Origin of the sequence: Streptoalloteichus tenebrarius, assembly GCF_024171885.1 — a bacterium.
Classification (GTDB): domain Bacteria; phylum Actinomycetota; class Actinomycetes; order Mycobacteriales; family Pseudonocardiaceae; genus Streptoalloteichus; species Streptoalloteichus tenebrarius.
Map to the genome: position 1 here is coordinate 1 of NZ_JAMTCP010000034.1, position 55,905 is coordinate 55,905.

Genomic DNA, 55,905 nt, shown 5'->3' on the forward strand with positions numbered 1-55,905 from the left:
CGGGTTCGTGCACAAGGTCCTCATCGAGGCCGGAGTCCAGCTCCGCGGACGCGGTGGCGCCAGGCGAAGGACTACCCGCAGGCGACGATGACACCGGTGTCCGTCAAGGCGCCCGGGGATCGGTTGGCTCCCCGGCTGGTCGTGGCGACCGGCCCGACCTTGTGGACACCGCTTTCTCCGATCGGCCTGTGATCCGCGTGCGCGGATGGAGAGGAGGCGCCTCACGACACTGCGTCTGGCCACCACCGCGAGACCGCGAGCCGCACAGCACACCATGTGGTGGCCACGGTCGTCGCATTCTCGCCCCACGAGAAAACGACGACTTTCCTTCATGTTGTGCCGTTACCCGTCAGGTCCGGGCCTGGCGGGTAACGGCACGTTTCCCTTTACCGCCACTCGCCGCCACTCGGAAGACGGATTGTTCACCTTGGCAGGTCGCGAGATTCTCGCCTCAGTCACCAGGTCCGGTAGAAAGCGTGAACATGACCGAGGATTTCGCCCCCGCCGTCGGCTGCGCCAGCGAGAAGGGCCCGAACCGGCCCCGCAACGCGGACGCCCACGCGCACCAGACCCACAAGGACCACCTCGCCGCCGTGGTGGTGGACGGAACCGGGTCCACACCGGAGATCGCCGAACTCGCCCAACAAGCCGCCACGACCGCTGCCCTCACGGCCGCCGCACGGACGCCGTTGGAGGGGATCGTCATGGCGGCACAGCTCGGTGGCGAGCCTGACTTCTGCGCCACTCCGCCGTCCGGCGCGATCGTGGTGGCCAAGGCGTGGTCCCGTCGTGGCTGGGTGATCGCGTGGGCTGGCGACTGCGCCGCATACGGGATCGGCGGGTCGGGCAGGGTCGCGCGGCTGACCACTCCGCACACCGAGGGACAGCGCATGAGGGACCGGGGAGAACCCGAGGAGGCCGCGCGAAAGTACGACAACGTCATCTACAACTCCATTTTCAGAAGCGTTCACGAGGGCATTCCCGTTGTCGAGACGGCGGCGCCGCACGTGCTGCTGGCCTCCGACGGCCTGCGCCTGTCCGAGGACGAGATCGCCGAGATCTGGGGGCAGCACCAGACCGACCTGACCACCTGCGCCGAACAACTCCTGAAGGCCGCACGTGAGTGCAGTCAGGACGACATCACCGTCCTCATCGCCGAACACCCGTACCCGACGACGAGGACCGGGAGGGGCTGACCATGGACGACCCGAAGAACCCTCCGGCCGACGAGTCGCCGACGGCCGAGATTCCGAAGAACCCGAAGATCCCGAAGATCCCGAAAGACGACAACGAGGAGTGAGCGAAGAGGCCTCGGCACCGTGGAATCACCCTGGTGTCGGGGCCCCTCCGCGACGGGGACGTGAGCGCTGGTGGTCAGGGGGCGAGGCCCTCGACGAGGCCGGTCGCGAGCAGCACGACCCCGACCGAGCCGACGAGAGCGACCAGCGTGGCGGCGCGGGACCACGCGGAGCGGCCCTTCGCCTGCGTGATCCCGTGGACGGCGGTGGCGATCATGACCACCGTGAACAGCAGGAGCTTCGCGGCGAGAACGCGGTTGTAGCCGGGCTCCCACAGCGAACCCCAGGTCACGCCGTGCCGGGCGGCGAGCAGGACCCCGGTGATCACCTGGATCGGTAGGAACACCGCCATGGTGATGACCGCGAAGCGCCGCCCCACGGCCCGCAGCAGCTCCGTCCGCCCCTCGGCGGCGAGCGCCCGACGCGCCGGGGGAAGCACCACCAGCGTGAGGGTCAACTGCCCGCCGACCCACAGGGCCGCGCCGAGCACGTGCAGGAACCGGATCACAGCCCAGGTCATGGCCGCTCCCTGACCTCGACGACGCCGTGGGCGCGGCGTTTGGCGTGTCGCATGTCGTGGTCCACGAAGGGATATCGTCCCGCCTCCGGGAACACGGTCTCGACGAAGCCGCCCTCGGCCGGGGCCAGGCTGAACACCCGGAAGCGCGGGGACAACGCCTTTCGGCTCGCCCTCAGCAGGTGCGCGGCGTACGCCACCGCCAGCGGTCGGAGGTCCACGGCATCTGAGGGAACACGTCCGGACGCCCGCTCCGACAGGGACGTTGGTCCCCTCGGGTGAGGACGCTCAGCCTTGCTGGTCCGCGAGCCACCTGGGCGTCGTGCGCCGTGAGTCCACCCAGGTCCAGTCCACCCAGGTCCGCGGATTCACCGGGTCACCCGGACCGGTGGGGCCGCAAGGCCCCGGCCGCAGAGGCCGAAGTGCTCTGACGCCCGCGCGCGGGCGCGCGCACGGTGAGAGTGCCCGCCACCAGCCGAACGAGGAGGACGTGGACGTCATGTGCGAGTACTGCGGTTGTCAGGCGATCACCGCGATCGGCGACCTGACCCGCGAACACGACGAGGTCGTGGCCCTGATCAGCCGCATCCGCACCCGGCTCGCCGAGGACGACCGCGACGCGGCCGCCGCCCTGGTCCGGCAGGTGAACGCGATCCTGGGTCCGCACACCACCGTCGAGGAGGAGGGCCTGTTTCCCGCCATGGCGGAGGACTTCCCCGAGCACGTGGCCGACCTGGTGGACGACCACCGCACGATCCACGCCGTCCTCGCCGAGGCGGAGGGCGCGACACCCGCCGACCCCGACTGGCCGGACCGGCTCCTCACCGCGTTGGACCGGCTGCGGGAACACATCCTGGCGGAGCAGGACGGGTTGTTCCCCGCCGCGCTGGCCACCCTCAACGCCGACCAGTGGGAGCGCGTGGACGCGGTGCGGGCGCGGGTCGGCCAGGGCTGGCCGCTCGTCGGGTCCGGGCAGGACCACCGGTGAGCCACGCCGTCCGCCGGTTCCGGCACGACGTGGCCGACCGCCCGTTCCTGGTGATCTGGGAGGCGCCCAGGGCGTGCCCGCTGGTCTGCCGGCACTGCCGGGCGACCGCCGTGGCCCACCGGGACCCGGCGGAGCTGGACACCGCCGCCGCTGTCGAGCTGATGCGTCAGGTGGCGACCTTCGGCCGACCCGCCCCGCTGTTCGTCATCACCGGTGGGGACCCGTTCCAGCGCCCCGACCTGACGACCCTCGTCCGGCGCGGGACCGAGCTGGGGCTGCGGGTGGCGGTCTCCCCCTCCGGCACGCCCACCCTCACCCGCGACAACCTCGCCGCCGTCCACGAGGCCGGCGCGACCGCCGTGTCGTTGAGCCTGGACGGGGCGACCAGGGCCAGCCACGACGGATTCCGCGGCGTGCCCGGCGTGTTCGACCTGACGCTCGACGCCTGGCGCGCGTGCCAGGAGTTGGGGCTGAAGGTCCAGATCAACACCAGCGTCACCGCCACCAACCTCACCGAGCTGGCGGACCTCGCGGCGCTGGTGCACGCGCGGGGCGCGCAGTTGTGGAGCCTGTTCGTGCTCGTCCCCACCGGGCGCGGGCGCGCCATGGCCCGGCTGTCCGCGCCCGAGGTCGAGGACGTGCTGCACTTCGCCCACGACGTCGGCGCCCTCCTGCCGACCAAGACCACCGAGGCTCCGCACTTCCGGCGGGTGGCGATCCAACGCGCGGCCATGGCCGAGGGCCGCGACCCGGAGGTTGACCTGGGCCTCGGGCCGTTGTACCGCTTGCTGCGGGACCGGATGGAGACGCTCGGGCTCACGGCCTCGCGCCGCGTGCGCCGGCCGCCCCTGGACGTCAACGCCGGACGGGGGTTCGTGTTCGTCTCCCACACCGGTGAGGTGCATCCCAGCGGGTTCCTGCCCCTCTCGGCGGGCAACGTCCGGCAGCGCGCCCTGCCGGACATCTACCGGTACTCACCGCTCTTCCAGCGGCTCCGTGATCCGGACGCGCTGACCGGACGGTGTGGACGGTGCGAGTTCCGGACGCTGTGCGGCGGCTCGCGGTCCCGGGCCTACGCCCTCACCGGTGATCCGTTGGCCGAGGAGCCCTGGTGTGTCTACCGTCCCGGCGGCTTCCGGCGTCCCGTCGGCTCCACGGTGACCCCATAGTCCATTGTGGACTAATCAGCACAGTGGCCACCCGATCTCCGGGACCAAGGGCTCTGGGAAGAGCCGGGAGGGCGGTCGAAGCTGGGGATCGTGCCGAACGTCGGTGTTCCGGGTCTCCACGCCCAGCAGATCCGGACACCCGCGCCCTGATGATGAGGAGGTCGCAGTGCTGCCAGGTTCGCGAGTCGTCGTGATCGGCGGCGGTGTCAGCGGTCTGGCGACCGCGTACTTCCTGCGCTCCGGCGGCGAACCTGCCCCTGAGGTGTGCCTGGTCGAGGAGTCACCTCGGCTGGGCGGCAAGGTGCGCACCCGCGTCCTGTCCGGGCTGCCGGTCGACACCGGGCCGGACACGCTGGTGGTCCGCGATCCTTCGGTCCGCGCCCTGCTCGACGAGTTGGACCTGCGGTCCCGGCTCGTGCCGCCCGCCGCGCGCGGGGCCTACCTGTGGTCCCGGGGGCGGTTGCGTCCCCTGCCCGACGGGATGGAGCTGGGTGTGCCGGGTCGGCTGTGGCCGCTGCTGCGCTCACGCGTGCTCTCCCCCACGGGTCTCCTGCGCGCGGGCCTCGGCCTGCTGCGCACCCGGAACACCGTGGCCGACACCGAACCCTCGGTCGGCGAGGTCGTCCGGTCGATCTTCGGCCCGGAGGTCCTGGACCGGCTCGTCGCGCCCCTGATGGCCGGACGGTTCGCCGGTTCTCCCGACATGCTCAGCGCACGTCTCGTGGCACCACAGTTGCTCGACCTCCTCCGCCCAGGTCAACCGGCATACCCGCGGCTGCGAGCACTGCGGGGCGCCAGCGGCGGGACCACCACCCCTTCCACGATGACGCTGCCCGGAGGGCTGGAGGACCTGGTCGAGGCGATGCGACAACGCCTCGATGACTGCGACCTCCGCACCGGGGTGGGCGCGGTCTCGCTGACGCGGCACGTCGACCGGTACGTCGTCACGCTGGCCGACGGCACCAGTGTGGACGCGGACGCGGTCGTGCTCGCCACGCCCGCCTTCGTGTCCGCCGACCTGCTCCACGCGCTGTCCCCCGCCGCCGCGAACGACCTGCGGGAGATCCGCTACGCCAGCACGACCACCGTCACGCTGGCCTATCCCGGCCACGCCCTGCGCCGACCGCTGGACGCGACCGGCTTCCTGGTCCCGCCCAGCGAGAACCGGTTGGTCACCGCGTGTACGTGGTCCTCGGCGAAGTGGCCGCACCTGTCCGGTCCCGACCTCGTCCTCCTCCGGTGCTCCCTCGGCAACGTCGGCTGGTGCTCCACTGTGGACGACGAGACTGTCGTGCGGCACGCGCACTCGGAGCTGGCCGAGGCCATGGGCATCACCCAGCCGCCGACCGAGTTCGTCGTGTCACGCTGGCCCCGGGCGCTCCCCGAGTACACGCTCGGCCACGGCGACCGGCTGCGCCGCGTCGCCCACGCCCTGCGCGACCTACCGGGCGTGTTCCTGACCGGGGCCGCGTGTGGCGGGGCGGGACTGGCCCAGTGCCTGTCCCACGCGCGGCGCACCGCCGACACACTCCGAGCCACGCTGCCCGTACCGGTTTCATCCTGACACCAGGCCCCTGAGGTTGAGCAGGCCACCAGACCCGTCGTGCCTGCCCGGCGGCATCGAGAGCCCGCGCCGGCGCCACCGCCTGCCGCCGCTGGAACAGCAGCGACAGGCGGCCCGGGCGCGCCTCCACCCCGCGTGTTTCCCCGCCCTGTCACATCGGTTGGATCTCATTCGTCATCCCTGCGAGGGAGGATGACGGAGAAACGCGACAGTGGACGAGCACGAGTCCCTCGCCCCACGGTTCGAGACACACCGCGACCACCTGCGTGCGGCCGCCTACCGCATGCTCGGATCACTGACCGAGGCGGACGACGCCGTCCAGGAGGACTGGCTGCGCCTGGCCCGCACCGACACCAGCGAGCTGACCAACCCCGCCGGCTGGCTCACCACCGTCGTCAGCCGCATCTGCCTCGACACGCTCCGCTCCCGCAGGACACGACGCGAGGAACCACTCGAAACCCACCTGCCGGACCCCGTCGTCACCGCCGCCGACCCCGACCACCCATCACCCAGCTCGCCAGCCAGGCCCGGCGCCCCGTCCCCGGACGCCGCCCTGGCCGCACGACTGCTTCCTGGCGTCCTGGTCCAGAGTGGAGTCACCAGCGGGATCGACGCGCCGCCCGCCGCGCCCAACCCCCTTCCGGCATCCGACCACCCTCCGGTGATCACGGTCAATCCGTCATCCGTGCCACCGCGCGCTCACCCGACAAGACGATGTGAGGACGTGCCGTTCGTGCCAGGCTCAGCGCACACTCCCGTTGCGGTGAAGTGCCCGGCACCCGCGTTGGCCGGTGGCGGCGCGTGCCGCCGGCGTTCTCGTCGTCCCGGGTGGTGTCCGACGTTCAGGTCGCGGAGGCGGAGGGACTTGCGTCGTGAGACATCGCAGGCTCGGCCGGACCGGACTCGCCGTTTCGGCTCTGGGACTGGGAACGACCGCGTTCCGTGGGACCTACCCTCGCCGTGATCCGGACGAGGCGTCACGCGCCCTGCGTCTGGGCCTCGACCTGGGGATCACCGTCGTGGACACGGGTCCCTCCTGCGGCGCCGGCGTGGCCGAGGAGATGACCGGGAGGGCGTTGCGGGGGCGACGGAACGAGGTCGTCCTGGTCACGAGGGTCGGCTGCCACGCCCACGAGGAGTTCGACCTCTCGCCGCGCCGGATCAGACAGGAACTCGCCCACAGCCTGCGCCGGCTGGGCACCGACCACGTCGACGTGCTGCTCGCCCACGGCATCGAGTTCGGCGAGCCGGAGCGGGTTCTGGGGCAGGTCCTCCCGCTGCTGGCCGATCTGCGGCGGGAGGGCCTGGCCCGGGCCGTGGGCGTGTCCGGCCTGGTTCTTCCCGCTCTCACGGCGGCGGTGGAGACCGGAGTCGTGGACGTCGTGTTGTCCTACTGCCGTTTCGGCCTGCACGACCAGGCCATGGCCCCGGCCGCCGAGAGGTGGCGGGAGCGGGGCGTCGGGATCGTCCTGGGCGGCCCCGTCGCGATGGGTCTGCTCACCGCCGCGGGGCCGCCGCGCTGGCACCCCGCCTCGCCCGGGCTCCGGTCGGCGGCTCGGCACGCCGCCGCCCTCTGCGCCGAACACGGCGTCGACCTCGCGTTCCTCGCGATGCAGTACGCCCTCACGCACAGCCGGGCGGACTGCGTGCTGACCGGAACCGGCCGCACCGAGCACCTCCTGGCGAACCTCCGGGCACTGGAGACACCGCTGGACGAGGAGTTGCTCGCCCAGGTGCTCGGGATCTTCGCGGCGGTGCGGGAACGCACGTGGCCCTCGGGCGACCCGAGGTGGCGGGAGGAGACCTGGTGACGTCCCTCTGGTCGCCGTGTCGGGCGCATGGCAACGCCGAGTCGCCGAAGAGCCTGGGAGATCGGGCTGTCGGAACCCGGGCTCGGTTTCCTTTCCCGGCGGCAGGGTCAGAGGACCGAGGATGGATGTCCCGCCGTCCCACACCTGCGTGGACTGGGCGCCCATCCCGCCGCAGTAGTCGGCCTCGACGGAGGCCACGGGCCGATCAGGCAGCGAGCAGTCAGTGATCAGCCAACAGGTGGTCGAACCCGGCGGGCGCCTCCAGAACCCGGCGAGTTCCGCCGCGCCAGGAACGGTGATCGCGTCCAACGACGCGTCGGTCGTCGGCAGCAGGGATAGGCCCTGCCGGAGGGGGACGATGCACGCGTGTTCGGTGGAACCGGCCACCGCGCGGAGAACACGCTCGGACGCGATGACCGCTCGCAGGTACATCCCGTCATCCTCGTATCGCCTCCGCCGACGGTTGCCCGATGATCAGGTCGGGTTGCCCGCACACGGAGCTGGCCTGGTAACGTCCATGGCCTCAGATCCGCAACCTCCCCGGGATCACCTGGGGCGGCGCAAGATCTCCACCAGTCATGTCGGAGGGTCTTGCCATGGGCGGAACCAAGCGGGTCACGAACGCACCACACCCCCACCTGCACCTGCTGACCGTTGTCAGCCCGAGGAAGGACGCGGGGAGCAGCCCCACCGGGATCGTCGGGCGGAGCCTGGCGCGGCAACTGCTGGACGCCGGGGACCGGGTGCGCGTCCTCGCCGAGCCCGACCAGGTCGACCGCTGGCCGGACGGGGTCGAGGTCGTCGAGGGGTCCATCACGCGGCCCCGGGAGCACGCCGAGGTCTTCACCGGCGTCGACGGCGTCTTCCTCGCCGGAGCCGTTCCCACCACCGTGACGGACGCGCTGCGAGCAGCGCGCGACGCCGGAGTGCGCCGCGTCGTCGTGCTGTCCTCCCACGGCCCGGAGTACGAGGAGGCCTACCCGCCAGAGACGTGGTTCTGGCTGGCGATCGAGCGAGCCGTGGAACGCTCGGGGTTGGAGTGGACACACATCCGCCCGTCGGCCGTGATGGGCGCGATGATCGAGGGCACGTATCCGGCGACGGGATCGGACTGGCAGGACACGATCAGGGGCGAGCGCGTCGTGCGCGAGGCGTTCCTGAACGGCGGCCACTACCCCTTCATCCATGAGGACGATCTCGCCGCCGTCGCGGTGGCGGCGCTGCGCACCGACGACCACGTGGGTGCCGTTCTGGAGGCGGTCGGGCTGCCGATCAGCACCCGCTCGCGGGTGGCGAGCATCGCCAGGGCCATCGGCCAGGACATCGCCGCCGTCGAGGTGAGCCCGGACGACAGTCGCGCCACCTGGCGTCGTCGCGGCTGGCCGGACAGCGGCATCGACGTCACCCTGTACGCCCTGGAGGAGTACGGCGAACGCCTCGAAGAACTGACCCGGTGGACGCTCGACCAGCGCCCGTCGGTGCGCGAGATCATCGGGCGCCCGCCGCGGGGGTTCGACGAGTGGGCGATGGAGAACGCCCACCTGTTCCTCTGAACCTTCCGGCGTCACCACAACAGAGATCGGATGACGCCGGTCAGCGCGCCAGCGCGGGCAGGGGCCAGACGGGTGGTGGCCGAGCGAACCGGTAACGAGGGGCGTCCAGAGGCGCGATTCCCAGGTGTCAGAGCGCACCCCTTCACACTCGACTTCATCAGGGGGAGCCAATGAACCACAACACGACGCGGCGCTGGTCGCGCCCCGCGGCCGCCGGTGTCGCCGCAGCCGCCCTCCTCGCCGGCCTGATCACCGGCAGCACCCTGCTGGACCAGCAGGAGCCGGCCACGAGCGCGGAGTCCCCGTTCCTGCCCCCACCGACCGTGACCGACGGGGGCGATCCGACTCCCTGACCGCGGGGAACCAGTCCGTCCCGACCGCACCTGCCGGAAGAGGGAAGCGATGATCGCTGGTGGGTCCGCTGACCCCGGTGCGGGGCCGGCCGACCCACCAGCGAACGCGACGCCGCCGGGCTGCTGAGGAATCAGTGCGCCTTGCGGAAGGCGGCGCGCGGTCCGGCCCCGTTGAGGATGAACGCGGCCGGGATGAGAGCCACGGCCCCCACGATCTGCATCACGACGAACCAGATCGGGAGCGCGCCGGGGATGCTGTCGATGGCGATGACCGCGATCGGCACGACGACGGCGATGATGCGCATCCTGATGTACGCCGCTCGCGACCCGCGTGCGGCCAGGCCGGTCAGCCAGTAGGCCACCACGGCGCTGGCGAACATCCCGCCTGCGCGGCCCCACATGAACGACGACACCTCCTGCCCCATGACCGAGAGGATGACGGCCACACCGAGGACCGCGACGGCGAACACGGTGTAGATCGCGACGAGCTTCTTCACCTTGCCGAGGGCGTTCTGCGTGGTCGGGTGGTTGACGCGGGAGGCCTCGGCGGTGGTGTGGGCGGCGTTTCCCATGATTCTTCCTCTTCTTGCGTTGTGCGGGATCTCGGAGCGCGCTGCGAATGCCGGGGAAACGGTGAACCAGGCCGGGAGCGCCACGTCCGCCATGATCGGCGGTTGGACTTTCTGACTCACTCCCGGTCGCCGCGTTGGCGATTTTCCGTTTCCCCTTCTTCCCTTGTTCGTCCGGTGTGGACTCAAAACTAGGGAACGTGGACCTGGGGCGGTATGGGCCTGGGCGCACGGGGTGGTGGGGCTGGCCCCACTCCAGAGCCGAACCGGGAGGATTCGGACACCGAAATCGGACATCCTGCGGCACATGGCCGCGCTGAGGGCACGTCACCGCCGTTCGACCATCCACCATGGACCGCGCGGACGCTCACGCCCCTTCGTCCCGCTTCGGCTGCCAGGCCTGACGGGTGGTCGATTGTGGAGTGATCGCGGCGCGGATCAGAGCCAGTGGTGTGTCATGGGCAGTGGCTCATCCAGCGTCAGGCGCACGAATCACGAGCGCCACTGCTCGCAGTACTGGACGTGGATCTCACGCGCGTTGCCGAGAACGCCCTCCGTGGAGTGGAACTCGGTGCAGTAGTGCGGGTTACGAGGGTGGGCGCGGACGTGCGCGAACCCGTGGAGGGCGATGTCGAAGAACCGCCCGGACGTTTCCCTGAACACCTTCGCGCTGCCGGTCAGGAACAGCGTTTCGGCGTGGACCTGCTCGTCGATCAGGTCGCGGTTCTCCCGGTAGTGCCGCTCGTCCACGCCGATCACGGAGCCGACAGGCCGGCCCGTGGCGGGCACTGTCACCGTGCGCGGCCGGCCCGCGCCCAACCGTGCGCGCATCTCCTTCCAGCGCGAAGGCGCGAACTGCAACGAGTGGTGCAGCAGCACGAGGTCGAGCTGACGCGGAGCGTCCTCGGTCGGGTCGAGGGGCGGGGTCGCGTTGCCCCGCAGAGGCAGGTGCACCAGCGAGCGCGGTGAGGAGGCCGCGAGTTCCCAGAGGCCACCCACGCACCGAGCGGCGTTCTGGTCGAGGAGGACGTCCAGGTGCCGGTCACGGTCGATGAGCACCGCGCGGGTGAGCGGCCGCCGGGGCCGGATCACCGTGAACTGCCTCGGCCCCAGACGTGCGTGATGGACGGTGACGGCCAGTTCCAAGGGTTCTCCATGACACGACGACTGACGTTCGCAGCATAAGACGATCTCGTTCCCGAGGTGACCACCGCCGGTGCCAGCGGCTCGGTGACGTGGCCTGTGGATTCACCAGGCGGGGACGGAATCCGCGTGCGTTTCCCGGAAAAGCCCGAGCCGGGTGCGGCCGCGTCACGCGGGGAGTGGACGGTCCGCCACGACCTCCTTCATCACCAACGTGGAGTTCAGGCGTTGCACGCCGGGCAGGGTGGCGAGTTCGTCGTCCTCCAGCCGCTGGTAGGCGGCCAGGTCGGCGGTGACGACCCGCAGCAGGTAGTCCGGATCCCCGAACAACCTCTGGGCCTGGACGACGTGGGGGATCCGCGCGACCGCCGCCTCGAAGCCGAGCAGGGTGTCGCGGTCCTCCTGGCGCATGGTGACGAACACCAGCGCCTGGAAGGTCAGGCCGACCGCGTTGGCGTCCACGAGCGCGCGGTAGCCCCGGATCGTGCCGCCGCGCTCCAGTTCCCGCAGCCGACGGTGGCACGGCGAGACCGACAGGCCCACCCGCGACGCGAGTTCGGTGATCGTGAGGCGGCCCTCCTCCTGAAGCAGAGCAAGGATCTTCCGATCGATCGCGTCCATGGAGAAGATCTTTCCACGGACGGCGCGATCCGTGGTGAAAGTGGACAGCACTTCCCGGGAGGCGGGCCATAGCCTTGCCGCACGCCACCCGAGGGAGGAACGGTCCATGGCCATCGGTTCCATCGCCGCGTTCTGGGGGGTCGCCGTCGTGCTGATCGCCGCCCCCGGCGCGGACTGGGCGTTCACCATCAGCGCCGGGCTGCGCGGCCGTTCCGTGCTGCCCGCCGTGGCCGGCCTGGTGATCGGCTACGCCGGGATCACCGCGATCGTCGCGGCCGGGGTGGGCGCGCTGGTCGCCGGATCACCGGCGGTCCTGACCGGGCTGACGCTCGTGGGCGGGGTCTACCTGGTCTGGCACGGCGCGCGGACCGCCGCCGCGCCCGCGACGCCGACGGCCGCCGAGGTGGCGGCGGAGACCGACTGGGCCGTCCTCGTCAGGGGCGTCGGGGTCAGCGGCCTGAACCCCAAGGGGCTGCTGATCTTCCTGGCCCTGCTCCCCCAGTTCACCGACCCCGACGGCGGGTGGCCGATCGCCGGCCAGATCGGCGTCCTCGGCCTGGTCTTCGTCCTCACCTGCGCCGTCTTCTACCTCGCCCTGGGCTCGTTCGCCCGGCTCGTCCTGCACGCCCGCCCGACCGCCGCCCGCGTCGTCAGCCGACTCTCCGGCGTGGCCATGATCGTCATCGGCGTGCTGCTGGTCCTGGAACGCCTGACGACGTGACACCCGGCCCCGTGCCCGACGGCGGACACCGACGGGCACGGGCCCCCATGTCCAGGCGGTCGGTGACGCGGTGAGGTCACGACGCGGTGGACCTGTTCGATTCGGCGCGGTGGACGAGTTCGGCGATGTGGGTGGCCAGCTCGGGCCAGAGCTGTCGGGGGAGGCTGTGGCCCATGCCCTCGATGACCACCAGCTTCGCGCCGGGGATCGCGGCCGCCGTGGCCCGCCCGCCGCTGACGTGGCACATCACGTCGTCGGCTCCGTGGATCACGAGCGTCGGGACCCGCAGTCGCCGCAGCTTCGGCGTGCGGTCCCCGGAGGCCAGGACCGCGACCGCCTGACGCGTCGCGCCCACCGGGTCACGCCCCCGGTCGTAGGCGCGTCCGGCCCGCTCGGCCACCTCGGCCTCGTCGAACGCATACCCGGGCGAGGCCACGGCCCGGAGGGCGCGGACCTGCCAGTCGACGAAGCCCTGGCGGTCCTCGGGCGGCGTTCCGAGGGAGCCGATCACCGCGAGGTCGGGCATGCCCGTGTGCGGGTCGCCGGGGCGGGACATCATCGAGGTCAGCGACCGGACCCGTTCGGGGTGCTCGATGGCGACCGTCTGCGCGATCATCCCGCCAAGGGAGGCCCCGACCAGGTGGGCGCTGTCGAGGGCGAGCGCGTCGAGCAGGCCGACGGTGTCCGCGGCCATGTCCGACAGCGTGTAGGCCGCCGAGGAGAGGTCGCCCGCCATGGCCGCCCGGAGGTCGGGGACGGGCGCGTCGGCGAAGTGCGAGGAGCGACCGCTGTCGCGGTTGTCGAACCGGATCACGTACAGGCCACGCCGGACCAGCTCGGCGCAGAACCCGTCGGGCCAGTTGATCATCTGCGCGCCGCCGCCCATGATCAGGAGAACCGGCGGCGCCTGGGGGTCGCCGAGGCGCTCGTAGGCGATCTCGACGGCTGAAGGACCGACGTTCACGGCTTTCTCTTCTCCCATCAGCACATCATCGACCTCCCCTGGCGCCCGCCACAGCGACACGTTCTCGTCCAGAACGCTCAACACCCTGGCCGCAGGGTCAGCCACGGTGCGACGGAGTGCCGTCACCACCGCGACGGCCGCCGTCCATCCCTGCGGACACGGTTGCCTCGCCGGCTTTGACCAGCCCCAGCAGGGGCTCTCCCCCCAGCCAGCGTTCGACGCTGACCGTGCGCTGTTCGCGGCCCTGTTCCTCCACGGCCAGGATCTCGGGAGTGGCGAACGGCAACCGCTGATCCGCCAACTCTCGGTGGAACTCCCGGAGCGCCCGCAGATCGCGTGCGGCGCGCCTATGGGGAGGTGAGGGGTGGTCTCGCCGTAGAGACGAGACCACCCCTTCCCCTGCCCTTTTCAGGCCGTGGGCCAGGCTTTCCCGACTGCTGCTGCTCCTCACTCGCCGCCGTTGTCGGTGATGCCCCAGAACTTGGCCATGTGGTAGGCGGAGCAGATCCCGACGCTGAGCATGTGGGCGGCCGGACTGCCGCACTGCTCGGGACCGCTGCCCGGGTCGATCGGTTGGCCGTGGGCCATGCCCGTGATCTCGAAGTACTCCACGCTGTCGCCGTGCACCCTGCGCTGGTAACCGGAGACGATCTCGGTCCTGGTGGGCGTCGAGCTGACGCCGTTGACGTTGGTGAACTGGTCGACCAGCTCGATGCCGTTGAGCGGCCTGACCTTGGTGTCGGCCGTGCCGTGCCAGACGGAGACCTTCGGCCGCGGCCCGACATATCCGGGGAAGGCGGCGCGGACCCTGTCTCCCCACTCCTGGGGCGACTTGTTGACACCGGGCGACATGCACGGCCACAGGGCGGTCATCATCGAGTTGGCACAGCCGTACGGCAGGCCCGCCACCACACCGCCGCCGGCGAAGACGTCGGGATAGGTGGCGAGCATCGCGGCGGCCATCGCCCCACCGGCCGACAGGCCGGACACGAAGGCCGAGGAGGCGCCCTGGTCCTGCCTGACCCGGTCGACCATCTGCTTGATCGACAGCGCCTCGCCGCGGCCCCGCTGGACGTCCCCCGGCAGGTACCAGTGGAAACACGAGTTGGCGTGGTTGGCCATCCGCTGTCCCGGGAACACCACCGAGAACCCGTGCCGGTCGGCCAACCGCATCCACCCCGTGCTCGCGGCGTAGCCCTGGGCGTCCTGGGTGCAGCCGTGGATCGCCACGACCACCGGCCGACCCGGCGACAGCCCGCTCGGGACGTAGCGGAACATCTGGAGGTTCCCGGGGTTCGACCCGAACCCGGTCACCTCGTGCAACGACGCCCCATGCGACGACACCTCATGCGACGACGCCTCGCGCGACGAGGACGCCTGCGCCGGACGCGGCGACGCGACCAGGCTCCACGCGACGGCCGTCAGCACGGCCAGCACCGCCGCCAGGACCGTCAGCGGCCCGCGTCCCGCGGTGCGCACACGACCTGAGGACATGACACGAACCTCCAGGGGAATCAGAAATCGCAGGGACGAACGCAAGGCTCCGATTTCGCCGAACGCCATGCGGAACACCAACGCTTCACGCCGTTTCCGGCTGTGTGGTGGAACGAGAGGGACCGTCTCTGGAACGAGACGCTTCGTCACTGGTGAGGACGGGTTTTCCGAGTCCTGCCCCGGTCACGTGGGGCCTCGCGGTGTCGTCTGCGCATGGACCGGCCTCCCCTTGCCGAGGAACAACAGGAAACGGCGGCGGCCGAGCGTTCCGGTTCGCTCTGTGCGAGAACGTTATCCAGGTCACACCAGCGCCGCCATGTGGCCTACCCACATACCTCGGCTCTCCGACATGGGCGGTGTTCCCGTTGCCGGGCCGGGACGCGTGACGCTGTCCACGAGTCCGCAACAGTGTCCATTGCGGACAGATGCTGGCCGCATCTGTTCGTACCGTCGCGGCCATGGCGGAACGCAGCGAGGACGGCGCCATTCTGAGGGACAGGCTGGACGCCATGGTCGCCATCGGGCTCGGCTACCTCCACCTCGGCCGCGCCACCACGACTCTCTCCGGCGGCGAGTCACAGCACGGACAGCACCAGGGAGCCGACGGCGAAAGCGAAGTAGAACCCGGGAAAGGCGATGTTGTAGAAGACGCGCGCACGGACGTGGGCGACGAGAGCGCCCACGTAGAACAGGACGAGGCCGGTCGCGGCGGCCACGCCCAGAAGCCGGAAACCGGCGAGCCCGAGGAGCAGGCCGACGGCTCCGGCCATCTTGAGCGTGGCGAGCAGGGGAATCCAGGACACCGGCACACCCACTTCGGCCGAGTTGGCGAGGACGAACCTCGACCGGGCGAAGTCGGCGACGGCCATGCCGGCATTGATCAGGACCGTGAGAACGATGACGACGACATAGGCGATGTGCATTGTGGCTGCTCCGGTTGATGAGTCTCGGGGACCGCCTCACGCCCTTCGAGCGGTGGCGGGGTTTCGGCCGACTCGTCCGCTGGCTCGGGGCGGCGTGGTGCGCCGGGTGACGGGAGGTCTCCCCCTGCGCACGGCCCCGTCGCGTCGTTCGTGTCCGCGACTGCGGTCCCCCTTGCCCACCACTCTGCTCGGGTCAGGCATTCACGTCCAATACCTGCGTGTATAACCTTCTGGCATGGATGTGGACACCCGGCTGTTGCGCTACTTCCTCGCGGTCGCGCAGGAGGGTGCCCTGACCCGGGCCGCCGAACGGTTGCACGTCTCCCAGCCCGCTCTGACCAAGCAGATCCGGCAGTTGGAGAACCTGCTGGGCGTGCGACTGTTCGTCCGGTCACGGACCGGGATGGCGCTCACCGAGGCGGGGAGGACCCTGGCCGACCGGGCGCCCGCCCTGCTGGCCGCGTGGGAGCAGGCACTGCGGGAGACCAGGGAGACCGCCAGCCGGGCCGCCCGCGTGCTGCGGGTGGGGTTCCTGGCCAGCGCGGCCAACGAGGCCACCCAGCGGATCATCGCCGCCTTCTCCCTGCGCCGACCGGGCTGGCGGGTGGACATGCGGCAGGCCGCGTGGACCGACCCCACCGCCGGGCTGGCCGACGGGGAGGTCGACGTCGCGCTGGTGCGGCTGCCGTTCCCCGGCCAGGACGCCCTGCGCGTGCGGGTGCTGTTCACCGAACCCCGCTGGGTGGCCCTCCCCGAGGGGCATCCCCTCGCCACCCGCGACCAGATCCGCTTCGACGAGCTGTGGGACGAGCCCTTCGTCGCCGCCCCGGCCGAGACCGGCGCGTGGCGGGACTACTGGTTGGCCACCGGCGAACGCCGAGGCCGCGCTCCCCGGATCGGCGCCGTCACCGACCAGCCCGACGACTGGCTCAACGCGATCGCCAACGGCTACGGCGTCGCCCTCGCCCCCGAGTCCGCCGCCCGCTTCTACGCCCGACCTGGCATCGTCTACCGCCCCGTCACCGGCGTCAGCCCCAGCCAGGTGGCCGTCGCCTGGACACCGTCCGCCCAGAACAACCCTGTCGTCCAGGACTTCGTCCACTGCTGCCTGGAAAACACGCCACCTCCCCACGACCAGCCCGCCTGACGACACCACGGCGACGCGAACCGATCACGGACGCACCCGCCGCACGAATCCGCGGCCCCGGTGGTCGTAGCCGAACGAATCATTGGGCCGATCGAAGGAAACTGCCCGAACCCTGCCCATCGGACGCCGGGGCACCGGTACGGAGAGCAGCGTGCACGACGGGACCGCACCGCCACGCCGCGGCTTTCACGCCCTGCTCGGGGACAGCCGATGGCACGCCCTGCTCCGGGCGGGGTTCCCGCACACGTTCTCCCCGGGCTCCACGCTCGTCCGGCAGGGAGACGAGGGCGGCTTCGTGTGGGCGTTGGCGAGCGGACGCGTGGCGGTGCTGGCCCGGCAGGAGGACGGCGCCCAACTCCTGGTGTCCCTCCGCGGCGCGGGCGATCTCCTGGGAGAGATGGCGGTTCGCCCCTCGTCCCGGCGAACGGCCACGGTCGAGGCGATCGACCGGTGCGTGGCGCACCGGGTGCCGGCCGAGACGTTCCACCGGTTCCTGGAGGAGCACGACGCCCAGGGCGGGTTCAGTGACTACCTGGTCGCCAAGCTGAGCGAGACCGTTCCCTACCAGGTGCAGCTCGTGCACTTCACCCCGCTGCAACGGGTCGCGCGCCTGCTCCTCGAAGTCGTCGCCCTCGCGGACGCCACGGCCGTGGACCGGTTCCGCGTGCCCTTCTCGCAGGAGGCGGTGGCCGCCGCGCTCGGCCTCGCCAGGAGCACCGTCGCCGAGCAGATCGCCAGGTTGCGCCGCGAAGGGGCGTTGGCGAGCGGACGACGGCTCGTCGTGTCGGACAGCCGCCGGCTCGCGCACCACTCCGGCATCACGACCTGATCCTCTGTGATTGGCGTCACACGCAAAACGTCCGACCGCGGACATTCCGTCACACCCCGGTCGGACAGGCTTCCGGTCGCGCCAGTACCCATGCCAGGGAGGAAAACCGTCCCATGCCTGCCATCCAGTCACCGACCAGCGTCACGGAACTTCCGCCCTACCGCGCGATGCTCGTCGTGGACGTCAAGGACTTCAGCGGCCTGGCAGGCCGCCACCACGCCGAGCTGACCGACGCGATCCCCGGAATCCTCCAGCAGGCGTTCCTGCGGTGCGGTCTGGCCGAGATGTGGGACGAGGCGCGCTTCCCCCGCACCACCGGCGACGGCCACGTCCTCGGCTTCCGCGCCGCCCTGCTCCCCTTCCTCATCAACCCGTTCCTCGGCGCGCTCCAGGACGAGCTGGACTACCGGAACACCGTGCGACCGCTGTCCGGTCAGGAAGGCCCCATCCGGATGCGGGTGAGCATCAACGTCGGGCCGGTGACCGACTCCGGCGGCGAACTGCTCAGCGACGGCAGCGGGACGGCGCGGATCGAGACGCACCGGCTGTTGGACTCCCAGCCAGTCCGGGACCTCCTCGCGCGCTCCAGCGGCACCACCTGCGTCGCCGCGATCATTTCCGCGCGCGCGTTCGAGGACGCCGTCCTGTCCGGGTACGCGGCGGACGACCCCGACCTCTACGTCCCGGCCCCGGTCGAGGTCAAGCGCTACCAGGGCACGGCCTACCTGCGCGTGCCGAAGCCGTCCGGGGACCTGCTCCGGCACGGCTTCCGCCCGGCGGAGGCCACCGACGCCGCCACCGACGCCGCGGAGGAGAGCATGACGGACACCCGTCCGGACCAGCACACGAACTCGGTCGGAGACGTGGACGGCTCGGTCGTGCAGGCCAGGGAGTACCACCGCCACGGCGGCGTGAACATCGGCGGGAACGCGAGGGACGTCATCACCGACGCCCGAGGCCCCGTCATCACCGGCACGCAGCACCACACGCCCCAGTTCTACGGGGACGGGGTCACCTACACCGCCGGGAACAACTCCGGTGACGTCAAGCAGCGGTTCGAGAACACCAAGCGCAGGAACCCGAAGCAGTCATGAACGACGAGGTCGAGGACTACGCCACGCGCGACGGCGGCGTGGACGTCGCCGGGAACGCGAGGGACGTCATCAGCGACCCGCAAGCCCCCGTGAACACCGGGCCCGGCACCCAGGTCAACGTCGCCATCGAGCGAGCGATCATCCGAGCGTGGGAGTCCACCGAGGGGTACCGCCCCCGCCCGCGTCAGGCCGTGGCGGAGGACGAGATCGAGTGGCTCGCGAGGCGCTTCGTCGAGCCGGGGAACTTCTCCCAGGCCGGGGTCCTGCTGCGCGACCGGAGAACCGTGCTCCTGGGCGGCCCGCCCGGGAGCGGGCGTCGAAGTGCGGCGCTCATGCTCCTCGCCAGGCTCCCCGGGCACGCGACGGTTCGCTGTCTCCCACCGGACGCCGACGAGAACGTCCTTCTCGATCCGGACGAGATCGAGCAGGGTGAGCGGCTCCTCCTGGACCTGACCAACGGGGACGACGACGCTCTTGAGCTCCTGCACGGTCAACTCGGTGGCTTCCGCGCGACCCTCCTCCAGAAGGAGGCGCACCTCGCCGTCGTGCTGCCAGGGCCGCACGACGGCATCGTGACCGCCGAGTTTCGCCCGCTCGCCACCGACATCTCACGTCCGCCTGCGGTGGAGGTGCTGCGCAGGCACCTCCAAGAAGAACGGGTTCCGTTCGCCCTCCAGGATCTGAACGACGAGATGCTGCGACCGCAGCTCTCCACGGGCAGCATGGGACAGCTCGCTCATCTCGCGCGCCTGATGCGCAGGGCGCGCGAGGACAACGGGCGGAAGCCGTTCCGCGCCTGGCTGCGCACCGCACTGGCCGGGCTCACCGATCGCGGAGCGGAGGTGGCGGCCAGGGTCCGCGGCAAGTCCGGCCAGGACCGCGCGTTGATGTTCGTCACCGCCTTCCTCCACGGCGGTCCGGTCGACGTCGTTCCGGACGCGGAGAACAGGTTGCTCCGCGCCCTCGACTTCCCCGATGACGAGACACACGTGCTCGACCGACCGGACCTGGTCGAGCGTCTGTCCGGCATCGGGGCGCAGGTCGACCCGGGGCGTCGAGTCCGGTTCCCCGGCTTCGCATGGGATTCGGCGGTGCGCAGTCACTTCTGGCTCGTGTACTCGACCATGCGTCCCCAGTTCCTGACCTGGGCGGCTGATCTCGTCGAGACGGCGAACCTGGACGAGGAGGACACCGACCGGATCGCCCACCGCCTCGTCGAGCAGTGCCTCCGCTGGCGACAGCCGAACGACGTGGTTCCCGTGGCCAAGAGATGGGCGGAGAAGGGGGTGCCCCGCCTGGCGTCCGCGGCGACCGTCCTGCTGGTGCAGGGGCTGAGTCACGAGGCCTTCGGCGGCACGTTCCGTCGACATCTCTACTACTGGTCCAGGGAGGCATCCCTGAATCCGAACCTCGCGCGGATCGTCATCGCGCTGTGCCGGGACGTCCTCGCGCCGTCACTGCCCGATCGCGCCCTGGTTCGGCTCCACCACCTCACCAGGCATCGTGACCGCGAGGTAAGCGCGGAAGCGGTCGACGCCCTCACCTCGCTCGCCGAGAACCGGCGGTTCTTCCGGCGGCTCGTGGATCGGCTCGCACGGTGGGTCGCGACAGGAGACAAGTTCCTTTCGTCGGTCGACGTCATGCTGCTCACTCGCGTCGCCCGCGCGGAGCGCCTCCTCGACGACTCCCCGCGCGCCCGGCGGTTGATCGACGACCGAGACGTCCGTGCCCAGCTCGAACTCCTGTGGAACGCGATGCTCCGCTCTCCGGAGCAGAAGGCGTGGTCTCCGCTGCTGGACGACTGGTTGCGGACGACGCTCGACGAGGCGACGGGTGTTCCGCTCGACGTCCTGTTCAACGCGGCGGGGAGGGACACCCGGCTCCTCGGTGTGCTCTTCCAGGCGACGTCCCGGTGGGCGTCGGCCACCGACGACCCCGGCGACCAGGCGCGGCGGGACCGCCTTCGGCAGCAGGTCCTTGACAAGATCAACGACGTGATGGGTCTGCGCGTGGACGTCGTGGACCCGTCCGAGAAGGAGTCAGCCCGATGAACCGTGACGATCCGGTTCTCTCCGTCGTCCTCCCGTTGTCCACCGTCGCGGTGTCGCTGACGTTGGGCCTCGGCCTGGGATGGCCGGCATGGTTGTGGCTGCCGCTGGCCGTGGTCCTGCTCTGCGCGTCGCTGGTCCTCGCCCGCAGGATCAGGCACCGACATCACCAGCACCATCTTCGGTCGCTCTACCAGCAGCAGCAGGAGGTGCCTCGAATGCGGCACGTCGACGATTCGACGATCATTCCGGAGACTCCCCTGCCGAGTGCGGTCGCGGACTACCAGTTCCTCTTCTCCGCCCGCGTGTTCTGGCGACCGACGGGGAACGCGCAGCACCACGCGAACCTCGGGGCGGTCGCCGCGGACCTGATCCTGCGTCGCGCCCGTGCCATCACCGTTCAAGAGCACCCGAGCGACCCGGTTCTCGCGCAGCACAAGCTGAGCGCGGCGCTCGGGGCCATGATCCAGGATCCGGCCGGGCAACTGGCGACATGGGCCGACAGCGTCGGCGTCCAGATCCCCGAGGAGGACGCCAGACGGCTGCGGCAGCTCGCCGACATCCGCAAGCAGCAGGAGGTGTGGGAGCACGAGCGGGCGCTGGAGCGGAACGTGCGCGCCTACCTGGGCAACGACGTGCTGGCCAGTGCCGGCAGCGCGCTCGTCTGGTGGCTCTCGCGGGACACGAGCAAGGTCGAGGAGACCGTCCAGATGATCGGCACGTTCGCCCAGCTCTCGGCGGCGGCCAACAACAGGGAGGTTCCGGAGTTGTTCCGCCACCTGGTCGCGAGCCCGGCCGGGCACGGGTGGGCGCAGGCGAACGGGAACGGGGAGTACCAGTACGGCGCGGCCGCGTCGACACCCGCTCCCCTTGCCCTCAACGGAGAACCGAGGGTGGTGGACGGTCACGTGGACGAGCCGGTGGTGACGCGACCCGAGCCCGAGCAGGCGCTCCTGGACAAGCACTTCCCCGACCCGGAGGATCCGCGACGTCCTCTGTTCGAGGCGCAGCTCACCCAACTCCTGAAGAGGTACACCGCCGAACCAGAAGAGCCCGAGGCGACCGACGACGCCGAGCCCGAGGACGAGCCCGCGCCCGACCCCCACCAGAACGGATCGGCGCGGCCGGAGAACGGCGCCCTCTTCCCTCACCCGCCGACGGAGTGAGCTGCCGCCGTTCGAGCTGGGTTGGTCCCGGAGGTGTCGTGCGACCCGTCGACACGACACGGCCCCTCCGGGGCTTTGCCCAACTCGCCCCACCCCGGGCCTGGTGGTTCTTCACATTGGAAATGATCAGCGGGAGCGGGCCGAGCTGCCGAGTGTTGCCACAGCCTCAGGCCGGTCCGACGCTTCCGGTGATGACCTCGCCAGGACGTCCACGATCGCGCTGGCCAGGTCGCTGCCGATGCGTGTCGCCAACAGTCGCAGTGGACCCACCTGCGCCTGGCACGCTTCGGCGTCGCCCACGTTGAGCCGGGCCAACGCCAACAGCAGCCGGTCCCGGAACTCCTCCCGCTGGTTGCCCTCGGCCAGCCGGTCATCCGGGTAGAGGTCGTCGAGAACCCGGATGACGTCGGGATAGTCGCCTTCGAGGAAGTGGAGCCGGGCGAGCTGCCCTCGGACGGCCCGGGAATCCTCGGGGGAGGAACGGGTGGTCGCGAGTGCGGCGGTCAGTTTCGCGATCGCGCCACGGCGGTCCCCGAACCGGACGGTCAGCAACTTCGCGGTGTTGAGCCCGATCAGGGAGACCGCCCACCTGGTCAGCTCCGGGCGTTCCGCGCCCACGCCGTAGGCCAGCCGTTCGGCGCGTTCCTCCAACTCCAGGGCGGCGTGGTTGTTCCCCTCGAAGTACTCCACCAGGGCGAGGCCGTTCAGCAGGATGATCTCGACTCTGGTGCGCTGCACCCGGTCCTGAATGGACGCCACAGCCGCCAACGCCTCGTCGTAGAGCCTTCGCGCCGTCGCGAGGCCGTCCTCGGTCCTGGTGAGGGCGAACACGTTGGCCAGTTCGGCCGTCAGGTCGAGTTCCTCAACGGGGCCTTCGGCGAGCGACCGCGCGCGACGCAGGTGGTGCACGGCGGCCGTCCTGGCCCGCTCGGCGGGCCGGAGGCGTGGAGCCAGGCGGGCGGCGGCCAAGTGCGCGGCCAGGTGGTGGCGTCGTGACGCCTCGGAGATGTCGGCGGTGTCGAGGGAGTCGGCCATGGCGGCCACGTGGCGTTGGAGGAACTCCCATCCGACGGTGGCGAACCCGGCGAACAGGGCGAGGTTCTGGGCGCGCAGCCGCGTCCGGTCCCCGCTCCTGACCGCCAGGTGCGAACGACGCAGGTAGCCCCATCCGTCCGGTGGCCAGGCGTCGAACAGCTCGGCGGCGTGGTGGCGCCGCGCCCGCGCGTCGAGCCCGTCACGCATCTCCCGACGCGTCTGTCTACTGAGGACGATCCAGGGAGTGCCGTCCGGCCCGGTGGTGGCCAGGGCCTGGGCCGCCTCCTCCGACAGGCCGAGGCGGAGCGCCGCGACGAGTGGCGCTCCCATCGGGCACGCGGCGACCACGGTCAGCGCCCGCCGGTCCGCCGGGGACAACCCCTCGGGCTGTCCGTCGCTCCGCGTGGGGAGCCGCTCGACGATGCGGACGTCGGGTCCGAGCAGTGTCCGGAGTGCGGTTCTCCCCCCGACGCAGGCCAGCGTGAACCCTGTCGCGCGGGAGAAGCGGGCCAGGTGCCGCAGGAAGTGGCGCACGTCGGGTCCGGGGTCCGTTCCGACCACCACCGCCCACCCGTGCGGCGCCCCGAGTTCGCTGACGGCCCGCGCCGCCGCGTAGAGCGCCATCCGGTCGTCAGGGGTACTTCCCTCGGCGGGAACGTCGCCGGGAAGGAGGTCGGCCGCGTCACGGGCGTCGCCCAGTTCCTCCCACGGGGGCGCCAGGGCGGCGCTCACGGTCTCCAGGAGGGGGCTGGGGCGCCGTCGGAGCGCGGACTCCACGACGTCGAGCACCGCCGGGTGGGGCGGAGGACGACGGGGCGCGGTGAACCCGAGCCAGGACACGCCGGGGAGGACGCTGGCCCAGTCGAGCGGCCTGTCGGAGGAGTGGGTCGCCGGCGTCGTCATCGAGAAGTCCTGACGCGCACTACCTCTGGGACATCGGGCGTTGGGCGGCGAGTTGCTGTTCGGCCTCCTCGATCTGCTGCTGCAACTGCCTCATGCGTTCCCGCTTGAGCATCAACTGGGTCGCGAGGGGAAGGGTGGCCATCATCTCCTCGGCGACCGCGCCCTTGGTGCCCTTGCAGCCGTGGCAGTCCCCGCATCCGGCGGCCAGGGCCTCCCCGACCAGGTCGGCGAGATCCCTGTTCTCCCGGATCAGTCGCACGATGTCCGCGGCCTCGTTCAGGGATACGGAGAAGGACTGTTGGTCCATCATCTCAACACCTCATCTCGCGGTGGACGGGTTCGCCCGTGGGTGACGTCGACGATCGGCAGGGTGCGGGTGGGAGGCCGAGGACCTGGCCGCTCGGCCTCGCCGAGCAGACAGGACTCGACCTGCTCGTAGATGGTGGCCAGGGTGCGTGGGAAGTAGCTCTGGAATCCCTCGCAGGCGGCGGCGAACAGGGAGCCGGTGTTGTCCCGGGCCTGTTTGGCGCACCCCGAGGTGTGAATGAGCGCGTAGGGGCACCGTGAGCACTGGTCGATGGCGCCGGGGAATCGGGAGAGCCAGGCGCGCGCGGCCTCGTGGTCGAGGTGGAGCGTGCCGCCGTGGTAGGTGCCGACCCGGTGTTCGGCGAATCCCACCTCGTCCCAACAGGAGTAGACGTCCCCCCGGGGATCGAACATCAACATGCCGGTCTCGGCCCCGCAGTTCGCGACCTGGGTGAAGGGGTACCTCCCGGAGAGCGCGCGGGAGAGGACGCCGTGGGCGTAGCCTTCGTAGCTCGCGAGACAGCTCTCCTGGTCAGCGCGGATCGTGTCCAGCACCTCGACCAGTTCCGGCCGTGTCACGAGCGTTTCGCGCCCGGCGTCCCCGGTCACCACGGCCGCCTCCGCCGAGAAGGCGCGGTGGCTTCCCCAGCCGCGTTCGAGGAAGAACGCGTTCATCCGCGCGAGTTCGTCGGCGTTGCTCCGGTCCACGTTGACCCGGACCATCACCCGCGCGCCGCGCGCGAGGGCCAGGTCGATGTTGTCGACGATGCGCTGGAACGTCTTCCGGAACCGCGGGCCGACGCGGCGCCGGTCGTGCAGGTCGGACATGCCGTCGAGGGTGATCTGGAGTTCCGCCAGGCCGTCGGGTCCGAGCAGGTCGGTGAACAGGTCGAGCTGCACTGCGTTGGTGACCGCGCGCAGGGTGGCGCCCCGCTCGGCCGCGCGTCGCGCGATGTGGCCGATGACGTCGCGGGTCTGCTCCTGGAGGGGTTCGCCGCCGAACAGCCCGAGCGCGCCTCGGCGGACGCTTCCGCTGTCCGCCGTGCCCTGCCCTTCCTGGGACAGGTCGAGGTGTTCGGCCAGTGCGCCGGGACGGTCGAAGTGGTCGATGACGCGGAAGGCGTCGTCGACCTGCTCGTGGCTCATGATCTTCGCGTAGACGCCCCTGCCGGCGTGCATCTCGTGCGGCTGGAAGCAGTAGGGGCAACGCAGGTTGCAGGTGTAGGCCGGGACGAAGAAGAAGCTGGGCGGTCTCAGCGCCAGCGCCGCGTCGTGGAGGGCGGTCGCGACCTCGACCAGGAGTTGGCGTTCGTTCTCCTCCGGGAGGTCGGTCAGGTAGCCGCGTTCCGTGAGATGTGCCCGGGCCCGGTCGTCGGAATCCCATGGCGGGGAGACCAGGGGCTTTCCCCGGTTCTCGACCAGGAAGGCGCCGGTTCGCGCCGGGACCTTGTCCAGGGTGCCGCGGATGCCGTGCAGGAGAAGGTAGAAGCGTTCGTCAGAGAGCGGTGCGCCGATCACGTAACTGCTCACCCGCACACGCGCCACCACCTCCGCAGATCCGGGACAGCGTCAGAGTCGGCCACCGGCCCACAGGGCACGCGTGACGACGTTCCCAGGTCGATTTCGGTAATCCGGCGAGCGCGCTGCGTACAGGGTAGGTCGCGGTGTCGTGGACCGCCTTCGGCCACGAGGCGCTTCCCCCGGCGGGGTGTGGTGCCGGGCGGTGAGCGCGGGGGCGCCGCGCAGGGCCTGCCCCACGCCGAACCCATCCAGCAGGTTGCGTGATCATCGCACCGGGACCGCGCTTCGTGCAGGGTTCCTTCATCTCAAGCCTTGACATGATGGATTCCTGCACCCAGGATCTGCCCATGCAGAGCGACGTCAGGGGACGGGAGCTGGACCGGCGCATCGTCGCGGCCCTCCAGCTCAACGGTCGGGCGCCGTGGGGCACGATCGCCCGGTACGTGGGGACCAGCGAGTCCACGGTCCTCCGGCGCGCCGCGCAACTGACCGAGAGCGGGCAGCTCAGGGTCATCGGCGTGGTCGACGTGCTGCGCTGCGGCCTCGGCGTGCCCGTCCTGGTCCGGTTCCGGTGCCGACCCGGCACCGCCACCGCGGTGGCCGAGGCCGTCGCGGCCCGACCGGAGACGCGTTACGCGAGCGTCCTGACGGGCAGCGCCGACTGCACCGCCGAGATCGTCCTGCCCTCGCACGAGGACGTCGCCCGGCTTGAGGTCCACCGGCTCGCGGGCGGCGACGACGTCCTGGAGACCGAGACGTTGGCCGTGATGCGCACGTTCACGTCCAACCACGACTGGGACTCCGGGGTGCTGGACGCCGACGCCGTGGCCGGGCTGCGCGGGACCGACGTCCGGCCGTTCGAGGAACAGCTCTGGGAGCGGCCGCCGGAGCGGCTGGACGAGCTGGACCTGGCGATCATCGCGGCGCTCGGCGAGGACGGCCGCATGCCCTACAAGGAACTCGCCCGGCAGGTCGGCGCGAGCGAGTCGACGGCGGCGCGCAGGGTGGACTCGCTGGTTCGCCGCGGCTGCCTGCGCTTCCGCACGCTGGCCGAGCCGGACATCCTCGGCTTCACCGTCGAGTTCATGCTGTGGCTGTCGGTGCTGCCCGGCCGGCTCGACGAGGCCGGACAGCAGTTGGCCTCCCACCCCGGCACCCGGTACCTGTCGGCCACCACCGGCCGGTTCAACCTCGTCGGCCAGGTGGCGCTGCGCCACTTCGGCGAGCTGTACCGGCACACCACCGACGTCGTCGGCGCGTTGCCCGGACTCCAGGCCGCCGACGTGACCCTCCAGGTGTCGACGCTCAAGCGCGCCTGGACCCCCACCCCCGCAACACGAACGACCCTGGAGGACGTGTGACCGAGCAACTCCAGCCCTGGCAGTGGGACGAGGCCACCTGGCGCGGCCATGTGGAGCGCGTCCGCGCGGGGCGTTCGCTGCGCCCCGCCTCGTGGCCCGGCGGGGCCAGGGTGGCCGTGGCCCTGTCGTTCGACTCCGACCACGAGACCCCCGCGCTGCGCGACGGCGAGGTGCTGCCCGGCAAGCTCGCGCAGGGCGAGTACGGCGCCCGGGTCGGCGTCCCCCGCGTTCTGCGGCTGCTCGACCGCTTCGGCGCCCCCGCGACGTTCTTCGTGCCCGCCGTGTCCGCGCTCCTGCACGACGGCGAGGTGAAGTCCTATGTGGACGGAGGGCACGAGGTCGCGCTGCATGGCTGGATCCACGAGCGCAACACCTCCCTGCCGCCCGCCGTCGAACGCGAGCTGGCCTTCCGCGCCGCGGACACCCTGGAGCGGCTGGCGGGAACCCGGCCCGTGGGCATCCGCACGCCCTCCTGGGACTTCTCCGCGCACACCCTCGCGATCACGCGTGAGCTGGGGCTGCGCTACGACTCCTCCCTCATGGCCGACGACGAGCCCTACGAGCTGCTCGCCGACGGCGAGCCCACCGGCGTCGTCGAGCTGCCCGTGGAGTGGATCCGCGACGACGCGCCGTACTTCATGATGGACAGGTTCGCGTCGCTGCGCCCCTACACGCCGCCGCGCGGTGTGCTCTCGATCTGGCGCGACGAGTTCGACGCCGCCTACGCCGAGGGCGGGCTGTTCCAGCTCACGCTGCACCCCCACATCATCGGCCACCGCTCCCGCATGATCGTGCTCACCGAGCTGCTGGAGCACATCGCCGGCCACGACGGCGTCTGGTTCGCCACGCACGCCCAGGTCGTGGACCACGTTCTGGCGCAGGAGGCTCCATGACCACCACCACCGAGGCCGGCACCGGGACCAGCGTCGAGGTCGGGACCGGCCAGGACCACCGCCTCTCCCCCGCGCAGCGCAGGGCGATCCTCGCCGGCGCCGTGGGCAACACCGTGGAGTGGGTCGACTGGGCGGTCTACGCCACCTTCGCCCCGGTCTTCGCCCAGCAGTTCTTCGCGCCGGGCAACGAGACCGCCGCGCTCCTGTCCACCCTGGCCGTCTTCGCCGTCGGCTTCGTGATGCGCCCCATCGGCGGCGCGGTCCTCGGCGCGTACAGCGACCGGCACGGCCGCAAGAAGGGCCTCACGCTCACGATCTCGCTGATGGCCGGCGCGTCGCTGGTGATCGCGGTGTGCCCGACCTACTCCCAGATCGGTGTGCTCGCCCCGCTCGTGCTGCTGCTCGCACGGCTGGTGCAGGGCTTCTCGGCCGGCGGCGAGTTCGGTTCGTCCTCGGCGTTCCTCATCGAGTCCGCGGCACGGGGACGGCGCGCCTTCGCCGGGTCGTGGCAGCAGGTCTCGGTCGGCGCCGGCGCGCTCATCGCCTCGCTGCTGGGCACGATCCTCAACTCCGCGTTGGACGAGGCGCAGTTGCACGGCTGGGGTTGGCGGCTGGCGTTCGGGATCGGCGGGCTGCTCGGCCTGGTCGGACTGTGGCTGCGACGTTCGGTGCACGAGACCGAGGCGTTCACGCGCATCAAGGACCGTCCTCGGCGCAACCCGTTGGTCACGATGGTGCGCGATCACCCGCGCGCCGCGCTGCGCGTGGTCGGGATGACCATCGCCGGCACCCTCATCTACTACGTGTGGGTCACCTACATGCCGACCTACGCGCACCTGGCGACCGGCATCCCGCTGCGCGAGGCGCTGCTGGCCAACACCCTGGCGATCGTGGTGTTCCTGGTGCTGCTGCCCTTCGGCGGCCTGCTGTCCGACCGGATCGGCCGCAAGCCGACGATGGCCGCGTTCGCCGGCGGGTTCCTGCTGTTCTCCTGGCCGGCGTTCCACTTCCTGGCGGCCAACTTCTGGTCCCTGCTGGTCATCGAGATCGCCGGGATGGTGCTCATCGTCGGCTACTCGGCCAACTGCGCGGTCATCATGGCCGAGCAGTTCCCCGCCGAGGTGCGCACGACCGGGATCGGACTGCCCTACGCGCTGGCCGTCGCGGTGTTCGGCGGGACCGCGCCGTACGTGACCACGTGGATGAACGCCCACCACTTCGGGCACCTGGTGTGGGTTTACGTCGCGGTCGCCGCGCTGGTCGGCCTCGCCGTCTACACCACCATGCCCGAGACCAAGGGGAAGGAACTCTAGTGCGCCACGTCCTGGTGACCGGGGCCGCCGGTGGGATCGGCGCGGCGATCGCGGCCCGTTTCGCCGCCGACGGCTGCCGGCTCACCCTCACCGACTACCGCGAGGCCGAACTCGCGGCGACCGCCGCGCGGTGGGGAGCCGCCCACCTGGCCGGCGACCTCGCCGACGCCGCGTTCGCCGAGTCCATTGTGGACCGTGCCGGCGAACTCGACGTGCTGGTCAACGCCGCCGGGATCTACCCGGCCACTCCCCTGCTGGAGATGACCGCCCACGCGTGGGACCGGGTGCAGGACGTCAACGTCCGCGCGGCCATGCTGACCACCGTCGCGTTCGGACGGCAGTGCGTCGCCTCGGGCAGGCCGGGCGTGGTCGTCAACATCTCCTCGGGCGCCGCGACCCGCGCCCGGCCCGGCGCCGCGCACTACGCCACGTCGAAGGCGGCGCTGGAGATGCTCACCAAGGCGTGCGCGGTCGAACTCGGCCCGCACGGGGTGCGCGTCAACGCCGTGAGCCCCGGGTTCGTCACCGTCGACAGCACGGCCAACCCGGTCACGGAGGAGTACGCGGCGGCGGTCTCGGTGAACCCGCTCGGCCGGCGCGGCCTGCCCGGCGACATCGCCGAGGCCGTGGTCTGGCTGGCCAGCGACCGGGCCGACTGGATCACCGGGGCCGTGCTCCGGGTCGACGGGGGCTCCACCGCCGGCGCTCCCCACCTGCCGCGGCACTGGACCGGCACGACCTCCGTCCAGGAGGGAACCGAAGGAGGAAGGGCCGCTCATGACTGAGGGTTACACCGTCGTCGGCGGTGGCGCGATCGGCGGGACGCTCGCGTTCCACCTCGCCCGCGCGGGGCACCCGGTCCGCGTCGTCGACGTCGACGCCGAGCACGTCGCGGCGATCCGCCGGAACGGCCTGGTGCTGCGGCACCCCGGCGGCGACGAGCGGGTGACGGTCGAGGCGGTCACGCCCGAGGAGGCGCCGGCGCGGCTGTCCCGGGTGCTGCTCGCGGTGAAGGCGCAGGCCACCGAGCAGGTGTTGCCGTGGCTGGCGCCCCGGCTGGCCCCCGACGGGTTCGTGGTGTCGCTCCAGAACGGGCTCAACGAGGCGACGATCGCGGCCGCCGTCGGCCCCGAGCGCACGATCGGCGCGTTCGTCAACCTCTTCGCCGACGTCGTCGAGCCCGGCGTGATCCGGGACGGCGGCGAGGGCGCCCTCGTCGTGGGCGAGCCGGACGGGCGCGTCACGCCTCGGGTCGAGCGGGTCGTGGCCGACCTCCAGGCGTGGGGACCGGCCAAGGCCACGGACAACGTGGAGGGCTTCCTGTGGGCCAAACTCGGGTTCGGCGCGATGCTCGCCACCACCGCCCTGGCCGACGCCCCCATGGCCGACCTGATCGACCGGCACCGGCCGCTGATGGCCACCGTCGCCGCCGAGGTGTTCGCCGTGGCGACGGCGGGCGGACGCCACCTTGAGGCGTTCGACCAGTTCGACCCCGCCGCGTACCTGCCCAGCGCTGACCCTGCCGACCGGGAGGCGGCCACGGACCGCCTGGTGGCGTGGCTGCGCACGCAGTCCAAGGACCGCAGCGGGATCTGGCGAGACATCGCCGTGCGTCACCGGCCTGTCGAGGTGCACCACCACTACCGGCCCGTGCTGGCCGAGGCCGCCGACCGCGGCATCGCGGTGCCCACGCTGACCGCCATGCTGGCCCGCCTCCGGGACGTCGAGACCGGCCAGCGGCCGATGAGCGAGGACCACCTGACCGAACTGGAGCGGAACCTGTGAGCGCCCGCCACACCACGGGAAGCGCCTGACCAGGACCTTCCCGCCCCGCGTGGTCCGTCTGGTCGGCCACCGCGCCGGCCGACCAGACGGACCGCCCTCCCCGCGGTGCCGCGAGCTGGCCCGTCATCGACATGCGCCAGGGCGTCACACCGTCTTGGCAGGGTTTCCGGGCGCGCGTGCGGGCTCAGGAGGGCAGGCTTCCGCGCACGGCCTTCAGCTTCGGTGTGTCTGGTCGCCAGCCGGGCGGGTGGTGGTGGTGGTGGTGACGGTGACAGCGTTCGCGGAGACGATCACGGCGACGGCGGCCCAGGAGGTCACGTCGAGGTGCTGGTCGAGGACCACCACGCCGACCAGCGCGGCCAGCACCGGGTTGACGCTCATGAAGATGCCGAAGTAGTGGGTCGGCACTCGGCGCAACGCCACCAGGTCCGACAGGAACGGCACGGCTGAGGACAGCACTCCGGCGGCCAACGCGCAGGCCAGGGCGGGCAGCGTCGGCGGGTGGTGCCACAGGGCCAGCCCACCCACGGGGAGGTACACCAGGGCGGAGACCCCAGCGGCGGCGGCCGACCCCTCCAGACCAGGCAGGCGCTCACCCACGGTCCGGTTGAGCAGGATGTAACAACCCCAGCAGACAGCCGCCAACAGCGCCAGACCGATGCCGAGATAGTCGGTGGACGGCTGGGGACGGGTGAGCACCACGACGGCCACGCCGGCGGCGATCGCACAGGCCAGGTCGGTGCGGCGACGAGAACCGGCCAACGCGACCGCGAGCGGGCCGAGGAACTCCAGCGTGACCGCGAGGCCGAGCCCGATCCGCTCGATCGCCGTGTACAGCGCCAGGTTCATCGTGGCGAACACCGCGGCCAGTCCCAGCACCGGCCACCACTGCGCCGCGGTGAACGAAAGCGGCCTCGGGCGACCAACTCCCAGGAGCACCACGGCAGCCACCCACTGGCGCACCGCGACCACGCCCACCGGGCCGATCACGGGGAACGCCAACGCGGCGACCGCCGCCCCGAGCTGGGTGGACAGGCCACTGCCGAGCATCAGGGACACACCGACAGCGCGGCCGGACCCCACCTTTGAGGCGAGGACGGGACCGGGCGCGCCTTCCTGTGACGAACGGACCACCATGCCCGCACCGTCCGACGCCGGCGTCCGGGCACAAAATGCGCTCGACACACCATCTATACGCTGGGCGTATGGATAAGCGTCGTGGTCGGCAGGCTGAGCTGGAGCTGAAGCACCTGCGCTACCTCGTCGCCATCGTCGACGCGGGCAGCTTCACGGACGCCGCCGTCGACCTCGGCGTCTCGCAGGCCGCCGTCTCCCGCACCCTGCTCGCGCTGGAACGCGTCCTCGGCGTGCGGCTGCTGCACCGCACCAGCCGCACGGTCAGCCCCACCAGCGCGGGCGCGCAGGTCATCGCCCGCGCGCGGATGCTGCTCCACGGCGCCGACGAGCTGGTCAGGGAAGTCTCCACCGGCCACACGCGACTGCGGATCGGCCACGCCTGGTCGGCCATGGGCCGCCACACCGCCGAATTCCAACGCCGCTGGCACGAGCGCCACCCCGAGGTCGAACTCCACCTGGTCCGCCACAACTCCCCCACGGCCGGCCTCGCCGAGGGTCTGTGCGACCTCGCCGTCATCCGCGCCTCCCTCGACCTGCGCCGCTGGTCGCACGCCGTGGTCGGCCACGAACCCCGTTACGTCGCCCTCGCCGCCGACGACCCCTGGGCCCGGCGGCGCGCCGTCCGCCTGGCGGAGATCTCCAGCCGAACCCTGGTCGTCGACCGCCGCACCGGCACCACGACGCTGGACCTGTGGCCGGAAGACGTCCGGCCCGCCGTGGAGCACATCCACGACGTCGACGACTGGCTCGCCGCGATCGCCACGGGCCGCTGCGTCGGTGTGACACCGCAGGCCACGGCCACCCAGTACCGCCGTGACGGCATCGTCTACCGCCCCCTCCGCGACGCCGCCCCCGTTCCCGTCCGCCTCATCTGGCGCCGGCACGACCCCCACCCCGCCACGCACGAGGTCGTCGCCCTCCTCACCGACCTCTACCGCGAGCAGAGCTGAGACCAGGGAAGACGCCCCTCGACGTCGCCGGAGCCGGGCACGGCACGGCCCCTGGACACGGAACTTGTGGACACGGAACTCGTGGAAAGAGATGTCCTGTCCTCGGGGCCAGGTCAGAGTCGACCGGGAGTCGAGTTCGTTCATCACCTCGGCGATCACCCGCAGCCCTGTCACCAGAGCGGTCAGGGCGGCGGTGCACGACCACCGCCAGAACCGGTCGTCGACACCTGGGATCACACCAGGCGCACCAGCTTTGAGGAGAGGCCCTAACGCGTGCTGGGCATCAGGAGGGACCCGGCGCGCTTGGCGCGGCGCACGATCGGCGCGGTCTCCACCTGGAGCAGCCCGGGCAGCGAGCCGATCCGGTCGGCGAGGTAGTCGGAGAAGGCGTCGGCGCGAGGGTGGCGATCGACTCCAGCATCGGGCGATGCGCACCAGCACGCCGCCGGCGCCCGCCGCACCTTCGCCTCCCACACCGGGGAAGGTCGATCGTGCGGCGGGCACCGTGAGCAGGCTGATCACGCCGTCAGGTGCTCCCCGTGGAGGCCTCACCACGAAGATCCACCTCGCCTGCGACGGCCATGGCCGGCCTCTGTCGGTGGTGTTGACCGGTGGCGTCATCAACGACCGCGTGCTGTTCGAGCAGGTGACGGCCGTGGTCGTGTTCCGGCGCCCCGGTCCGGGCCGACCCGCCACCAGGGGCGAGCCGGGTGATCGCGGACAACGGCTACTCCAGCCGAGCGATCCGCTCCTCCCCTGCGTGGGACGCCCGTATCCCCGCGACGATTCCCGAACCCCGGGATCAGCGGGCCAACCGACTGCGTCGCGGCCGGACAGGTGGTCGTCCCCCGCCTTTTCGACCCCGCCGCCTACCGACGCCGCACCGTGGTCGAACGCTGCTTCAGCCGGCTCAACCAGGGGCGCGCTCCCGCCACCCGCCACGACAAGACCGCCACCTCCTACCCAGGCACGATCAATCGGGCCACCCTGCTCATCGGGCTTTGAGGACACGACCTAGTGCGTCGGGCGGACCACGGCGACGGGGCACTCGGCGGAGCGGAGCAGCGCCCTGCTCACCGAGCCGAGGACGGCCGCGCCGACCCGGTGCCGCCCGTGGGTGCCGACGACCAGCAGGGAGGCGTCCTCCGAGCGGTGGAGGAGTTCGGGCACGGCGTCCCCCGGCACCGAGGCGCTGTAGGCCCGGACGTCGGGGTAACCCTCGGCCACGGCGGTGATCACGCCGGCGAGGCTCCGCTCGTGCTCGTCCCGCTCGGCGCCCTCCCCGCCCGGGGTGGTGGACGGCGTGGCCAGGCAGTGCACGGCGTGCAGCTCCGCACCGCGCGAGGACGCCTCGGCGAAGGCGAACCGCAGGGTGTCGGTGGCGGTCGCCGCGTCGTTCACGCCCACGACGACCGGCCCGCCGCGCGGCGCGGGCGGCCGGTCCACGGGGACGGCGACCACCGGGCAGGTGGCGGACACGCTCATGTCGCCGGCCATCGAGCCCAGCACCACCTCGGCCAGCGCCCCGTGCCGCCGCGCGCCGAGGACGAGCATCGCCGCCCTGGCCGACTCCTCGCGGAGGGCGAGGTCGGGGCGGCCACTGGCCAGCTCGGCGGTGAGGCCCAGCGCGGGGTGCGCCGCCCTGACCTGGCGCGCCGCGTGATCGAGGGCGACCCGTCCTGCCTCGCGCACGGCGAGATCGTCCACCGGCGGAAGCGGCCCGCCGAGGGTGACCGGGATGGCGTAGGGCATGGCGGCGTACACGTGGACCAGGTGGAGGGGCAGGCCCCTCCGGGCCGCCTCCTCCGCCGCCCACGCGACGACCTTGGCGTCGTCCTCCTCGGCTCCGGAGATGCCGGCGACCACGCGCCCCTCCGGACGCCTCACGGCACGCGCCCCGCCGCCGGCGCGCTCCGCTCGCGCGGACGCGGACGCGGACGCGGACGTGGTCGTCGTGGCGGTGGCCGGGGCCGTGGGCGCGGCCTCCGCCGGGCTCGACGGCACGCCCTGGCCCGGGATGAGCTGGTTGCGCACCCCGACGACGCCGGGGAGCGCGCGCACGGCGCGGACCACCCGCTCCTGGCCGACCCGGCTCGGGGCCCGCCCGAGGAGTGCCACGACACCGAGTTCGACCCTGACCTCGATCGCCGACGCCTCCGACGCGGCGATCTCGTCGAGCAGCGCGCGGACGTCGTCGCGGATGCGCTCGTCCGGCCGCAGGTAGAGGCGGAGCAGGTCGCGGCGGGCGACCACACCGACCAGGCTCCCGGACTCGTCGACGACGAACATGCGGCGCACGTTGGCCTCGGCGAGCCGGCGAGCCACCGCCACGACCGGGTCGTCCTCGCGGACGCACGCGACACCGGGGGTCATCACGTCGGCGGCCGTGCGCCCCTCGGCCCTGCGACAGCGCTCCTCCGGGTCGCGGGTGGACAGCAGCGTTGGCGCGCGGTCGAGCCCTGACCGGTACTCCTCCTTGGCGAGCAGGTCGGACTCGGACACCACACCCAGGAGCCGGCCGTCGTCGTCGGTCACGGGGACGGCGCTGATCCCCTTGTCGTTCAACAACGCCACGATGTCCTTGAACGGTGTGTCAGGGCGGATGGTGACCACGCCCCGCGTCATCACCGAGGAGACGGTGGGTGTTGGCATCGGTGCCTCCGTGGGGTCGTCGGGGAGGGACGGCGTCGGCCCGGCGGCGCGTCGGACGGCCCTGGCCGTGCCGGCTGTGCTGGTAACGGTCCCTCGCGGCGGTCACTGGTGACCGCGGGACGAGGCCTGTCGCCGACGACGCCGGGGAGCCGGTGTCTGGGCGGCTGAGTACCCGTTGCCCGGCGCGACGAACACCCCTCGGGCGAAGATCACCCCACCTGACCAGGCGGCGGCCGGTGGTCGTGGGTGCGGGCGCGGTCAGGAGGCGGGGCGGGGGTTCGGGACGAGCACGACGTGGGCCGACTCCGCACCGGGCACCGCGTGGACGAGCGCCAGCACGATCCGTCGTTCCGCCTCGTCCTCGAAGGTCCCGTGGACGGTGACGACGTCGCCGGACACGTGCGCGATCCAGCGGTACGCCCCCGCGTAGTCGTCCAGTTGGCGTTGGACAGCGACTCCCATGATCTCTCCCAGCCACGTGGCGCGTTCGATGCTCATCCGGACTCCTCGCAACGGTTCCCGGTCTCGTTCCCGGTCTTCCGACGGTAGGAAGCGGCACGACGACTCCGACATGGCCGAAGGTCCCGTGACGCACCGCGAACGCCCCGGGACCGCTCACCGCGCGCTCAACGCCGAGGAACACGTCGGAGGACAGAGCCGGGGGCACCGGGCAGCGGAGGAGGCGGGGTGGCCGTCCTCGTCCCTGGCCACCCCGCCTCGTCACTCCCGTCACTGGCGCTTCCGTCAGGCCCGACCTGACGGAACCGGAACGTGACCGGTCACGGCGACGCCGCCCTGTCCCCTCTGGCCCCCGCCCGGGGAAAGGCGGTCCCCTCGTCGCCACCACCAAGCCTGCCGGAACCAGCGGTGGCAGGACCGTGGACGAAAGTCCTGTCTCCGCGGCCGAAGGTCCGGGGAGGACAGGACAGGGGGCGCCGCACGTCGCGGGCGGGTGGTGTGATCAGCCCGGAAGGCCGAGCAGCGCGTCGAGGGACTCCCTCGCGGTGTCGCCCTCCCGAGGAGCACTCAGGGTTCGCAGTGTCGGGATCAGGGGTGGGAACAGGGCCGCCAGCGCCGCGCCGAGGGCGGCGACGTCGACGACGGCACGGACGGCCAGTGCGGCCGCGGGCGCCAGTTGACCGAAGGCCGCCACGACAGCGGCCGCCCCGGTCACGAGCGTGAGGCTTCCGGCGGCGAGAGCGCACCGCCTGGCACGCCGGGTGATGGCCACGGCCAACGGATTCGACGCGTCATTCAGGACACCGCGTCGGACCGCGCGCGACGCGCCGGCGGTCACGGCGACCAAGGAGGCCGACAGCAGCGGCACCGGTGTGGCGACGAGCAGGATCGCGGCGGACCGCGACGGCTCTCCCGTCGACACCCACACGAAGGCAGCGGTGAGCACCGCGAGGGCGCTCAGGACGACACCGAGGCGACGCAGATTGCCAGCCAGGGCGTCCTCGGCGACACGCAACGCTTCGATCGCGCGTCGCAGGGCGGCGTGGGCGCTGTCGTCGGCGTTCGCGGTCGCCCACAACTCGACGGTCGGACCGAGATTGGTGGCGCCCGCCCTGACGACGGTGCCTGGGGAACGCCACACGGGTGGCGCTCCCCCGCCGAGCGCGGACTCGTCGAACAGCCCGACGCCCGCGATCCTGCCGTCGACCGGGACCAGCTCGCCCTGGCGCACCACCAGGAGGTCTCCGTGTGCGACCCGTGCGACCGGAACGGTGCGGACCGCGTGGGACAGCCGCTGGTTCGCCCATCGCGGTGTGGCGGCCAGCGCCCGCCGCAGGTCCTGCCCCGCCCAGCGGCGCGCGAGGACCTGGAGCACGTGGCCGCCGACGAGCACGACGGCGGCCACGACGACCAGCGACGGCTCACCCGCCGCCAGGACCAGGCCCAGCGCGGCCAGGCCGAGCGCGGCCAGGCCGAGCGCGGCCAGGCCGAGCGCGGCGGCGACCGCGGGTCCGCGCCGGTCCTGCCGCGCGCGCCACACGCCTCGGATCACGTGGCTCGTGGTGGTCATGGCTCACCCCAGCTCCGAGCCGGGGGCGACCCGTTGTTCGGCGATCAACCAGGTTCCGTCCTGTGCGCGTGTGTCCGGCTCCGCGTCGGCACCCGGACTGTGGTCGAGGTTCCCGCTGGTCACGATGTGACGCTAGGTCGTGTCGGAAGGCGGAGGACACCGTCCAAGGTTCATGCCGGGCAGGGTCGAAAGCCCTCATCGGCCGCTCCGGCGGCGGGGAATCGCGGAAGCGGTCGCCGGCGCGGTCGCCTCCTCCCCCGCCCGCACGAGTGTCCACTATGGACTCCGCCATGTCCAGGAGCCCCTGGTGCCGACCGGGCGGCCGCGTCTGGACCCATCAGCCCCATTCCTCCTTGCGCCGCACCAGGGTCCGCACGTCCTGCGCCCCGGGCACGGCCAACGCCAGCGTCCTGGCCACCTGCTGGTCGGTCGGGTCGTCGAACTCGTCCTCGACGGTGACCACGCCGTGCTCGACGCGCACGGTCCAGCGGCCGAGACCGCCGTAGATCTCCAACCGGTGGCGCACGTCGGCGGCGATCACGGTGTCCTCGCGGGCGAGGACACGGACGAGGTCGCGCCGGGTGACGACGCCGACGACGCGCGAACCCTCGACGACGGGGACGCTGCGGATGTTCTTCTCCAGCATGACCGTCGCGATGTCGGCGAGGTCCGCTCCCGGGGGCATGGCCGTGACCGTCGTGGTCATCACCTCGCCCACGGTCGCCGGAGGTGAGGCGGGCGGCGGGGCCTCGCGGTAGAGCCTGCTGCGGGGGTCGCGCGGAATGCGGCCCCGCATCACGTCGGCCTCGGTGACGATGCCGACCAGCCGCTCGTCCTCGTCCACGACCGGCAGCGCGGTGAAGCCGTGCTCGGCGAGCATCGCGGCCGCCGTCTTGACGGGGGTCTCCGGACCCACCGTGACGGCGGGGTGAGTCATGACATCCTTGGCACGCATCGCGTTCTCCTGGTTCTTCCTCGTCACGATCACGTCATCGCGCTGCCGGGCATGAGGCAATCGGTGGCTCCGGACCACGCGGTGGGCAAGAAGAAGGGGCGGGAGCGTCTGGGGAGGCGCTGCTCCCGCCCCGGGACCGGTTCAACCGACCTTGCTGTCCTGCACCAGCAGATCGGCCACCGGGCGTCGTGGCACGGCCGGCACCGGCGAGCCGAACCCGATCCGCAACAGCATCTGGGGCTCCAAGCCTCCTCCGAGCAGCCGCCGCAGTTCCTCGCGCACCGGTCGCACCTCCACCACCTGCGACAGGAACGACGCCGACAGGCCCAGCGAGGTGGCGGTCAACAGCACGCGCTCCATCGCCTGACCCGCCTGCACCTCGGCCAACCGCCCCTCATAGAACGTGCAGAGCACCACCAGCAGCGGGTCGGCCTCGAAGTCCTTGCCGACCGCACGCGGCCGTGCCTGTCCCCCGGTGAAGTCCCGCAACACCCACTCGTCCTGCGGCTCCCGACGAGGACCACCAGCGGTCACCGGCACCCCGTCGGCGTGCCCGGACTCCCGGCCCGTCCACTCCGCCAGCTCCACCCGGTACCCCGGGTCGCGGGTCAGCGTGTCGTGGGACCGGGCCACCAGCCTCCGCAGCTCCGCGCGTTGGGAACGGTCCTCGACCACGTGCGGCCAGGCCCGCTCCGCCTGCGCGGCCCGGACCAACGCCTGACGATGACCAGCGGGGACGGGCTCATCCCGGAACGGCAGCCGGTTGGTCCGGCGCAGCGGCACCGCCCGCGCCAACGCCTCGACCTCGTGGCAGCGGCGGGCACGCCCGCCCTGACGGACCATCGCCAGCAGGCCGGGACGCGTCGCGTCGGGCAGAAGGCTGACCAGGGGTCGCACGCCGAAGGACTCCAACGCGACCCGCAGGTTGAACAGCGCCGCGCCGCACGACAGGTGCAGCTCCCGCTCCTCCGGGTCCACCACCGGCAGCCGACGCGTCGGGTCGGCGTGCAGCTCGATGCCCTCCGAGGTCACCCGGAACCGCCAGGGCTGGGTGTTGTGCACGGAGGGGGCCGCCCCCGCGGCCGCGAGCACTGCCTCGACCTGGTCCGGCCGCAGACCCAGGGCCTCGGGAACCGCGTTCATGGCACACCTCCTCGGTTGGCGCGAACGCCGGACCTCGGCGTCCCGACGCTCGACAACCAGCGTGTTCCGGGGCCGGGGGGCGGGCCCACGGGCGAAGGTCCCGTACCCGACGGGCACGCCGCCCCCTGTCTCCCCGGGCGTTGCGCCCATCCACGAGCGGTGACAGCCTGGAGGTACTCGGCTGACCGGCAGCCAGAGGGAGAGGCGCGCATGGCCGAGGAGAACCCGGATCGTCCCGTCGTGGGCGTCTCGCTGTCCGGGTTGCGACTGGACGAGCTGCTCGGCGAGGTGCAGGACCGGCTCGCCGAGATCGTGCGCACCCGCGACCGCCTCCAGGGCCTGCTGGACGCGATGCTCGCCGTGGCCACCGGCCTCGACCTCAACGCCACCCTGCTGCGCATCGCCACCGCCGCCGCCGACCTCGCCGACGCCCGCTACGCCGCCCTCGGTGTCCTGGGGGCCGAATCCACCCTCTCCCGGTTCGTCCACGTCGGCATCGACCCGGAGACACGAGCGCGGATGGGGCACCTCCCCGAGGGCAGGGGCCTGCTCGGCGAACTCATCCGCGACCCCCGGCCACTGCGCCTGACCGACCTCAGCGCCCACCCCGCCTCGGTCGGCTTCCCCCCGAACCATCCCCCCATGCGCACCTTCCTCGGCGTCCCGGTGCGCGTGCGGGACGAGGTGTTCGGCAACCTCTACCTGACCGAGAAGCAGGGCGGGGGCACCTTCACCGCCGACGACGAGGTCGTCATCCAGGCCCTGGCCGCCGCGGCGGGCATCGCCGTGGACAACGCCCGCCTGTTCGAGCAGTCCAAACTCCGGCAACGCTGGTTGGAGGCGGCCGGGGAGATCACCACCGAGCTGCTGTCCGGCGCGGAGCCGGCCGACGCGCTCCTGCTCATCGCCCAGCGCGCGATGGAGCTGTCCGGAGCCGACGGCGCGCTGATCGTGCTCCGCGACCCGCCCGGCGAGGCCGACCTCGTCGTGGGCGCCGCCGCCGGGCAGGCCACCCCGGCCCAGGACCTGCGCCTGACCGTCGACGAACCGGTGGTGGGCCAGGCGCTGCGCGAGGGCACGCCCGTGCTGGTCGCCGGGCGCGGTGACGAGGGGGTCGGGGAGATCCGCCGCGTGCTGCCGGAGGTCGGGCCGCTCATCGCGATCCCGCTGCGCGCCGGGGATCGCACCACCGGGGTCATCCTCGCCCTGCGCGGCAAGGACGGCGAGCAGTTCCTGCCGCACAAGCTGCCGCTGCTGACCTCCTTCGCCGACCAGGCCGCCATCGCGCTGGAGCTGGCCACCACGAGCCAGGCGCAGCGCCAGCTCGACGTCCTGGCCGACCGCGAACGCATCGCCCGCGACCTGCACGACCACGTCATCCAGCGGTTGTTCGCCACCGGACTGGGCCTCCAGAGCACGATGCACCGCACCGACGACACCGAACTCCGCCGACGCATCCACGCGGCGGTCGAGCAGCTCGACCAGACCGTGCGGGAGATCCGCACCTCGATCTTCGACCTGCACGCCCCCGACGAGGACACCGCGTCGGGACTGCGCCGGAAGCTGCTGGACGTGGTCGCGGACGCGACCGCGAACTCGGCGCTGTCGTCGACCGTGCGCCTGTCCGGCCCGATCGACACCCTGGTCGAGGCCGAGCTGGCCGACCACGCCGTGGCCGTGCTGCGGGAGGCGGTCAGCAACGCCGTGCGGCACTCCGGGGGGAGCCAGGTCACGGTGACGGTGGACGTGGCCAACGACCTCGTGGTGGAGGTCGCCGACGACGGTGTGGGCATCGACCCGGAAACGGCCCGCAGCGGCCTGCGGAACCTTGAGGACCGCGCCACGGAGGCCGGCGGGTCGTTCGTCGTCAGGGCCGAACCCGGCGGGGGCACCACGCTGCGCTGGCGCGCCCCGCTCACCTCAGGCCGGTGACACTCCCTCGGGGACACTCACCGTCGAGTGGGTGACACCGCCACGGGTGGTCAGCCACGGTGGGTCAGCGGGGCCGTTCCCGGTTCTCCCTCCGCAGCTCCGTGGCCAGCACGGCGGCCTGCGTCCGCCGCTGCATCCCCAGCTTCGCCAGCAGGTGGGAGACGTAGTTCTTCACGGTCTTCTCGGCCAGGAACATCCGCTCCGCGATCTGCCGGTTGGTCAGGCCCTCCCCGATCAACTCCAGCACGGTGCGCTCCTGGTCGGTCAGCTCCCGGAGGGGGTCGGCCCGTTCCTGGTCGCGGCGCAGCCGCGCCAGCAGCGCGGAGGTCGTCCGGGTGTCCAAAAGGGACTGTCCAGCCCCGACGGTGCGGATGGCGGTCACCAGGTCCCCGCCCAACACCTGCTTGAGCACGAACCCCGAGGCACCCGCCATGATCGCGTCCAGCAGCGCCTCGTCGTCGGCGAACGACGTCAGCATGAGACACCGCAGCTCGGGCATGCGGGACCGCAGCTCCCGGCACAGCTCCACGCCGTTGCCGTCGGGCAGCCGCACGTCGAGCACGGCCACGTCCGGCTGGCTGGCCGGCACCCTGGCGAGCGCCTCCGCCACCGACGCCGCCTCGCCCACCACGGTCAGCTCCGGATCGGACTCCAGCAGATCGGCGATCCCCCGCCGCACGATCTCGTGGTCGTCCACGAGGAACACCCGGACACTCATCCCCGCACCGCCTTTCCCTCCCGAACCTACGCGCCGGCCCGGCGCACGGCCCGAGTCGAAGGTCCCTGTTCCGGGTGAACTCGGCTCACCGTGGCCCTCCGCCCGTGACCCGCGGCGCGAGCGGAGCGCCCGGCCCGACGACGCGCCGGCGCGCCCCGCACGCCGCCGGGCTCGTCATCCGGCGCGGCCACGGCTGAGGAGCGCCGACAGGCCGTGCTCGAAGCGCTCGTCGAAGGACGCGGCGTCGAGGTGCGGGAGCACCCGGCGCAGCGCGGGGTGGCTGTCCTCGGACACGGCACGGGTGAGCCGGTCGTCGAGGGACCCGGGCGCGGCCTGCTCCTCCTGGGTCAGCCCGAGCGTGAAGTAGGTGACGGCCCAGGAGGTCCACGCCGCCTCGCGCTCGTCCATGCCGCCGTCGAGCAGGGCGGCGACGAGCGCGTCGGCGAAGCGCAGGGTGTGCGGCTCGGCGGTGTAGGTGCCGGTGACCAGGGCCGCGCCGTCGCGGTGCGCGAGCAGGGCGCGGCGGTGGCGTCGGGCGAGTTCGCGGGCCCGCTCGTCCCAGGCGTCCGGCAGGTCGTCGAAGGGGATCTCGCCGACGACGGCGTCGGCCATCAGCTCCAGCAGCCGGGCCTTGGTCTTCACGTGCCACAGGACCGTGTTCATCCGCACGCCGAGCCGGTCGGCGACGGCGCGGGTGGACACGGCGTCCAGGCCCTCGTCGTCGAGGAGTTCGACGGCGGCGCGCACGACGGCGTCCAGGTCGAGCCGCGTGGCGCGGCCCCCACCCCCTTGCTTCTTGGTCACTGACCTAGTTTACTGCACCCCGGTTCGACTTGGTCACTGACCAAGACCGAGTGGTCGTCGTGGCCACCCCCGTTCGAGGAGGAGACGTGGAACAGCAGGTCGTCATCGCCGGCGGCGGTCCCGTGGGACTGTGGCTGGCGGCCGAGCTTCGGCTCGGCGGAGCGTCCGTCACCGTGATCGAGGAGCGCACCGAGCGCGACGCGCGGTCCAAGGCGCTCACCGTCCACCCCCGCACCCTGGAGATCCTGGCCTCGCGCGACGCGCACCGGCCCTTCCTCGCCGAGGGCACGCCCTTCCCCGGCGGCCACTTCGGCACGCTCGACGACCGGCTGGACTTCAGCGGGCTGGACTCCCCGTTCCCCTACACGCTGGCGCTCCCCCAGGCGCGCACGGAGGAGCTGATCGAGGCCCACGCGCTCGCGGCCGGCGTCCGGCTCCGGCGCGGTCACCGCGTCACCGGCCTCACCGAGAGCGCGACGGCGGTGACCGTGCGGGTGGAGGGCCCCGAGGGGCCGTACGACCTCACGGCCGACTACGTGGTCGGCTGCGACGGCACCCGCAGCACGGTGCGCGCGGCGGCGGGCATCGACTTCCCCGGCACCCCGTCCACCGTCCTGGGCTGGCTCGGCGACGTCACGCTGGACAGCCCGCCGCCGCCCGGCTTCACCGCCTTCACGTCCGCCGGCGTGCTGATGATCGCGGCGCTGCCCGGCGGCCTGCACCGGCTGGTCGGCATCACCCCGGAGGACCTGCGCACCGACTGGCCCGGCGACCTCACCCTCGACGAACTCCGGGCCAAGACCGTCGCCATCACCGGTCAGGACTTCGGCATGCGCGACCCGGTGTGGCTCTCCCGGTTCGGCAACGCCACCCGCCTGGCCGAGCACTACCGCCTCGGCCGTGTCCTGCTCGCCGGTGACGCCGCGCACCAGCACTTCCCCGCGGGAGGCGTGGGCATGAACGTCGGCATCCAGGACGCCCACAACCTCGGCTGGAAGCTCGCCGCCACCCTGCGCGGCTGGGCCCCCGACGGCCTGCTGGACACCTACCACGCCGAGCGGCACCCGGTCGGCGCCGACCTGGCCGAGGGAAGCCGGGCCCAGGTCGCCCTGATGACCGGCTTCTCCCCCGAGGGGACCGACCTGCGCGCGTTGATCAGCCGGGCGATCGCCACCCAGCCCTCGTTCAACCGGATGCTGGCCGAGCGCCTGACCGGGCTCGCGGTCAGCTACCCGCCCCAGGACCCGTCGGCCCACCCCCTGACGGGCACGCGCGCTCCGGACCTGGTCTTCGCCGACGCGGACGCCGAGGCCGGCGAGTCCTCCCTGTTCGCCCTGCTGCGCGCGGACAGCTACGTCCTGCTGGACCTGACCGGCGCGGCGGTCAGCCCGCTCGGCGACCTGGCGAGGCCGGGGCTCGTCGTGCGCTCCCGGTCGCTCGCCGAGACGCCGAGCACGTGGTCCGGGGTCCGCGCGGCCCTGGTCCGACCCGACGGCCACGTCGCGTGGGTCGGAACCACCCCGGACGACGCCGCGCTGGCCTCGGCCGCGAACCGGGTGCTCGCCACCACCCACCGCGACGCCTGAGCACAGGGATCGTCCACAGAGGACACAGATGATGGGCGTGGCCCCCAGTGACGGAAACCGCTCTCCCGGGTTGATCCGCCACTGAGTGGTGAACGTGGTGAACCGGGTCGACGGCGGGTGGGCGCCCACCCGCCGGGCCGCAACGGCCACGACCACACATTCCCTCCACTATGGACACTTTCCTGCCCTCTGGTCGTGCGGTGCTCAACGACTGACAACCGAACGCGTCGGCCCGCGGTCTGACATGCTGGTTGACCTGGGTCGATCCAGGGACCAACCCTTGGTGACACCGTTATGCTCCGCGGCATGCGGAACTGGGAAACACGCGGTTTCTCCCTCGCCACAAGGGATCGATTACTCGCGGGCGGGCTCGCCGCGTCCCTGGTCGCCCTGCACTGGCCGTGGGCCAGGAACGGCATCCTGATCGACGCACCCGCCAACCTCGTCGTGTCCCACACGACGGCGGTGCTCGGGTGCGTGGTCCTGGTCTGGCGGCGGCGCTTCCCCCGGCTGGTCTACTGGGTCCTCGTGCCGGCCTGCGCGGTCTGGATGCTCGCCCGGTTGCCGGGCGCGCTGTGCCTGCTCGCCGTGTGCTGGGTCGCGATCTACAACGTCTGCGCCCGTCTGGAGCGCCGCGCGGCGCTCGCGATGGGCCTGTGCACCGTGTTCGTCGGGATCGCGGTCCTCGGGTGCCTGTTCGCCGTGAACGCCCCCCACGGCGAGTCCACGTTCCTCGCCCCGGTCGTGCTCGCCGCCGCCTACCTCGGAACGGCGTTGGCCGCCGCCGGCTACCGCCACGCCCACCTGGCCTATCTCGCCGAGGCCGCCCAGCGCGGCGCCGCCGAGGAACGAGTCCGGATCGCGCGGGAACTGCACGACGTCCTGACGCACACGCTCAGCGGCATCGTCGTCCTGGCCGGCGGAGCCCGCCGCGCCGCCGCCCGTCGCCCGGCCGACGCCGAGGGCGCCCTGGCCGAGATCGAGCACACCGGGCGGAACGCCATGGAGGAGGTCAGGCAGCTTCTGGCCAGCCTCCGCTCCGACGGCTCCAGCCCCCACGACCTCGCCGCGCTCCTCGACCGGTTCCGCAGGACCGGACTGGCCGTCACCGTCGCACGACCGCTGCCGGAGTCCGTGGACCACACCACCTACCGCATCGTGCAGGAGGCGCTCACCAACTGCCTCCGGCACGCGCCCGGCCAGGCGGCCCGGTTGAGCGTCGACACCACCGACGGCGTCACCGTCGAGGTCAGCAACGACGGACCCCCGGTCGCCCCGTGCCGTCTCGGCCACGGGCTGACCGGGATGCGGGAACGCGCCCGGCTTCTCGGTGGCGACCTCTCGGCCGGCCCCCGGGAGGGCGGCGGCTGGGCGGTGCGCGCGTCACTCCCCGTGGAGGCGCGATGATCCGCGTGGTGATCTGCGACGACGCGCCGATCGTCCGCATGGGGCTGCGCATGCTGGTCGCCGCCGAGGACGACCTCGACGTCGTGGCCGAGGCCGCCCACGGCGTCGAGGCGCTGGAGCAGGTCCGCCGCACCAGGCCCGACGTGCTCCTGCTCGACCTGGAGATGCCCCGGCTCCACGGCATCGAGGTGATCGCGTCGGTGGTGGACCAGACCCGGGTCCTGGTCCTCACCACCTTCGAGCGCGACGACTACGTCCACGCGGCGTTGCGCGGCGGCGCGAGCGGTTTCCTGGTCAAGGACGCGCCGCCGGACCAGGTCGTGAGCGCGATCCGCGCGGTCGCCGCCGGGCAGGCCTGGCTGTCGCCGACGGTCACCCGCACGCTGCTGAGCACCGTCGCCCCCACCCTCCCGTGCGGCGACCCGCGACTCAGGGATCTGTCCACATCGGACATCCGATTGCTCGGCCTGCTCGGTCGCGGCCACAGCAACACCGAGATCGCGGCCGAACTGGACCTCACGCCGGCCACCGTGAAGACCTACGTCTCCCGCCTGCTCGGCCGGCTCGGCGTCCGCGACCGCACGCAGGCGGCACTGCTCGCCAGGGACGCCGGCCTCACCACACCGGGTTTCCTCTCGGGCTCGGGCGAGCACCGGGAGTCAGGCCCCGGCGACACCACGGTCACGAACGTGCGCCGTGGACGGTCAGGACGTAGCCCTCGGGGCCGGTGAGGGAGAACACCGGGCCGAACGGGCTGTCGTTGACCGGGGTGACCTCGACCCCTCCCCTGGCGAGCTGGTCGTGCAGCGCGTGCGCGTCGGGGGTCGCGAACCACAGGGCGACGCCCAGCCCTGGGCGGCCGGCGTCGAGGTCGGTCCCCGGCAGCGGTTCCCGCACCGCGAACGGGGTCGGCCTGGTGTCGAACACGACCGCGCCGGGAGGTGAGACGGGGTTGCGGCGCAGGCCGAGGTGCCGCTCGCAGAAGGCGGCGGCCGCCTCGACGTCGTGGACCTGCAACGCCACGAAGTCGGGGCCGTCGACGGCGACAGTCATGGGGTCCTCCTCGGATTGATGTCAGGAAGTTGACATAGGCGACGCTAGGGCGAACCGGGCCGGTATGTCAAACTCCTGACATGAAGAACCCGGAGACGGGCGAGACGCCGCACACCGCCAGCGACGTGACCAGCCACGTGGGCTACCGGCTCAAGCGCGCGCACGCCGCCCTGCGCGGCGCCATGGACAGGGCGCTGCGCGACCACGACCTGACCGTGCCGCAGTACGCCTGCCTCGAAGTCCTCGCCCTGCGACCGGGCCTGAGCAACGCCGAACTCGCCCGCGCCATCTTCGTCACCCGACAGTCGGTGAACGTCGTGCTGCGCGGGCTCCAGGACGCGGGCCTGGTCACCCGCCCCGACGCCGTGGAGCACGGCCGGGCCCGTCCCATCCACCTCACCGACGAGGGGCTCCGTCGCCTGCGCGCCGTCCAGTCCCGCGTCTACGCCCTCGAAGCCCGCATGATCCGGGACATTCCCGCGCGGCGCCTGCGCGCCCTCCTTGAGGACCTCGACCGCATGGCCGACGCTCTGGAGGAATGACCCGCGCCTCGCGGGGAACGGTGATCACCCGACCCGCCGGCCGGGCACGGCGGAGGCCCGGCCAGCGCGGTCACGCGCCGGGGACGGGCAGGAGCCGGTAGGCGCCCCCCTGCCTGATCACGCGGCCGGCGGTGGGCGGCGCGAAGTGCGTGCCCAGGACGAGGGTGTCCGTGTCGGCGAGGGAATCGAGCAGCGCGCGACGCGAGGCCTCGGACTGTCGCGGGTCGATGTCGACGCAGGCCCCGATGGCGGGGTGGGCGAGCTGGACCGGGTGGTGGACGCAGTCGCCCGTGATCACGGCCCTCGCGTCCTGGCTGGTCAGCTCGACCGCGACGTGACCGGGGGTGTGGCCGGGCGTGGGCAGCAGGCGCAGGCCCGGCGTGATCTCGACGCCCTCGGCCGGGACGTCGACCAGGTCCAGCAGACCCGCCTCCTCGACGGGGATCACGGAGTCGCGGAACATCTGCGCGCGCGCCTCCTCCATGTCGTAGGTGGCCCAGAACTCCCGCTCGGCGCGGGAGGTGAGGTGGCGGGCGTGGGGGAAGGTGGGGACCCACTCGCCCTCCACCTCCCGCGTGTTCCACCCGACGTGGTCGGCGTGCAGGTGGGTGAGGATCACCAGGTCCATGGAGTCCGGGGGAAACCCGGCGGCGGTGAGGCGCTCCAGGAAGTCGGTCCGCAGGTCGTGCCACGCCGGGTTGGCCCGCTCCTTGCCGTTGCCGATGCCGGTGTCGACGAGCACGCGCAGACCGCCGACGACGAACGCGAAGCTGTGGCTGTCGATGCGCAGGACGCCCTCGTGATCGGCGAAGTGGGGCCGCAGCCAGTCCTGGCCGTTCACCACCTCGGGCGTGGCGTCGGGCAGCAGCCACGGCCCGGTCGCGGGCGGCAGGAGAACCTCGTCGACGCGGTGGACGGTGATGTCGCCGACGGTCCAGGACGGGATCGGGGCAGTGAGGGAAGCGTTCATGACCGGTCGTTTCCTTTGCTTTCCAGTGTTTTCGGTGTTGTTCGGAGGGGTGGTCCTGGGAGGGATGGTCCTGCGTGGGATCACCGGCCGCGCCGTGTCGCGGCGAGCACGGCCAGGGCCGCCACGGAGAGAAGGGCTGCGGCGACGGCACAGGCGTGGGAGGTCGTGCCGAGCCCGTAGTGCTGGGTGGCCGCACCCGCGGCGATCGCGGGCAGGCTCATGGAGAGGTAGCTGAGGACGTAGTAGGAGGCCACGGTCGCGGCGCCGCCCTGCTCGTCGCGCGAGGGGAGGATCATCCGCAGCGCCCCTTGGGAAACGGCCCCGAAGGCGACGCCGGCCAGGGCCGCACCGCAGTAAAGGGTGGGCAGTCCGCCGCCGTGCAGACCCACCAGCATCAGGATCGCGGCGGGCAGGACGGACAGGCATCCGCCGATCACCATGGCGCGGGGTGCGGTGCGCCGCAGCATCCACACAGCGAGCGTGGCGGTGGCACTGAGGACGAAGAAGATCATGCCGCCGGCCGCCTGCGGGGCGTGCGGGGCCACCAGGCGCACGAGTGCCGGGCCGAGCGAGGAGTAGAAACCGCTCAGCGCCCAGATCGCGACCACCCCGGTCCCGACCACTGACAGGGCGCGGCGCGTCGTCGGCGGGACGCTGAGCCGAGGACGCAGTGACCGCAGCGCGCCGGGGCGCCGGTGGGCTGTCTCGGTCGTGAACGAGATCGCGATCGCCTGGGCGACGAACACCACCGCCAGCAGCACGAAGACCGTGACGGCCGGGGCGGGGGCGAACCGCACGAGGAGGGTGGCGGCGAGGACGCCCGCCGCCATGCCGGCGACCGGCGCGATGCTGTTGGTCAGGGCCGAGCGACCCGGGCGCCGGGGGTCCTCCCGATCGAGCAGGGCCGCGCCGGCGGCACTGGTCGCCACGCCGGTGGCCATCCCCTGGAGGACCCGGGCGGCGATCAGGGGGCCGCCGCCGTCCGCCGAGGCCAGCAGGAGCATGGCGGCCGCCTCCACGACCAGGGCTCCCACCAGGACGGGACGTCGCCCGAGGTGGTCGGAGAGCGCCCCGGTGGTGAGCAGGGCCAGCAGCAGTGCCAGGGAGTAGGCGCTGAAGACCACGGTGACGTCGAGCGCGGAAAGGCCCATGTGGTCCTGGTAGAGCGGGTACAGCGGGGTCGGGGCGCCGGACGCCGCCAGGAGGGCCACCAGGATCGACGCGGTCAGGACGAAGGAAGCCGGGTGGCCGGTCGCGCGGACAGGGGCGGCTCTGAGGCGGCAGGGCGCGGGCGCGGGTGGGCCGGATGCTGGTGCGTCGGACGCGACGCGGATCATGGGGACTCCCCACTAAACGCAACGGGTTTGCTTTAAGCCAGCGTAGGCGCGTACGGTCGGTTAAAGCAAACCGTTAGCTTTTGGAGCGCGAGGGTTCGTCGCTCCAGCCCCGACCGGGAGACAACGCCATGTCCACCACCGCACTCACCCCTCCGGAGGCGGCCCGCTGGGCCGACCGCGCCGGACTCCCCCTACCCGCCGACCGCCACACCGACGTCGCGGCCGTGGCCAACCACATCCATTCCGTCATCGCGGTCCTGCGCGAACTGGACTTCGGGGACACCCCGCCCGCGGCCGCCTACCGCGTGGGAGAGGAGAAGCACGATGCGACCGTTTGAGCTGTCCCTCGCCGCGGCCGCCGACGCGATCCAGGCGCGGGAGCTGTCCCCCGTCGACCTGGTGGACTCGGTCCTCGACCGCATCGAACAGGTGGAACCGCACCTCGACGCCTACGTCACCGTTACCGCCGACCAGGCCCGACGGGCGGCCCGCGAGGCCGAGGACGCGATCGCGACCGGCCACCCCCACGGCCCGCTGCACGGCGTCCCCATGGGCCTGAAGGACCTGATCGACGTGGCCGGCGTCGCCACCACCGCCAGCTCCCTGGTCCGCGCCGACCACCGCGCCGAGGCCGACAGCGCGGTCGCCGCGCGCCTGCGGGCGGCCGGCGCGGTCCTGGTCGGCAAGACGCACACGCACGAGTTCGCCTACGGATTGACCACCCCGCAGACCAGCAACGCCTGGGACCGCGGGCGGGTCGCCGGCGGCTCCAGCGGCGGGTCGGCGGTCGCCGTGGCCTCGGGCGCCGCGACCTTCGCCCTGGGCACCGACAGCGGCGGGTCGATCCGGGTGCCCGCCGCGCTCAACGGGGTCGTCGGCCTCAAGCCGACCTACGGCCTCGTGCCCCGCCACGGCGTCACGTCGCTGTCCTGGTCGCTGGACCACGTTGGGCCGATCACCCGCACCGTCGAGGACGCGGCCCTGGTCCTGTCCGTCCTGGCCGGACACGACCCCCGCGACCCCGCGTCCCTGCCCGCCCCCGTCGGGGACTACCGACCCGGCCGGGACACCGAGCTGGCCGGGCTGCGCGTCGGCGTGCCACGCAACTACTACTTCGAGCACGTCGACCCGGAGGTGGAGGCCGCGGTCCGGCGCGCCATCGACCGGTTGGCGGATCTCGGCGCGCGCCTCGTCGAGGTCGAGATCCCCATGACGCGCTACGTCCAGGCGACGCAGTGGGCTCTGATGGCCCCCGAGGCCAGCGCCTACCACGAGCGAACCCTGCGGACGATTCCCGACCGGTACCAGGCGGACGTCCGCATCCTCCTGGAGGCCGCCGAACTGGTGCCCGCCGGGGACTACCTGCGCGCCCAGCGCGCCAGGACCCTGATGCGGCAGGAGTGGGCGCGGATGCTGGACGAGGTCGACGTGATCGCCGCCCCGACCGTTCCGGCCACCGCCGTGCCGGCCGACCAGGAGACCGTCACCTGGCCCGACGGCACGGTCGAGGGCGTCGCCGACCTGTACGTGCGCCTCTCGGCCCCGGCCAACATCACCGGCGTGCCCTCGCTCTCCGTGCCGGTCGGCCACGACTCCGCGGGACTGCCGATCGGCATGCAGTTGCTCGGGCGCCCCTTCGGGGAGGCCACGATCCTGCGGGTCGGTCACGCGTACGAGCTGACGGAGCCGGCCCGGGCGCTCGCGCCCGTGGTCTGAGCGCGTCCGCGTGGGCCTGGCCGGAGGTTCCGGCCAGGCCCACGCGGCCGGCCCGCGCGCTCCTCCCACCGCGCCTGGCCAGGAGGACAACGCGGCGACGCGCCGCGCGCCACCAGCGCTGATCTCGGCTGCTCGTGGGGCGCGCGTCACTCTAGACGCAACAACTTTGCTTTAGGGTGGGTTTCGTGAGTCGCCACAAGATGGTGCGCCCCGGGGGGCGCAGCGCCCGGGTGCAGGCGTCGGTGCACGCCGCCGTCCGCGAACTCGAAGCCGAGGTGGGCCGGGACGCCCTCACGGTGCCGATGGTCGCCCAGCGGGCGGGCGTCACCCCGTCGACGATCTACCGCCGCTGGGGCGACCTCCAGGAACTGCTGTCGGACGTGGCGGTCGAGCGCCTGCGCCCCGAGACACCGCCGGAGGACCACGGAGACCTCGCCTCCGACCTGACGGCGTGGGCCGAGCAGTTCCTCGACGAGATGGCCTCCCCCTCGGGGCGCGCCTACGTCCGCGACGCCCTGCTCGGCGACCCGGACGGCGGCAACGCCGGCCAGTGCTCGGCCTACGCGGCCGACCAGGTCCAGGTCATCCTCGCCCGCGCGCTCGACCGCGGCGAGGGCGCTCCCGACGTCGAGACGGTCATGGACGGCGTCGTCGCACCCCTGATGTACCGCATCCTCTTCCGCCCGTCCGGCCTCGACGCCGCGTACGCCCGCCGGCTCGTGACCGAACTCCTCAACTCCTCAGGCGGCGGCCAGTGATCACGTGACGCGGTGGTCGCGGGGAATCTCGGCCTTGCGTCGTTCGCCGTACTGGCCGTGGATCAACGCCCGGCAGTACCTGAAACAAGAGGGTGTGATCGAGCCGCGCGACAAGTGCGCGATCATGGAGCGACGAACCGTCCCGCCCGCCCTACAGATCGCGACAGCAAATGGTCAGAACCCGCGCCCCAGCACGATGAAGCCCCAGGTCAGCAAGTGTCGGCCCCGCCCACGCGGGGATGGCTCCGTGCGGGTCGGGCTGGTCATGCGCTCGTCATCGTCGGCCCCGCACCTGCGGGGATGGCTCCTCCCCTGTGAGGCCCCGTGTTCCCACCCCGGGGTCGGCCCCGCACCTGCGGGGATGGCTCCCAGGTTTACGCCGTCCGCGCCGAGGCCCAGCGGTCGGCCCCGCACCTGCGGGGATGGCTCTACTCCCATCGGGTCTACTGGCGGATGCGCGATGTCGGCCCCGCACCTGCGGGGATGGCTCTCTCCGGGTAGGTGCGGGCGTCCATCAGGTCAGGTCGGCCCCGCACCTGCGGGGATGGCTCGCATTTCCTTTCCGACGTCGGCACCCGCGCGACGTCGGCCCCGCACCTGCGGGGATGGCTCCCTCGTGTGCTCGCCCTCGGACGCCCAGATGCCGTCGGCCCCGCACCCGCGGGGATGGCTCGCAGATAGGGCGCGGTGCTGGGGGTTGCCGCGAGTCGGCCCCGCCCACGCGGGGATGGCTCCCCCACCACTCGACCTCTGGGCCATCATGGGCGGTCGGCTCCGCACCCGCGGGGATGGCTTCACCAGGCCGCGCACGCGGCCGTCCTCACCGACGTCGGCCCCGCCCACGCGGGGATGGCTCCTAGCCCACCGAGGTCCGGGGCCTCTCACCTCCGTCGGCCCCGCCCACGCGGGGATGGCTCCCCGAGCGGTGGCCGCTGGAAGGGCTGCGGGACGTCGGCCCCGCCCACGCGGGGATGGCTCGGGAAAGGGTGTGTCCCATGACTGAGACGCTGCGTCGGCCCCGCACACGCGGGGATGGCTCGCCTTCGGGGGTGAGGTTGTCCGTCATGTGGTTGTCGGCTCCGCACCCGCGGGGATGGCTCCACCAGGCCGCGCACGCGGCCGTCCTCACCGACGTCGGCCCCGCCCACGCGGGGATGGCTCCTGGGAGACCACCATCGAGCCGATCAGGACCAGGTCGGCCCCGCACACGCGGGGATGGCTCCAGCTCGGCCGCCGTCGCGACCACCATGGCCACGTCGGCCCCGCACCCGCGGGGATGGCTCCCGCTCGTGGGCGAGGCGCCCGTACTCGACCATGTCGGCCCCGCACCCGCGGGGATGGCTCGTACGGAGTCGAAGACCGGTTCCTGGCCCGTCGGTCGGCCCCGCACACGCGGGGATGGCTCCGTGGATTCCGCCGGCGTGCCGCCGGCTTACGAGTCGGCCCCGCCCACACGGGGATGGCTCCGTCACGGCGGCCAGCGACGAACCGTCCCGCCCGCCCTACAGATCGCGACAGCAAATGGTCAAAACCCGCGCCCCAGCGCGATGAAGCCCCAGGTCAGCAAGTGTCGGCCCCGCCTACGCGGGGATGGCTCGTGTGGGGCCTTGGTGACGCACCAACCCCAGGGGTCGGCCCCGCCTACGCGGGGATGGCTCTGGCCTGGTTGTACGCCTGACAGGCGTAGGCAACGTCGGCCCCGCACACGCGGGGATGGCTCTACCTGTCGGTGACCCTCAGCGTGCAGGCGCCCGTCGGCCCCGCACACGCGGGGATGGCTCTGGGACAGGGCAGGAGCACCCAGCGTCGCTGGCGTCGGCCCCGCACACGCGGGGATGGCTCCCCGCGCCGGAGGGTCCACGAGTTGGACGCCGAGTCGGCCCCGCCCACGCGGGGATGGCTCCCCGAGCGGTGGCCGCTGGAAGGGCTGCGGGACGTCGGCCCCGCACACGCGGGGATGGCTCCAGGGTTTTCGGCCCGCCCTGCGCCAGGTCCGGGTCGGCCCCGCCCACGCGGGGATGGCTCGCCTTCGGGGGTGAGGTTGTCCGTCATGTGGTTGTCGGCCCCGCACACGCGGGGATGGCTCAGCGTCGGCGGCGTCTGCGATCCGTCCCATCGAGTCGGCCCCGCACACGCGGGGATGGCTCAGCGTCGGCGGCGTCTGCGATCCGTCCCATCGAGTCGGCCCCGCACACGCGGGGATGGCTCAGCGTCGGCGGCGTCTGCGATCCGTCCCATCGAGTCGGCCCCGCACCCGCGGGGATGGCTCCCCGAGGTAGATGGTCAGCTTCGGGGCCTTCTTGTCGGCCCCGCCTACGCGCGGGGATGGCTCCCCACACCCGGCAACCGCGGTCGTCACGGCGGGGTCGGCCCCGCCCACGCGGGGATGGCTCCCCACACCCGGCAACCGCGGTCGTCACGGCGGGGTCGGCCCCGCCCACGCGGGGATGGCTCGCGACTCGGCTATTCGGAAAAGGATTGATGATGGTCGGCCCCGCACACGCGGGGATGGCTCCTCGTCCGGGCACCGGCCAGCACCGGCGGGGACGTCGGCCCCGCACACGCGGGGATGGCTCCCCTTCGCTGCGGAGGCTCGGGCGCTGATCGAGGTCGGCCCCGCACACGCGGGGATGGCTCCGGATCGTGATTCCCTGCATAGCCTTCAGCAGGGTCGGCCCCGCACACGCGGGGATGGCTCCACGGGTGGTGCGGGCGGTCTGCCACGTGGACAGTCGGCCCCGCACACGCGGGGATGGCTCGCTGTTCGTAGGTCGCTGTCCTCGGTGAGGATGAACGCGCCTTCGCCGCTGACAGGGGCTTTGGGCCGTTCATGCTGAACGCCGCGATGTCGCCGAAACCGCCGATCTTGAGGCCGTGAAGGGTAGCGCCGTGGGCGTGGGAACGGTCCTCGGTGAGGAGGATCTCCCCGTGGTTGTCGGCCACCTCGCGAAGCTCCTGGATGGGTGCGGGCACTCCCCACAGGTGGGTTACGACGAAACCCCAGGTGTCGGGCTTGAGGGCCTTGCCGACGAGGTGGGGATCGAGGTTGCTGTCTCGTCGCGGTCCATCGGGTGATCGTTTCCGACAGCGTCCACACAGCGCGGTGAGCAGGGCGCATCCGCCGTCC

At 72.2% G+C, this 55,905-nt stretch carries 53 protein-coding genes, 3 pseudogenes and 2 CRISPR repeat arrays; of the genes and pseudogenes, 31 read left to right on the plus strand and 25 right to left on the minus strand.

What is annotated here, in order from left to right; all coding sequences use genetic code 11:
• Window positions 1-7: 7 nt before the first annotated feature.
• On the plus strand, window positions 8-91 hold the full coding sequence (locus LX15_RS33630) for a helix-turn-helix domain-containing protein (protein ID WP_372502786.1): 84 nt from the start codon (window positions 8-10) through the stop codon (window positions 89-91).
• 391 nt (window positions 92-482) lie between these two features.
• Window positions 483-1,196 carry a PP2C family protein-serine/threonine phosphatase gene (locus LX15_RS23385; RefSeq protein ID WP_253671793.1) on the plus strand — a complete coding sequence of 238 codons (714 nt, stop codon included), beginning with the start codon at window positions 483-485 and terminating at the stop codon, window positions 1,194-1,196.
• A gap of 178 nt (window positions 1,197-1,374) precedes the next feature.
• On the opposite strand, the gene LX15_RS23390 is transcribed toward LX15_RS23385, so the two are convergent.
• Both LX15_RS23390 and LX15_RS23395 read right to left on the minus strand, forming a co-directional pair.
• Window positions 1,375-1,818 carry a hypothetical protein gene (locus LX15_RS23390; RefSeq protein ID WP_253671794.1) on the minus strand — a complete coding sequence of 148 codons (444 nt, stop codon included), beginning with the start codon at window positions 1,816-1,818 and terminating at the stop codon, window positions 1,375-1,377.
• Window positions 1,815-2,036: a cupredoxin domain-containing protein gene (locus LX15_RS23395; protein WP_253671795.1), complete on the minus strand. Its 222-nt coding sequence runs from the start codon at window positions 2,034-2,036 to the stop codon at window positions 1,815-1,817. Before LX15_RS23395 ends, LX15_RS23390 begins: the two co-directional genes overlap by 4 nt.
• Before the next feature lie 278 nt (window positions 2,037-2,314).
• Between LX15_RS23395 and LX15_RS23400 the strand changes: the two genes are divergently transcribed.
• The 7 genes and pseudogenes from LX15_RS23400 (at window position 2,315) to LX15_RS23430 (ending at window position 9,253) form a co-directional block, all read left to right on the plus strand.
• On the plus strand, window positions 2,315-2,803 hold the full coding sequence (locus LX15_RS23400; protein WP_253671854.1) for a hemerythrin domain-containing protein: 489 nt from the start codon (window positions 2,315-2,317) through the stop codon (window positions 2,801-2,803).
• Complete coding sequence (locus LX15_RS23405) at window positions 2,800-3,972, plus strand: TIGR04053 family radical SAM/SPASM domain-containing protein (protein WP_253671796.1); 1,173 nt, start codon at window positions 2,800-2,802, stop codon at window positions 3,970-3,972. The genes LX15_RS23400 and LX15_RS23405 overlap by 4 nt, the downstream gene beginning before the upstream one ends.
• Window positions 3,973-4,138: 166 nt before the next feature.
• Entirely contained in the window at window positions 4,139-5,536 is a 1,398-nt protein-coding gene (hemG, locus tag LX15_RS23410; protein WP_253671797.1) for a protoporphyrinogen oxidase, read from the plus strand.
• A gap of 211 nt (window positions 5,537-5,747) precedes the next feature.
• A pseudogene (locus LX15_RS23415) lies at window positions 5,748-6,038 on the plus strand (sigma factor); the annotation flags it as partial.
• Window positions 6,039-6,408: 370 nt separating this feature from the next.
• The gene (locus tag LX15_RS23420; RefSeq protein WP_253671798.1) at window positions 6,409-7,347 is read left to right on the plus strand and encodes an aldo/keto reductase; all 939 of its coding nucleotides are present in this window, start codon (window positions 6,409-6,411) and stop codon (window positions 7,345-7,347) included.
• Between the two features lie 596 nt (window positions 7,348-7,943).
• A complete protein-coding gene (locus tag LX15_RS23425; protein WP_253671799.1) occupies window positions 7,944-8,900 on the plus strand; it encodes an SDR family oxidoreductase in 957 nt (318 codons plus the stop codon).
• 170 nt (window positions 8,901-9,070) lie between these two features.
• A complete protein-coding gene (locus LX15_RS23430; protein WP_253671800.1) occupies window positions 9,071-9,253 on the plus strand; it encodes a hypothetical protein in 183 nt (60 codons plus the stop codon).
• A gap of 131 nt (window positions 9,254-9,384) precedes the next feature.
• On the opposite strand, the gene LX15_RS23435 is transcribed toward LX15_RS23430, so the two are convergent.
• From LX15_RS23435 to LX15_RS23445, 3 genes are all read right to left on the minus strand, one after another.
• Complete coding sequence (locus LX15_RS23435) at window positions 9,385-9,825, minus strand: hypothetical protein (RefSeq protein WP_253671801.1); 441 nt, start codon at window positions 9,823-9,825, stop codon at window positions 9,385-9,387.
• Between the two features lie 489 nt (window positions 9,826-10,314).
• Window positions 10,315-10,968: a hypothetical protein gene (locus LX15_RS23440; protein WP_253671802.1), complete on the minus strand. Its 654-nt coding sequence runs from the start codon at window positions 10,966-10,968 to the stop codon at window positions 10,315-10,317.
• Between the two features lie 165 nt (window positions 10,969-11,133).
• On the minus strand, window positions 11,134-11,586 hold the full coding sequence (locus tag LX15_RS23445) for an Lrp/AsnC family transcriptional regulator (RefSeq protein ID WP_253671803.1): 453 nt from the start codon (window positions 11,584-11,586) through the stop codon (window positions 11,134-11,136).
• A gap of 106 nt (window positions 11,587-11,692) precedes the next feature.
• Here LX15_RS23445 and LX15_RS23450 point away from each other — a divergent pair, with 106 nt between their 5' ends.
• Entirely contained in the window at window positions 11,693-12,307 is a 615-nt protein-coding gene (locus tag LX15_RS23450; protein ID WP_253671804.1) for a LysE family translocator, read from the plus strand.
• A 76-nt stretch (window positions 12,308-12,383) separates the two neighbouring features.
• Here the strand turns inward: LX15_RS23450 and LX15_RS23455 are convergent, their stop codons facing one another.
• The 4 genes from LX15_RS23455 to LX15_RS23470 all read right to left on the minus strand — a co-directional run bounded on the left by LX15_RS23455 (window position 12,384) and on the right by LX15_RS23470 (window position 15,688).
• Window positions 12,384-13,376, minus strand: coding sequence for an alpha/beta fold hydrolase (locus LX15_RS23455; RefSeq protein WP_253671805.1), 993 nt, complete (start codon window positions 13,374-13,376; stop codon window positions 12,384-12,386).
• Window positions 13,369-13,572, minus strand: a complete 204-nt coding sequence (locus LX15_RS23460) for a hypothetical protein (protein WP_253671806.1) — start codon at window positions 13,570-13,572, stop codon at window positions 13,369-13,371. The genes LX15_RS23455 and LX15_RS23460 overlap by 8 nt, the downstream gene beginning before the upstream one ends.
• Before the next feature lie 146 nt (window positions 13,573-13,718).
• A complete protein-coding gene (locus LX15_RS23465; protein ID WP_253671807.1) occupies window positions 13,719-14,765 on the minus strand; it encodes an extracellular catalytic domain type 1 short-chain-length polyhydroxyalkanoate depolymerase in 1,047 nt (348 codons plus the stop codon).
• A gap of 575 nt (window positions 14,766-15,340) precedes the next feature.
• A complete protein-coding gene (locus tag LX15_RS23470; RefSeq protein WP_253671808.1) occupies window positions 15,341-15,688 on the minus strand; it encodes a DoxX family protein in 348 nt (115 codons plus the stop codon).
• 235 nt (window positions 15,689-15,923) lie between these two features.
• On the opposite strand from LX15_RS23470, the gene LX15_RS23475 reads away from it, so the two are divergent.
• The 5 genes from LX15_RS23475 to LX15_RS23495 all read left to right on the plus strand — a co-directional run bounded on the left by LX15_RS23475 (window position 15,924) and on the right by LX15_RS23495 (window position 21,972).
• On the plus strand, window positions 15,924-16,835 hold the full coding sequence (locus tag LX15_RS23475; RefSeq protein WP_253671809.1) for a LysR family transcriptional regulator: 912 nt from the start codon (window positions 15,924-15,926) through the stop codon (window positions 16,833-16,835).
• 151 nt (window positions 16,836-16,986) lie between these two features.
• Entirely contained in the window at window positions 16,987-17,664 is a 678-nt protein-coding gene (locus LX15_RS23480; RefSeq protein WP_253671810.1) for a Crp/Fnr family transcriptional regulator, read from the plus strand.
• Window positions 17,665-17,777: 113 nt separating this feature from the next.
• The gene (locus tag LX15_RS23485; protein WP_253671811.1) at window positions 17,778-18,758 is read left to right on the plus strand and encodes a hypothetical protein; all 981 of its coding nucleotides are present in this window, start codon (window positions 17,778-17,780) and stop codon (window positions 18,756-18,758) included.
• Complete coding sequence (locus LX15_RS23490; RefSeq protein ID WP_253671812.1) at window positions 18,755-20,809, plus strand: hypothetical protein; 2,055 nt, start codon at window positions 18,755-18,757, stop codon at window positions 20,807-20,809. The genes LX15_RS23485 and LX15_RS23490 overlap by 4 nt, the downstream gene beginning before the upstream one ends.
• On the plus strand, window positions 20,806-21,972 hold the full coding sequence (locus LX15_RS23495) for a hypothetical protein (protein ID WP_253671813.1): 1,167 nt from the start codon (window positions 20,806-20,808) through the stop codon (window positions 21,970-21,972). The genes LX15_RS23490 and LX15_RS23495 overlap by 4 nt, the downstream gene beginning before the upstream one ends.
• Before the next feature lie 126 nt (window positions 21,973-22,098).
• On the opposite strand, the gene LX15_RS23500 is transcribed toward LX15_RS23495, so the two are convergent.
• From LX15_RS23500 to LX15_RS23510, 3 genes are read right to left on the minus strand one after another with little or no spacing between them, the layout of a single operon-like run.
• Window positions 22,099-23,910 carry a hypothetical protein gene (locus tag LX15_RS23500; RefSeq protein WP_253671814.1) on the minus strand — a complete coding sequence of 604 codons (1,812 nt, stop codon included), beginning with the start codon at window positions 23,908-23,910 and terminating at the stop codon, window positions 22,099-22,101.
• 19 nt (window positions 23,911-23,929) lie between these two features.
• Window positions 23,930-24,220: a hypothetical protein gene (locus LX15_RS23505; RefSeq protein ID WP_253671815.1), complete on the minus strand. Its 291-nt coding sequence runs from the start codon at window positions 24,218-24,220 to the stop codon at window positions 23,930-23,932.
• Window positions 24,217-25,752 carry a radical SAM/SPASM domain-containing protein gene (locus LX15_RS23510; RefSeq protein ID WP_253671816.1) on the minus strand — a complete coding sequence of 512 codons (1,536 nt, stop codon included), beginning with the start codon at window positions 25,750-25,752 and terminating at the stop codon, window positions 24,217-24,219. Before LX15_RS23510 ends, LX15_RS23505 begins: the two co-directional genes overlap by 4 nt.
• Window positions 25,753-26,084: 332 nt before the next feature.
• On the opposite strand from LX15_RS23510, the gene LX15_RS23515 reads away from it, so the two are divergent.
• From LX15_RS23515 to LX15_RS23535, 5 genes are read left to right on the plus strand one after another with little or no spacing between them, the layout of a single operon-like run.
• Complete coding sequence (locus LX15_RS23515) at window positions 26,085-27,098, plus strand: Lrp/AsnC family transcriptional regulator (protein ID WP_253671817.1); 1,014 nt, start codon at window positions 26,085-26,087, stop codon at window positions 27,096-27,098.
• Window positions 27,095-27,991 carry a polysaccharide deacetylase family protein gene (locus tag LX15_RS23520; protein ID WP_253671818.1) on the plus strand — a complete coding sequence of 299 codons (897 nt, stop codon included), beginning with the start codon at window positions 27,095-27,097 and terminating at the stop codon, window positions 27,989-27,991. Before LX15_RS23515 ends, LX15_RS23520 begins: the two co-directional genes overlap by 4 nt.
• On the plus strand, window positions 27,988-29,304 hold the full coding sequence (locus LX15_RS23525) for an MFS transporter (RefSeq protein ID WP_253671819.1): 1,317 nt from the start codon (window positions 27,988-27,990) through the stop codon (window positions 29,302-29,304). The genes LX15_RS23520 and LX15_RS23525 overlap by 4 nt, the downstream gene beginning before the upstream one ends.
• Window positions 29,304-30,089, plus strand: a complete 786-nt coding sequence (locus LX15_RS23530; protein WP_253671820.1) for an SDR family NAD(P)-dependent oxidoreductase — start codon at window positions 29,304-29,306, stop codon at window positions 30,087-30,089. The genes LX15_RS23525 and LX15_RS23530 overlap by 1 nt, the downstream gene beginning before the upstream one ends.
• Entirely contained in the window at window positions 30,082-31,089 is a 1,008-nt protein-coding gene (locus LX15_RS23535; RefSeq protein ID WP_253671821.1) for a ketopantoate reductase family protein, read from the plus strand. The genes LX15_RS23530 and LX15_RS23535 overlap by 8 nt, the downstream gene beginning before the upstream one ends.
• A 213-nt stretch (window positions 31,090-31,302) precedes the next feature.
• Here LX15_RS23535 and LX15_RS23540 read toward each other — a convergent pair whose 3' ends face one another.
• Window positions 31,303-32,139, minus strand: coding sequence for an EamA family transporter (locus LX15_RS23540; RefSeq protein WP_253671822.1), 837 nt, complete (start codon window positions 32,137-32,139; stop codon window positions 31,303-31,305).
• Window positions 32,140-32,294: 155 nt separating this feature from the next.
• Between LX15_RS23540 and LX15_RS23545 the strand changes: the two genes are divergently transcribed.
• Window positions 32,295-33,176: a LysR family transcriptional regulator gene (locus LX15_RS23545; RefSeq protein ID WP_253671823.1), complete on the plus strand. Its 882-nt coding sequence runs from the start codon at window positions 32,295-32,297 to the stop codon at window positions 33,174-33,176.
• 266 nt (window positions 33,177-33,442) lie between these two features.
• On the opposite strand, the gene LX15_RS23550 is transcribed toward LX15_RS23545, so the two are convergent.
• On the minus strand, window positions 33,443-33,637 hold the full coding sequence (locus LX15_RS23550; RefSeq protein ID WP_253671824.1) for a hypothetical protein: 195 nt from the start codon (window positions 33,635-33,637) through the stop codon (window positions 33,443-33,445).
• 68 nt (window positions 33,638-33,705) lie between these two features.
• Here LX15_RS23550 and LX15_RS33850 point away from each other — a divergent pair.
• Window positions 33,706-33,804 (plus strand): annotated as a pseudogene (locus LX15_RS33850) (IS5-like element ISNeu3 family transposase); the annotation flags it as partial.
• A gap of 209 nt (window positions 33,805-34,013) precedes the next feature.
• Entirely contained in the window at window positions 34,014-34,181 is a 168-nt protein-coding gene (locus LX15_RS23560; RefSeq protein ID WP_372502783.1) for a hypothetical protein, read from the plus strand.
• Window positions 34,182-34,190: 9 nt separating this feature from the next.
• Here the strand turns inward: LX15_RS23560 and LX15_RS23565 are convergent, their stop codons facing one another.
• The 5 genes from LX15_RS23565 to LX15_RS23585 all read right to left on the minus strand — a co-directional run bounded on the left by LX15_RS23565 (window position 34,191) and on the right by LX15_RS23585 (window position 39,955).
• Window positions 34,191-35,828, minus strand: coding sequence for a universal stress protein (locus LX15_RS23565; protein ID WP_253671825.1), 1,638 nt, complete (start codon window positions 35,826-35,828; stop codon window positions 34,191-34,193).
• 258 nt (window positions 35,829-36,086) lie between these two features.
• Window positions 36,087-36,326 (minus strand): hypothetical protein, encoded by a 240-nt coding sequence (locus LX15_RS23570; RefSeq protein ID WP_253671826.1) that lies wholly within the window; start codon window positions 36,324-36,326, stop codon window positions 36,087-36,089.
• A 463-nt stretch (window positions 36,327-36,789) separates the two neighbouring features.
• A complete protein-coding gene (locus tag LX15_RS23575) occupies window positions 36,790-37,857 on the minus strand; it encodes a P-type ATPase actuator domain-containing protein (RefSeq protein WP_253671827.1) in 1,068 nt (355 codons plus the stop codon).
• Between the two features lie 337 nt (window positions 37,858-38,194).
• Complete coding sequence (locus LX15_RS23580; protein ID WP_253671828.1) at window positions 38,195-38,812, minus strand: CBS domain-containing protein; 618 nt, start codon at window positions 38,810-38,812, stop codon at window positions 38,195-38,197.
• A 141-nt stretch (window positions 38,813-38,953) separates the two neighbouring features.
• On the minus strand, window positions 38,954-39,955 hold the full coding sequence (locus LX15_RS23585; RefSeq protein ID WP_253671829.1) for an Acg family FMN-binding oxidoreductase: 1,002 nt from the start codon (window positions 39,953-39,955) through the stop codon (window positions 38,954-38,956).
• 210 nt (window positions 39,956-40,165) lie between these two features.
• Between LX15_RS23585 and LX15_RS23590 the strand changes: the two genes are divergently transcribed.
• The gene (locus tag LX15_RS23590) at window positions 40,166-41,887 is read left to right on the plus strand and encodes a GAF domain-containing sensor histidine kinase (protein WP_253671830.1); all 1,722 of its coding nucleotides are present in this window, start codon (window positions 40,166-40,168) and stop codon (window positions 41,885-41,887) included.
• Window positions 41,888-41,951: 64 nt separating this feature from the next.
• Here the strand turns inward: LX15_RS23590 and LX15_RS23595 are convergent, their stop codons facing one another.
• Window positions 41,952-42,605 (minus strand): response regulator, encoded by a 654-nt coding sequence (locus LX15_RS23595; protein WP_253671831.1) that lies wholly within the window; start codon window positions 42,603-42,605, stop codon window positions 41,952-41,954.
• 174 nt (window positions 42,606-42,779) lie between these two features.
• A complete protein-coding gene (locus tag LX15_RS23600) occupies window positions 42,780-43,409 on the minus strand; it encodes a TetR/AcrR family transcriptional regulator C-terminal domain-containing protein (protein WP_253671832.1) in 630 nt (209 codons plus the stop codon).
• An 86-nt stretch (window positions 43,410-43,495) separates the two neighbouring features.
• Here LX15_RS23600 and LX15_RS23605 point away from each other — a divergent pair, with 86 nt between their 5' ends.
• The 3 genes from LX15_RS23605 (at window position 43,496) to LX15_RS23615 (ending at window position 47,133) form a co-directional block, all read left to right on the plus strand.
• Window positions 43,496-44,995, plus strand: coding sequence for an FAD-dependent monooxygenase (locus LX15_RS23605; RefSeq protein ID WP_253671833.1), 1,500 nt, complete (start codon window positions 43,496-43,498; stop codon window positions 44,993-44,995).
• A gap of 306 nt (window positions 44,996-45,301) precedes the next feature.
• The gene (locus LX15_RS23610) at window positions 45,302-46,402 is read left to right on the plus strand and encodes a sensor histidine kinase (RefSeq protein ID WP_253671834.1); all 1,101 of its coding nucleotides are present in this window, start codon (window positions 45,302-45,304) and stop codon (window positions 46,400-46,402) included.
• The gene (locus tag LX15_RS23615) at window positions 46,399-47,133 is read left to right on the plus strand and encodes a response regulator (protein WP_253671835.1); all 735 of its coding nucleotides are present in this window, start codon (window positions 46,399-46,401) and stop codon (window positions 47,131-47,133) included. The genes LX15_RS23610 and LX15_RS23615 overlap by 4 nt, the downstream gene beginning before the upstream one ends.
• Here the strand turns inward: LX15_RS23615 and LX15_RS23620 are convergent.
• Window positions 47,084-47,455 (minus strand): VOC family protein, encoded by a 372-nt coding sequence (locus LX15_RS23620; protein WP_253671836.1) that lies wholly within the window; start codon window positions 47,453-47,455, stop codon window positions 47,084-47,086. The two genes, LX15_RS23615 and LX15_RS23620, sit on opposite strands and share 50 nt — an antisense overlap.
• Before the next feature lie 80 nt (window positions 47,456-47,535).
• Between LX15_RS23620 and LX15_RS23625 the strand changes: the two genes are divergently transcribed.
• Window positions 47,536-47,997 (plus strand): MarR family winged helix-turn-helix transcriptional regulator, encoded by a 462-nt coding sequence (locus LX15_RS23625; RefSeq protein WP_253671837.1) that lies wholly within the window; start codon window positions 47,536-47,538, stop codon window positions 47,995-47,997.
• A 70-nt stretch (window positions 47,998-48,067) separates the two neighbouring features.
• On the opposite strand, the gene LX15_RS23630 is transcribed toward LX15_RS23625, so the two are convergent.
• Both LX15_RS23630 and LX15_RS23635 read right to left on the minus strand, forming a co-directional pair.
• Window positions 48,068-48,967, minus strand: a complete 900-nt coding sequence (locus LX15_RS23630) for an MBL fold metallo-hydrolase (RefSeq protein ID WP_253671838.1) — start codon at window positions 48,965-48,967, stop codon at window positions 48,068-48,070.
• An 80-nt stretch (window positions 48,968-49,047) separates the two neighbouring features.
• The gene (locus LX15_RS23635) at window positions 49,048-50,304 is read right to left on the minus strand and encodes an MFS transporter (protein WP_253671839.1); all 1,257 of its coding nucleotides are present in this window, start codon (window positions 50,302-50,304) and stop codon (window positions 49,048-49,050) included.
• Window positions 50,305-50,432: 128 nt separating this feature from the next.
• Between LX15_RS23635 and LX15_RS23640 the strand changes: the two genes are divergently transcribed.
• The 3 genes from LX15_RS23640 to LX15_RS23650 all read left to right on the plus strand — a co-directional run bounded on the left by LX15_RS23640 (window position 50,433) and on the right by LX15_RS23650 (window position 52,778).
• Window positions 50,433-50,642, plus strand: a complete 210-nt coding sequence (locus LX15_RS23640) for a hypothetical protein (protein ID WP_253671840.1) — start codon at window positions 50,433-50,435, stop codon at window positions 50,640-50,642.
• Entirely contained in the window at window positions 50,629-52,020 is a 1,392-nt protein-coding gene (locus LX15_RS23645; protein ID WP_253671841.1) for an amidase, read from the plus strand. Before LX15_RS23640 ends, LX15_RS23645 begins: the two co-directional genes overlap by 14 nt.
• Before the next feature lie 185 nt (window positions 52,021-52,205).
• Window positions 52,206-52,778: a TetR/AcrR family transcriptional regulator gene (locus LX15_RS23650; RefSeq protein ID WP_253671842.1), complete on the plus strand. Its 573-nt coding sequence runs from the start codon at window positions 52,206-52,208 to the stop codon at window positions 52,776-52,778.
• Window positions 52,779-54,347: 1,569 nt separating this feature from the next.
• Window positions 54,348-55,049: direct repeats of the CRISPR family, unit length 29 nt; unit sequence GTCGGCCCCGCACACGCGGGGATGGCTCC.
• Between the two features lie 94 nt (window positions 55,050-55,143).
• Window positions 55,144-55,538: a CRISPR direct-repeat array (repeat unit 29 nt; unit sequence GTCGGCCCCGCACACGCGGGGATGGCTCC).
• 102 nt (window positions 55,539-55,640) lie between these two features.
• Here LX15_RS23650 and LX15_RS33635 read toward each other — a convergent pair.
• Window positions 55,641-55,889 (minus strand): annotated as a pseudogene (locus LX15_RS33635) (DegT/DnrJ/EryC1/StrS family aminotransferase); the annotation flags it as partial.
• Window positions 55,890-55,905 lie beyond the last annotated feature (16 nt).

Coding starts and splice junctions, on each gene's coding strand:
- LX15_RS23385 (WP_253671793.1), top strand. CDS start 483: ATGACCGAGGATTTCGCCCCCGCCGTCGGCTGCGCCAGCGAGAAGGGC.
- LX15_RS23390 (WP_253671794.1), bottom strand. CDS start 1,818: ATGACCTGGGCTGTGATCCGGTTCCTGCACGTGCTCGGCGCGGCCCTG.
- LX15_RS23400 (WP_253671854.1), top strand. CDS start 2,315: ATGTGCGAGTACTGCGGTTGTCAGGCGATCACCGCGATCGGCGACCTG.
- LX15_RS23425 (WP_253671799.1), top strand. CDS start 7,944: ATGGGCGGAACCAAGCGGGTCACGAACGCACCACACCCCCACCTGCAC.
- LX15_RS23430 (WP_253671800.1), top strand. CDS start 9,071: ATGAACCACAACACGACGCGGCGCTGGTCGCGCCCCGCGGCCGCCGGT.
- LX15_RS23435 (WP_253671801.1), bottom strand. CDS start 9,825: ATGGGAAACGCCGCCCACACCACCGCCGAGGCCTCCCGCGTCAACCAC.
- LX15_RS23445 (WP_253671803.1), bottom strand. CDS start 11,586: ATGGACGCGATCGATCGGAAGATCCTTGCTCTGCTTCAGGAGGAGGGC.
- LX15_RS23450 (WP_253671804.1), top strand. CDS start 11,693: ATGGCCATCGGTTCCATCGCCGCGTTCTGGGGGGTCGCCGTCGTGCTG.
- LX15_RS23465 (WP_253671807.1), bottom strand. CDS start 14,765: ATGTCCTCAGGTCGTGTGCGCACCGCGGGACGCGGGCCGCTGACGGTC.
- LX15_RS23470 (WP_253671808.1), bottom strand. CDS start 15,688: ATGCACATCGCCTATGTCGTCGTCATCGTTCTCACGGTCCTGATCAAT.
- LX15_RS23475 (WP_253671809.1), top strand. CDS start 15,924: ATGGATGTGGACACCCGGCTGTTGCGCTACTTCCTCGCGGTCGCGCAG.
- LX15_RS23485 (WP_253671811.1), top strand. CDS start 17,778: ATGCCTGCCATCCAGTCACCGACCAGCGTCACGGAACTTCCGCCCTAC.
- LX15_RS23490 (WP_253671812.1), top strand. CDS start 18,755: ATGAACGACGAGGTCGAGGACTACGCCACGCGCGACGGCGGCGTGGAC.
- LX15_RS23495 (WP_253671813.1), top strand. CDS start 20,806: ATGAACCGTGACGATCCGGTTCTCTCCGTCGTCCTCCCGTTGTCCACC.
- LX15_RS23500 (WP_253671814.1), bottom strand. CDS start 23,910: ATGACGACGCCGGCGACCCACTCCTCCGACAGGCCGCTCGACTGGGCC.
- LX15_RS23505 (WP_253671815.1), bottom strand. CDS start 24,220: ATGATGGACCAACAGTCCTTCTCCGTATCCCTGAACGAGGCCGCGGAC.
- LX15_RS23515 (WP_253671817.1), top strand. CDS start 26,085: ATGCAGAGCGACGTCAGGGGACGGGAGCTGGACCGGCGCATCGTCGCG.
- LX15_RS23525 (WP_253671819.1), top strand. CDS start 27,988: ATGACCACCACCACCGAGGCCGGCACCGGGACCAGCGTCGAGGTCGGG.
- LX15_RS23535 (WP_253671821.1), top strand. CDS start 30,082: ATGACTGAGGGTTACACCGTCGTCGGCGGTGGCGCGATCGGCGGGACG.
- LX15_RS23540 (WP_253671822.1), bottom strand. CDS start 32,139: ATGCTCGGCAGTGGCCTGTCCACCCAGCTCGGGGCGGCGGTCGCCGCG.
- LX15_RS23545 (WP_253671823.1), top strand. CDS start 32,295: ATGGATAAGCGTCGTGGTCGGCAGGCTGAGCTGGAGCTGAAGCACCTG.
- LX15_RS23565 (WP_253671825.1), bottom strand. CDS start 35,828: ATGCCAACACCCACCGTCTCCTCGGTGATGACGCGGGGCGTGGTCACC.
- LX15_RS23570 (WP_253671826.1), bottom strand. CDS start 36,326: ATGAGCATCGAACGCGCCACGTGGCTGGGAGAGATCATGGGAGTCGCT.
- LX15_RS23575 (WP_253671827.1), bottom strand. CDS start 37,857: ATGACCACCACGAGCCACGTGATCCGAGGCGTGTGGCGCGCGCGGCAG.
- LX15_RS23580 (WP_253671828.1), bottom strand. CDS start 38,812: ATGCGTGCCAAGGATGTCATGACTCACCCCGCCGTCACGGTGGGTCCG.
- LX15_RS23585 (WP_253671829.1), bottom strand. CDS start 39,955: ATGAACGCGGTTCCCGAGGCCCTGGGTCTGCGGCCGGACCAGGTCGAG.
- LX15_RS23590 (WP_253671830.1), top strand. CDS start 40,166: ATGGCCGAGGAGAACCCGGATCGTCCCGTCGTGGGCGTCTCGCTGTCC.
- LX15_RS23595 (WP_253671831.1), bottom strand. CDS start 42,605: ATGAGTGTCCGGGTGTTCCTCGTGGACGACCACGAGATCGTGCGGCGG.
- LX15_RS23610 (WP_253671834.1), top strand. CDS start 45,302: ATGCGGAACTGGGAAACACGCGGTTTCTCCCTCGCCACAAGGGATCGA.
- LX15_RS23615 (WP_253671835.1), top strand. CDS start 46,399: ATGATCCGCGTGGTGATCTGCGACGACGCGCCGATCGTCCGCATGGGG.
- LX15_RS23620 (WP_253671836.1), bottom strand. CDS start 47,455: ATGACTGTCGCCGTCGACGGCCCCGACTTCGTGGCGTTGCAGGTCCAC.
- LX15_RS23625 (WP_253671837.1), top strand. CDS start 47,536: ATGAAGAACCCGGAGACGGGCGAGACGCCGCACACCGCCAGCGACGTG.
- LX15_RS23630 (WP_253671838.1), bottom strand. CDS start 48,967: ATGAACGCTTCCCTCACTGCCCCGATCCCGTCCTGGACCGTCGGCGAC.
- LX15_RS23635 (WP_253671839.1), bottom strand. CDS start 50,304: ATGATCCGCGTCGCGTCCGACGCACCAGCATCCGGCCCACCCGCGCCC.
- LX15_RS23640 (WP_253671840.1), top strand. CDS start 50,433: ATGTCCACCACCGCACTCACCCCTCCGGAGGCGGCCCGCTGGGCCGAC.
- LX15_RS23645 (WP_253671841.1), top strand. CDS start 50,629: ATGCGACCGTTTGAGCTGTCCCTCGCCGCGGCCGCCGACGCGATCCAG.